This is a genomic window from Rhodobacter capsulatus (assembly GCF_005144475.1).
In the GTDB taxonomy this organism is placed as follows: Bacteria; Pseudomonadota; Alphaproteobacteria; order Rhodobacterales; family Rhodobacteraceae; genus Rhodobacter; species Rhodobacter capsulatus_C.
This window is the reverse complement of the sequence record NZ_SWJZ01000002.1, coordinates 1-54,785: the sequence shown is the minus strand read 5'-3', so window position 1 is coordinate 54,785 and position 54,785 is coordinate 1. Positions and strand designations below refer to the sequence as shown.

The following is a 54,785-nucleotide window of genomic DNA, read 5'->3' as shown; positions in this document are numbered from 1 at the left end:
GAAATCGGGCTTGGCATAGGTGCCCAGCACCTTGCGCAGGAAGGGCGGCGGGGTGCCGTTCAGCATCACCTGCACCTGTTCGATCACCGCATGGATCGGCTCGGGCTCCTTGCGCTTGATCGGATGCATCCCCGCGCGCACCATCCGCGCGGCCGAGGGCCCGCCGACGGCCAGCGCAAAGACCAGCGTGCAGCCCGAAAGCGCGTCAAGCTTCGGCCCGATGCGGTCTTCCAGCTCGTCATGGCGGCCCTTCTGGTCGGTCGAGTTGGAAAACTGATGCACCTCGACGAAACGGGCGCCGGTCTTCCAGACGTCATAGACGGCGATCTGCCGGGCCGAACCGAAATGGGCGTCAAGATTTTCCAGATCGTTCGAGGCGATGGCCACGCGCAGCGGCTTTTCGCCGGGGGCGGGGCCTGCCGGTTCAACAAGGCGCAGGGTGCGGGACATGATCAAACTCCTGTGGGATGGGGGTGGCGCCGAAGTCTTCGGGGCGGGGGCTGTGATGGATCGCCTGCATCGCATTGGCGATTTCGAAAAGGAACGCGCGGGTGCCGCGATAGCCGACGCGGCAGGCATCCTGCGCGCCGATGCGGTCGAAGATCGGAAAGCCCACCCGGACCAGCGGCAGATGCAGCGCTTCGGCGGCATGGCGGCCGTGGCTGTGGGTGATCAGGATCTGCGCGCCCCCCTGTTTCGCGCCGCGTTCGACATCGCCCAGATCGCCCAGGATGACTTCGGCGCAGGGCATCTTTTCGATCACCGCGGAGTGTTGCGTCGTCGTCACCGCGGTGACGATCTCGGCGCCCATCGCCACAAGCGCGGTGGAGAGCGCGAACATCAGATCGGGATCGGCGCCGATGGCGACGCGCAGACCGCCGGTGAAGAAATGCGCGTCAAGCGCCGCATCCATCATCCGCGCCCGGTCGCGCCGGATCGAGGGCGGCGGGTCCTGCATCCCCGAGAGTTCCATCAGCACGCGGACAAAGGCATCGACAGCCTTGAGGCCGGTCAGGCTTTGGAAGACGTGATAGGGAACCAGCGCCTTTTCCTCGATCATCTGCGCCGCTGCGCGCATCTGCTCGCCAATCGCCAGCGTGACAGCCGACCGCGGGATCTGCGCGAAGGCGGCGACCGGCGTGCCGCCGAGCGAATGGCCCGACCAGTCGTCCGACAGATGCCCGTCAAGCGAGGTCGAAAGGTCGGGCAGCACGATCGGCGCAAGGCCGAACGACCGGATCAGCCGCACCACCTCGTCGATCTCGGCCGGGGTGAAATAGCTTGGCACCAGCAGGTTGACCTGCCGCAGGTCGGGGTCGCGTTCGGCGGTGACGGGGACCAGCGCCGCCACCAGCGCCTCGACCGCCTTCGCCCAGCCGTCCTGCTGACCGCCGTCGAAATCCGGGGTGGCGGCATAGACGACCGCAGTGCCCGCCCAGTCCTTGCGCCGCGCCTGCATCGCGCGCAACTCGCCCGCGATATCCTCGCCGCGGGTTTCGGTCAGCGCGGTCGAAGCGATGCCGATGAACTTCGGGTTCGCCCGCTTGCGGATGTTGTCGATCGCTTCCTCGATCTGCTCGCCGCCGCCAAGGATCGTCGTCACCTCGTTCATCGCGGTGGTCTGCAGCGGCACGGCTTCCTTGAAATGGCGCACCAGATGGACCATGCCAAACGCCGTGCAGCCCTGCGCGCCATGAAACAGCGGCACCGCGCCCTCGATGCCCAGATAGGCCATCGCCGCACCAAGGGGGGCCGAGGTCTTCAGCGGATTGGTCGAGAGCGCGCGGCGGGGATGGGTCAGCACGGCCATGTCAGCAATCCTCGAAATCGGCGGCGGAATTGGTCATCGCGGCCAGATCCGGCGCGGCGATGACCTCGGGCGCGGCGACGGCGGCCTGTTGCGGCACCAGCACCGGGGCACGGCCCCTTGGCGCGGCAATCCCGGTCACCGGGCAGGCGCCCGACGGCGCGGGCAGAACCGATCCGGTCAGGGGCGCATCCCAGGGCGCGGGGGCGCGCAGATCCGCCCACATCGGGTTGTTCACCGAGCGGTCGATGGCGCGCACCAGATCGACCATCCCCATGTAACCCGCATAGGGTTCGTGCTTTTCCTGATTGACATCGACCCAGGGCACGAGCGCCTTCAGCGCGACGAACTGCGACCGGCCGCCGGACAAAAGCACATCCGCCCCGGCGTCCTTCAGCATCTGATACATCTCGCGCGGGGCCATGTTTTCATACATGTGCTTGTCATCGCCCATGATCTCGATGACCCGGTCGCGGTCATTGTCGGTGGCCTTGCGCATCGAGGTGCCGACCACCTCCATCCCCAGTTCCTGCAGCGCGGAAACGACCGACCAGGACTTGTGCCCGCCGGTGTAAAGCAGCACCCGACGCCCCGCGACCTTGGGGCGAAATGGTTTCAGCGCCGCCCAGGCCTTGGCCTCTTCCTTGGCGATCAACACTTCGCAGCGGTTCAGAAGATCTTTCGGCGCGCCTTGTTCGACCAGCATCCGGCACATGGTGCGCAAGGATTGCGAGGTGTCGGAGATGCCGTAGAACGAGCCCTCGAAATAGGGGATGCCGTAGCGCTCCTGCATCTTGCGGGCGACGTTGATCAGCGCCTGCGAACAGACCAGCATCGTCACCTTCGCCCGGTGCGCCATCGCCACCTGACGATAGCGCGCATCCCCGGCGATCGAGCCCAGAATGCGGATGCCCAGCTTGTCGAGCAGCGGTTTGACCTGCCACAGCTCGCCCGACAGGTTGTAATCGCCGATGATGTTGACGTCACAGGGCGTCACCGTCTCCGGCTCCAGCGTGCCGATGACGTGATCCAGAAGCGCCTCGCCGCCCAGCTTGTTGCCGAGGTTCTTCGACCCCGCGAACCCCGGCACATTGACCGGAATGCAGGGCGTGCCCCATTTCGCCGTGGCCGCCTTGCAGACGGCGTCCAGATCATCGCCGATCAGCGCCGTCACGCAGGTCGCATAGACGAAGACGGCGGCGGGGCTCTCCGCCTCGATCACTTCGCGGAGCGCGCGGTAAAGTTTCTTCTCGCCATGGCCCATGACGATGTCGATTTCCGACAGATCGGTGGTGAAGCCCTTGCGGAACAGCTCGGACCCCGAAGACGCCGAAGAGCGGTTGTCCCAGCCGTTCGACCAGCAGGCGGCGGGGGCGTGGACCAGATGGGCGACATCGACGATCGGCTGCAGCGCGATCATCGCGCCGTCAAAGGCGCAGCCGCCCGCCGCGGCGCCGGGGGTCAGCTGCTTGGTGCAGCCCTTCTTGCGCAGGACATCGGTCTTGGTCGCGTTGGTGGCGCAGCCCGGCTCGTTCAGGACGGCGGCGATTTTCGACTTCAAGGCTTCGGACATGGTGCATCCCCCTGTTATCAGGGATCAAGCAAGCAACGTGCCAGGTGAAACGGCCCGGTTTTTGCAGCATCGGCGCCGGGTTTGGAGCATATCCGACAAATTGTCGGACCCTGCCCCGCAACGCAAAAGCCCCGCCGGTGCGGCGGGGCTTTCGGAACCTCTGTCGGATCGCTCAGGCGGCTTTCGCGGTCTTCAGCCAGGCCAGAACGTTTTCCGGGCTGGAGACGCCATAGGGATCCTCGGGGCAGTTGTCCATCAGGCCGGGCTCTTCGAACCAGGCCTCGATCACGCCGTTGTCGATGATCGCCGCATAGCGCCACGAGCGCAGGCCGAAGCCCAGATTGTCCTTGCGCACCAGCATGCCCATGCGGCGGGTGAATTCGCCCGAGCCGTCCGGGATCACCTTGACGTTTTCCAGCCCCTGCGCCTTGGCCCATTGGTTCATCACGAAGCTGTCGTTGACCGACAGGCAGTAGATTTCGTCGATGCCCTGCGCGGCAAACTCGGGGAAGCCCTTTTCAAAGCCCGGCAGCTGGTAGGTCGAGCAGGTCGGCGTGAAGGCGCCGGGCAGCGAGAACAGGATCACCCGCTTGCCTGCGAAATACTCGGCGGTGGTGACGTCCTGCCAGCGGTAGGGGTTCGGGCCGCCGACGCTTTCATCGCGCACGCGGGTATGGAACGTGACGTCGGGCAATTTGCTGTTGGTTTTCATCTCTCACTCCTGTCTTCGGTCGGTCGGGGCCGTGCCCCAGCGGAAATCTCGGTCCGAGGGGGTAGCGTGATCATTGCTGCACTGCAATATGGAATCGTTCCAACTCCAGATCGTGACAGGATCGGCGCTGCAAGCGCGGTGCCAAATCCGACTTCAGCCCTCGGGGCAGGACGGAATGGTCACATCCTTGGGCAGATCGACAACGGTGATCGGCACGGGAAAACCGCCGTCCACGGGATCAAGCCGTTTCATCATCTCGGGCGTCGCCAGCATCCGGCCGTCATCGGTGATCATCAACACCGCCGTCAGACCAAGCTGCGCCGCCACCCGCGGCCAGTCCTTTTCGCCCGCGACGCAAAGCGCCGTCGCCGCCCCGTCCGAGGGCACGCCGTTCCCCCCCAGCACCGAGGCCGAGACGATGCCGCGCATCGGCCTGCCGGTGCGCGGATCGATGATATGGGAAAACCGCACGCCGCCGTTGTCGAAATAGCGCTCGTAATTGCCCGAGGTGTGCAGGGCTTCGCCCGGGCGCAGCGAAATCGCGCCCACCACCCCCCATTCGAACGGATCGCGGATCGCCACCCGCCACGGACGCGCGCCGTGATCGCCGATCACCTGCACGCCCCCGCCGGCATTCAGAACCGCATTCTCGACGCCTTCGGCTTTCAGATCCTCCTTGACGATGTCGAGCGCCGCCCCCTTGGCATAGGCGCCCAGATCCAGCTGCACCGCCGGATTGACCGAGGTCACGGTGGTTCCGCTGATCCGCAGATCCGTCATTTTCGGATGCCCGGCCAAGAGCGTGTCGATCACCGCATCGGGGGGCGGGGCAGAGCCGTCGGGCGGCACGTCAGCATGAAAGCCCCAGGCCTCGACCATGCCGCCGATGGCGGGATCGAACAGCCCGTCCGCGCGACAGGACAGATCGCGGCCCTTGCGCAGCAGGTTTGCCAGGGTCGGATCGACGGTGAAGGGCTTGCCCGCGGCAATCGCGGCGTTGAGAGATTCAAGTTCGCCGGGGTTCCAGGCATGCCAGTCGCGGTGCATCTGGCGCAGATGCGCGCCGACACGGGCCATCGCCGCGCGCGCCTGCGGTTCGGGCACGCCATGGGTCTCGACCTCGAGCAGCGTGCCGAAGACGTAAAAGGTTTCGGTGATGTCGGGCGCCGGGCGCAGCGCGCGCACCCCGCCCGCAAGGGCCAGCCCTGCGGCCAGAACCAGCGCCACCCGCGCCAGGGCGCCGCGGCCGGTCATCTGCCCCGGCCCGGGATCACGTCCAGCACCTGCAGCGCCCGCGACAGCCTCGCGCGGCGGTCAAGGAAAACCACCGGCAGGAAGGACAGCGGCAGCACGATCAGCGCCACCACCGCCGAAGCGCCATCCGACAGCCCCGCCCCGGTCGCCACCGACAGGGCGATGACAAAGGCCACGGCGGGCAGCAGATAGGCAAGCCCCACCCCGGCCAGCAGGCTGTTGCCGGACATCGCCACATCGACCTCGTCGCCCGCGGCGACCGCAAGGCCCGCCGGGCGGTCGAGCGTCATCAGATCGGGGCGGCGCAATGAGACCAGAACCCGGGTGCCGCAGCCCTTCGCCTCGGCACAGGCGGCGCAGGCCGAGGCGCGGTCCGCCGCGACGACGAGGCTTTCGCCCTTGACCGCGACCACGCGCAGCCTTTCGCGCAGATCGCGCGTCCCGGTCGCCAGACCGTCGTCGCAGCAGCCCGTCATCTTACGCCGCCGGGTTGATGCAATTGTCGGTCATGCAGGCGTTGACGCATTGCGGCAGGTCATGCTCGCCTTCGCATTCGGTGCAGGTGTCGGCGTTGATCACATAGACGCCTTTCTTCGGCGCGATCGCGCTGGTCGGGCAGACCGGTTCGCAGTCGCCACACGAGGTGCAGAGTTCGGGATCGATCTTCATGGCCATGGCTGGTGTCCTTTCCTGGCAGATGGCTTGGCTTCGTTTCGTCTTCTCAGGCGGGGCGGACCTTGACGGCACCGCCCAGCACCCGGCACTGGCAGGCCAGACGGTCGTCCTTGCCGCCCAGATTTTCCTCGAGCACCCGCATTTCCAGCGCGGTGGGTTCCGACAGGTTTTCCGACCCCTCGATGACATGCGTCATGCAGGTGCCGCATTCGCCCTCGCGGCAGCCGTAGGTGATGCCCGAGCCCACCTTTTCCGACATCTCGATGATCCGGGTTCCGGTGGGCACGTTGACCGTGATCGAGACATCGGTGAACGTCAGTGTGGCCTTGTCCATGGTCCGTCCTTCTTTCAGCGCGCCGCGATTTCGGCAAAGTCGACCTCGCGGGGCGCGGCCCGGCCGGTCAGGTGATCGGCAAGGCGGCGCCCGAAGGCCCGCCCCTCTTCCAGTTCCGCCGCCGAGGGGTGCAGCTTCACCCGCAGCCCCGGTTCGGGCAGACGCATCTTCAGCCCCTGCAGGCGGGTTTCGACCAGCCGCACCGCCTCGCCCGACCAGCCATAGGAGCCGAAGGCCGCCCCCAGCTTGCCGCGGGTTTCGATGTCAACGAGCGCCGCCAGCATCTCCCAGATCGTCCGCACCGCATCGCCGTTGATCGTCGGCGTGCCCAGCGCGATGCCATCGGCCTCCTCGATCAGGTCAAGGAAGGGGGCGATCTCTCCGCCCTCCAGATCGAACAGCGACACCCGCACATCGGGGCTTGCGGCGGCGCCGTCATGGATCGCCTGCGCCAGCTGTGCGGTGGCGCCGTAGGCCGAGACGTAAAAGATCAGCAGGGTCTTTTCGGTGCCGGTTTCCGACGCGAGGCGCGAGGAAATCAGCCGCCGCGTATGGGTCAGATAATCGCGCGGATGGCTGCGCAGGATCGGGCCATGCGCGGGGGCGATGATGCCGAAGTCGAGCGGCTCGATCAGGTCGAGCGCCTGCGCGACGAAGCTGCGGAAGGGGCGCATGATCCGGTCGAAGTAATACTCAAAAGAAAACCGGAAATCGCCGACAAGGTCGTTGAACAGCCGCCCGTCGCAATAATGGCTGCCGAACAGGTCACAGGTAAAGAGCACCCGTTCCGCCGCCAGCCAGGTGCATTGCGTGTCGGGCCAATGCACGAAGGGCGTGGTGAAGAACTGCAGGCTGCGGTCGCCCAGGCTGACCGATTGCCCGGTGGTGACGCCCTTGATGTCATACCGCTCGAAGTCGTCTTTCAGCAGCGCGCGCAGCATCGGCAGGCCGCGGGGCGACAGCCGCACCTGCGCCTGCGGCGCGCGGCGCAGCAGCTCGGGCACGGCGCCGGTGTGGTCGGGTTCCAGATGGTTCAGCACGATCAGCCGGATTTCGTCATAGCGGGCAACGGCTTCGAGCCGCGCAAAGAAGTCGGCGGCGAACTCGGCCTTCACCGTGTCGATCACCGCGACGCCCTCGGATCCGCGCACGGCATAGGCATTGTAGGTGGTGCCATTCGCGGTTTTCAGGATCACGTCGAAGCTGCGCAGCCCCGGATCGAGCGCCCCCACCCAATGCACGCCGGGCGCGACCGCGACAGGACCCGAGGGACCGTCGATGCGCGGCGCGGCGGGGCGGATGGTGAAGGGCGGAACGGACAAGGGAACACTCCTGTGGCTGCGGGCGGGCCGCATGGGAAATTCAGCAAGCCGCGTGCCAAGTACGAAACCCCAAGGAAACAGGGCCGCAGGGCCGCAAGGCGACAGAAGTCGCGGCGCGGCCCCGACAAATTGTCGGAAACCCGACATTGCGGCGAAACACGCGAAAACACGGGGAAAACCGGCTCGCAAAGCCGTGATCGCCGCGATTTTCACCCGAAATCGACGGACTTCGCAGCTGCGGCAAGGGCGGGCACATCTTTATCGCGGGCGCGGGGGCGGATGCGCGCGCGGCCACATGCGCGGGCGGGCACGCGGGGGCGCGACCGCCCCCGGCCCGGCCGCCTGGCACGGACCTTGCTTGATCTCCGTTGAAGCCTGTCGCCCGAGCCTCGGCGCGACGGCGCAACAAGACCGGGGAGACCGATGCAAGAATTCCTTCTCGTCCTGCTGAGCACGGCGCTTGTGAACAACGTCGTGCTGGTGAAATTCCTCGGGCTGTGCCCGTTCATGGGCGTCTCGCGCAAGACCGATGCCGCGATCGGCATGGGGCTGGCCACCACCTTCGTCATCACCGTCGCTTCGGCCGCCTGCTGGCTGGTCGAGGCGCTGATCCTGGAACCGCTCGACCTGAAATTCCTGCGCATCCTGAGCATGATCCTGGTCATCGCCGCGATCGTGCAGTTCATCGAGACGGTGATGCGCAAGGTGACCCCCGACCTGCACAGATCCCTGGGCATCTATCTGCCGCTGATCACCACGAACTGCGCCGTCCTTGGCCTGCCGCTGATGTATATCCAGGGCCATCTGAGCCTTGCGATGAGCACGCTGAGCGGCTTTGGCGCCTCGGTCGGCTTCACCCTCGTTCTGGTGATCTTTGCGGGCATGCGTGAGCGGCTGGCGCAGCTTTCGGTCCCCGCCGCCTTTTCGGGCACCCCCATCGCCTTCGTCTCCGCAGGGCTTCTGGGCCTGGCCTTCATGGGCTTTGCGGGCCTCGTGCACATCTGATCGTCGAAAGGAGACCTGCCATGATCGCAGCCGCCGCTTCCATGTCGGCCCTCGGGCTCGGGCTGGGCTACCTGCTCGGCGCCGCCGCCCGCAAGTTCCACGTCGAGACCCCGCCGATCGTCGAGGAAATCAGCAAGATCCTGCCCGGCACCAATTGCGGCGCCTGCGGCTTTCCCGGTTGCAACGGTCTGGCCGAGGCGATGGCCGAGGGCAACGCGCCGGTGACCGCCTGCACCCCGGGCGGGCGCGATGTCGCGCTGGCTCTGGCCGAGATCGTCACCGTCGAGGACGGCGCTCAGGCGGGCCCGATCGCCGAGATCGAGCCGATGGTCGCCTTCGTCTTCGAGGATCATTGCACCGGCTGCCAGAAATGTTTCAAGCGCTGCCCGACCGATGCGATCGTCGGCGGCGCCAAGCAGATCCACACCGTGGTGATGGATGCCTGCATCGGCTGCGACGCCTGCATCGAGGTCTGCCCGACCGAGGCGATCGTGGCGCGGGTGAAACCGAAGACGCTGAACAACTGGTTCTGGGACAAGCCCGACGTCGCCTTCGGCACCGCCGCCAAGGCGCAAACCGCGGAGCAAGCAGCATGAGCTTCCTGTCGTTTTCCAATTTTCTGAAACCCTCGCAATGGGGCACGGTGCGCGGCGGCGTGCATCCGGAATACCGCAAGGCGCTGACCTCGGAAGCCGAGACCCTGCGCATGCCGATCCCGCCATTGCTGCGCGTGCCGCTGCAGCAGCATTCGGGGGCGATGGCCGAGCCGCTGGTCGGGCGGGATGATTACGTGCTGAAAGGCCAGCTGATCGGCAAGGCGCGGGGCACGATGTCGGCCAATATCCATGCGCCGACCTCGGGGCGGGTGATTGCGCTGGGCGCCTTTACCGCGCCGCATCCCTCGGGGCTGCCGGTGGCCACGATCACCCTCCGCCCCGATGGCGCGGACAAATGGGGGCCCCACCTGCCGCGTCTGCGCCCCGAGATGGCCGACCCGGACGAGATCGCCGCGCATATCGAGCTGGCGGGGATCGTGGGCTTGGGCGGGGCGGCCTTCCCGGCGGCGGTGAAGCTCAATCAGCGCAAGCGCCATGCGGTCGATACGCTGCTGCTCAATGGCGCGGAATGCGAGCCCTATCTGACCTGCGATGACCGGCTGATGCGCGAAAACGCCGAAGAGATCGTCGATGGCGCCGGGATCATGGGCCGCGCCATCGGGGTGAAACAGATCGTCGTCGGCATCGAATCGAACAAGCCCGATGCGATCACCGCGCTGCGCCGGTTCAAATTCGCCCTGGGCATCCCGTTCTCGGTCAAGGTCGTGCCCGCGCAATATCCGATGGGCTCGGCCAAGCATCTGGTGCTGGCGGTGACCGGCAAGGAAGTCCCCGCCCGCGCCCGCACCGCGGAAATGGGGGTGCTGGTCTACAACGTCGGCACCGCCCATGCCGTGCACCTGGCCGTGCGCTACGGCGAGCCGCTGATTTCCCGCATCATCACCGTGTCGGGCCGCGGCGTCGCCCGGCCTGCCAACCTCAAGGTGCTGATCGGCACGCCGATTTCCGACATCCTCGACTTCTGCGGCGGCTTCGTCGGCGAGGTGGACCGCGTCATTCTGGGCGGGCCGATGATGGGCCATCCGGTCGCCAGCCTGCGCGTGCCGGTGGTCAAGGGCACCTGCGGCGTGCTGGCCATGACGTCCTCGGAAACCCGCAAAAGCGAGCAGATGCCCTGCATCCGCTGCGGTTCCTGTGTCGGCGCCTGCGCGAACGGGCTGACGCCCTTCGATCTGAACGCGAAGATCCAGGCGGGCGATCTGGAGGGCGCGGCCAAGGTCGGGCTGATGGATTGCATGTCCTGCGGGTCCTGCGCCTATGCCTGCCCCTCGGGCATCCCGCTGTTGCAGGCCTTCGATTACGCCCGCGGCAAGCTGGCCGAGCGGCAGGGCCGCAAGCACCAGCAGGAAGAAACCAGGCGCCTCGCCGCCGCCCGCAAGGCGCGCGAGGAGGCGATCCTTGAAGCCAAGAAACAGATGATGCTGAAGCGCAAGGCCGAGATGGCCGCGAAGAAGAAAGCGGAAGAAGAGGCCGCCGCCGCGGTCGCCCTGCCGCCGCCTGCGACAGGGTCCGTCCAAGGGGAGGCCACGCCGTGACCATGCACATGCCCGTTGCGGGCCCGCATACCCATACGCTGTTCACCGTTTCCCGCACGATGCTGACGGTGGTGGCGGCGCTGACGCCCGCCACCCTGTTCGGGCTGTGGGAATTCGGCTGGCCCGCGATCTTCCTGTTCCTGACCACGGTCGTCTCGGCCTGGGTCTTCGAGGTCGCCTGCCTCTGGATCGCGCAAAAGCCGATCCGGCCCTTTGCCACCGACGGCTCGGCGATCCTGTCGGGCTGGCTGGTGGCGATGACGCTGCCGCCCTATGCGCCCTGGTGGGTCGGCACGATCGGCGCCTTCATCGCCATCGTCATCGCAAAGCAACTCTTCGGCGGGCTCGGTCAGAACCTGTTCAACCCGGCGATGGTCGCCCGCGCCATGCTGGTCGTCGCGCTGCCGGTGCAGATGACCACCTGGATCGCGCCGGTCGGGCTGCTCGATGGCCCCTCGTTCCTGCACGGGCTTTCGATCACCTTCCTCGGCTCGCAGGACTTCGACGCCGTGTCCTCGGCCTCGACGCTGAGCCACATCAAGAGCCAGATCGGCGCCGGCGCGACGATGGGCGAGATCGTCCCGCAACTGGCCGATCTGGAAAGCCGCCTGCTCGGCTTCGTGCCGGGCAGCCTGGGCGAGACCTCGACGCTGCTTCTGGCGCTGGGCGGGCTTTTGCTGCTGGTCACAAGGATCATCACGCCCACCATTCCGCTGGCCGTGCTGGGCACGCTGGCCACGCTGTCGGCGGTCTGTTCCTTCTTCGCACCGGACCGCTTCGCCCCGCCGATCCTGCATCTGACCTCGGGCTCGACGATGCTGTGCGCCTTCTTCATCGCCACCGATTACGTCACCTCGCCGGTCACCACCGCAGGCAAATGGGTCTACGGCATCGGCATCGGCACGCTGGTCTTCGTGATCCGCACCTTCGGCGCCTTCCCCGAGGGCGTGGCCTTCGCGGTGCTTTTGATGAACTCGGTGACGCCGCTGATCGAAACCTACATCCGGCCGCGGATCTTCGGGCGCTCGCGCACCGGCAAGCCGCTTGGCGCGGCCAAACCCGCGAAGGGAGCGACGAAATGACCGACACCCCGCCCCCCGAAAAGCCGAAACTGCCCTGGTTCAAGGCCTCGCCGCTGGCGCACGGGATCATGCTGGCGCTTTTTGCGCTGGTCACCGCCGTCCTGCTGGCCGCGGCGAATGACAGCACCTCGGCGCCGATCGCCGCCCGCGGGGCCGAGGATCTGGCCGCCTCGCTGGAACAGGTGATCCCGCAGGATCTGCACGACAATGATCTGGCGGCCGCGATGCGCCCGGTCAGCGACGCCGAGGAAGGCACGATCAAGGTCTATGTCGCGGCCAGGGCGGGCGCGGTGACGGGCCTGGCCTATGAACTTTCCGGCCCCGGCTACAGCGGTCAGATCCGGGTGCTGCTGGGCATCGCCCCCGATGGCACGCTGCTGGGCGTGCGGGTGCTGTCGCATACCGAGACCCCGGGTCTGGGCGACAAGATCGAAGTGGCGAAGGACGACTGGATCCTGGGCTTCACCGGCAAGTCGCTGGTCGATCCCGAGCCTGGCAACTGGAAGGTGAAACGCGATGGCGGTGTGTTCGACCAGTTCTCGGGCGCCACGATTACCCCCCGCGCCGTGGTCAAGACGATCTATCGCGGGCTGAATTTCTTTGACCGCAACAAGGCGGCGCTGACCGCCCCCCTGCCCCCGAAATCCTGAGGAGCGCGCCCATGTCGGAGAATTACGCCAAGATCGCCCGCGACGGATTGTGGGACAAGAACATCGTGACGGGCCAGATGCTGGCGCTGTGCCCGACGCTCGCCATCACCGGCACCGCCACGAACGGCCTTGGCATGGGGCTGGCGACGACGGTGGTGCTGATCCTGTCGAACGTGGTGATTTCCGCCCTGCGCAAGACCATCGCCCCGGAGATCCGCATCCCGGCCTTCATCCTGATCATCGCCGCCATCGTGACCGTGGTCGATCTGGCGCTGAACGCCTTTCTGCACGACCTGCACAAGGTGCTGGGCCTGTTCATCGCGCTGATCGTGACGAACTGCGCCATCCTCGGCCGAGCCGAGGCCTTTGCCTCGCGCTTTGGCGTGCTGGCCTCGGCGCTTGATGGGCTGATGATGGGGATCGGCTTCACGCTCGCGCTGGTCGTGGTGGGGGCGATCCGGGAAATCCTCGGCTCGGGCACGCTTTTCGCCCAGGCATCGCTGCTTCTGGGGCCGCATTTCGCCTTCATGGAGCTGAAGGTCTTTCCCGATTACCCGGGCTTTCTGATCATGATCCTGCCGCCGGGCGGCTTTCTGGTGGTGGGCGGGCTTTTCGCGCTCAAGCGCATCATCGACGCCCGCAAGCCGACGATCGAACAGGAAATCAAGCAGTTGCGCACCGAACGCGTGTTCACCGCGGCGGGCGTGCTGAAACCGAAACTGGAAACCGGAGAAGAGGCATGATCGTCGGTGTCGCCTATGCCAAGCCGACCGTGCAGGTCTGGAAACATGTCGATGTGCCGGACACCGCCACGGCGCGGGACGCGATCGAGAAATCCGGTCTGCTCGACCAGTTCCCCGAGATCGACCTGAGCACGCAAAAGATCGGCATCTTCGGCCAGATCTGCCCGCTGGAAAAGCCGCTGAAGGAAGGCGACCGGGTCGAGATCTACCGCCCGATCCATCCCGAAGCCGAGTTGCTGGAAAAGAAAAGCTGACCGCCCCCGCGGCCCCTCCCCCCTTTCGTCAGGAGATCCCCGATGACCCGTCTGACCCGTCGCCACCTCGCCCTCGGTCTTTTCGCCACCTCCGCCGTCGCGGCGGCGGGCGGGATCGGCCTTGCCCTTGCCCCTTCGGACCGCGCCGTGATCATCGGCGCCGGTCCCGCCGGGGCGCAGGCGGCGCTGGCGCTGCGTGCCGCCCATCCGGGGCTGCGGGTGGCGCTTCTCGAACGCGACCCGGCCCGTCTGGCGCGCGAGGCGCAGGATGCCGCCGCCGCCTTTGGCCCGCCGCAGACCGAGGCGACGCTGGCGCAGCTGAAGGCGCAGGGCATCGAGGTGATGCTCGACGATGTCACCGATGTCGATTGGACGGCGGGGCGGCTGTCGCTGTTTTCCGGCCGCGACACCGCCTTTGACCGGCTCTATCTTGCCCCCGGCACGACGGCCCGGGCCGAGGCGATCGCGGGGCTCGATGCCGCGGCCCGCTATGCGATGCCCGCCGCCTGGGGCAATGCGCGCGAGGCGCGGCGGCTGGCGGCGCAGCTCGCCGCGCTGCGGGACGCCGGTCATGTCGTGCTGCGCCTGCCCGCGGATCTGAGCCATCCGCAGGTGGCGCTGCACCGCGCCCTGATGCTGAGCCGGTATCTGGCCGCCACCCGCCCGGCGGCGCGGCTGACGGTGCTTGATGCCAGCGCGACCCCGGCTTTGGCGCAAGCCTTCGCGATGGCGAAGCCGTTGCAGGGGATTGCGGCGCAGGTCAGCTGGATCACCGCGGCCGAGGGCGCCACCGTGCGCGCCGTCGACGCGCGGACGGGCCGGATCGAGACCGACGCCGGGCGTCTGAGCGCCGATGTGATCAACTTCGTGCCGCCGCATGTGGCGGGGGCGATTGCCCGCACCGCGGGTCTGGTCGATGCCTCGGGCTGGTGCCCCTGCGACGCACAGGGCCGCTCGATGCTGCGCAGCGAAGCCGTCGTGCTGGGCGACGCGCGCAAGGGCGCGGCCCGCACGCTCGACGGGGCCCGGCGCTCGGTCGCGGCGGCAACGGCGGCGCAAGCCTGATCCGGGAAAATTCTTGGCGAAAGGGGCGGCGACGCCTAATGTCGCACAGTCAGGCTCAGAGGGAGGAGAGCATTGGGACTTGTCGACCTTTTCATCACCCAGATCGGGGATCCGCTGCGCATCATCCTGCTGGCCGTCGTGATCGCCGCGCAACCGCGGCTGGAAGACCGGCTGGGCAAGATCCCGACCCTTGCGGCGGGGCTTGTTCTGGTCGCGCTGCTGATCCCGCTCGTGTTCCCGAACGGCAACGTCTGGTTCCTTGTCGCGGCGGGCATCGGGCTGATCACGAATGCGATCCAGATGGGCGTGTTGCTGGGAATCTGGACGCTGGTGCGCCGCTTCAAGCACTGAAGGGCTGCCCCTTGCGGGCAGCCCCCCCCTTGTTCACTCGCTTTCACGCGCCTTCATTCGCCGCGCGGATAACGCTGGTTTTCCTCCAGCACGTTCAGATCCATGTGGTTGCGCATGTAGCGTTCCGACGCCTTTTGCAGCGGCTGGTAATCCCAGGGGAAATAGGCGCCGTTGCGCAGCGCGTCATAAACCGCCCAGCGCCGCGCCTGACTTTCGCGCACCGCCGCATCGAAGGCGCCCAGATCCCAGCGCGCCATCGCCTGATCGGTCAGCCGGGCAAGGGTGTCGGCATGGTCGGGCGATGCGGCCAAGTTCACCAACTCCTGCGGATCGGCTTCAAGGTCATACAGCATCGGCGGATCAACGGCGCACAGCATCAGCTTGTACCGCCCCTCGCGCAGGCAGACCATCGGCGTGATCGTCGATTCCGCGGCATATTCCATCGGCACCGCGGCGCGGGCACCGCCTTGGGCCACCGGGGCCAGATCGGTGCCATCGGTCCAGCGCGCCAGCGTGGAAATGTCGATCCCCGCCAGTGCCGCCAGCGTCGGCGTGATGTCGAGCGTCGACACCGGCGTATCGATCCGGCCGGGTTTCCAACCGGGCGCGGCAATCATCATCGGCACCCGCGCCGAGCCCTCGAAGAAGTTCATCTTGAACCACAAGCCGCGCTCGCCCAGCATGTCGCCATGATCCGAGACGAAGACGATGATCGTATTCTCCGCCATCCGCCCGCGCTCCAGAACATCGATGATTTCCCCTATCTTTTCATCGATGTAACTGATCGAGGCAAAATACCCCTGGCGGGCGCGGCGGATCATTTCCGGGGTTATTTCGAAATTTCTGAAATCACAGGATTCCAAGATGCGCCGCGATTGCGGGTCCTGATCCTCGAAAGCCAAAGCCGGAACCACGGGGTCCAGCGCCGGGCTTTCCTCATACAGATCCCAGAACCGCTTGCGCGCCACATAGGGATCATGCGGATGGGTGAAAGAGACCGTCAGACACCACGGCCGGTCATCCTGCCGCCGCGACAGGTCATAGAGCTTGCGCATCGCGTGATAGGCAACCTCGTCGTCATATTCCATCTGGTTGGTGATCTCGGCCACGCCCGCGCCAGTGACCGAACCCAGATTGTGATACCACCAGTCGATGCGCTCGCCCGGTTTCGTGTAGTCGGGCGTCCAGCCGAAATCGGCGGGGTAAATGTCGGTCGTCAGCCGTTCCTCGAACCCATGCAGCTGATCGGGGCCGACGAAATGCATCTTGCCCGAAAGCGTCGTGGCATAGCCCGCCCGACGCAGATGATGCGCGAAGGTCGGAATGTCCGAGGCGAATTCGGCCGCATTGTCGTAGACCCGCGTGCGGGACGGCAACTGCCCCGACATGAAGGACGCCCGCGCGGGGGCACAAAGCGGGCTGGCCGTGTAGGTGTTGGCAAAACGGGTGGACCGCTTCGCCAGGCGCTTCAGGTGCGGCGTGTGCAGGAACGGCGCCGGACCATCGGGGAACAGCGTCCCGTTGGCCTGATCCACCATGATGACAAGGATATTCGGGCGGGGGTCCATGGTCCGGCCTTGTCCTTACAGTCCCAGCGCGGCCTTGACCGCCGCCTCGCCCGGCTGGCCGTCCAGCGTCGTCACCCCGTCGAGCCAGGGGCCCAGAACCTCGGGATGCGCCTTGATCCAGTCGCTGGCCGCCACCTTGGCATCAGAGCCGCCGAGGATCGATCCCATCAGCTCGTTCTCCATGCCCAGTTCGAAGACCAGGTTCGAGAACAGCTTGCCCGCATTCGGACAGGCCCCCGCCCAGCCCTTGCGCGCCAGCGTGTGCACCGTCGCGCCGCCGAAATCCGGCCCGAAATAGGCGTCGCCCCCCGAAAGATAGGTCAGATCGAATGTCGCGTTCATCGGATGCGGCGCCCAGGCGAGGAAGACGATCCCCTTGCCCTCCGTCACCGCGCGATCGACCTGCGCCAGCATCGCCTGCTCGCCCGAGTCGACCAGTTGCCAGTCTTTCAGCCCGAAATCATTGCTGTCGATCATCTTCTGGATATTGGCGTTCGCCGGGGCCCCCGGCTCGATGCCGTAGATCTTGTGGTCGAACGCGGCGCCATGCGCGGCCAGATCGGCGAAATCCGTGACCCCCTTGGCCGCCGCGGCCGTCGGCACGGCCAGGGTGAACTTCGCCCCGGTCAGGTTCTGCGCGAGATGATCGACCGCCTCGGCCGCGGTCAGATCGTCGATGAATTTCTGCTGCGCCGGCATCCAGTTGCCCAGAAACACGTCGATCTCGCCGGTCTTCATCGCCGCGTAGCCGATCGGCACCGACAGCGTCTTCACCTCGGGCGCATAGCCCAGCCCCGTCAGCACCACCGAGGCGACGGCATTCGTCGCGGTGATATCGGTCCAGCCCGGGTCCGAGAGCCGGATCGTGGCGCAGCTGGCGTCATCGGCCAGGGCCACCGCGGCGCCGGACAAAAGGAAGGCCACGGAAAGCCCCGTGCGGCAGGCGATGGAGAAGGTCATTCCGGTTCCCTGTCAGCTATTTCATTCGCTTATGAAAGGTGAGACAGTTTGCCCTGTACAGGGGCAATTTCTGAATGCTTGCGATAAAGAAAGGTTATGTCTGATGCGGCGGGTCGATCTGGGCTGGATGCGGGTCTTTGCCGAGGTCGGGCGGGCGGGCAGCCTGTCCGAAGCGGCCCATCGTCTGAACATCACCCAGCCCGCGGTCAGCTATCAGATCCGCCGCGCCGAGGGGGAATTCGGCGTGGCCCTGCTACTGCGCAAGGCCCGCGGGGTGGTGCTGACGCCCGAGGGGCGGGCGCTGCATGACATCCTGACCCGGGCGGTCACGCAAGTCGATGCCCTGGCCGAGGAGCTGCGCCCGACACCTCGGCGCAAGGCCTTGCGGCTGTTCACCGATTACGCCTTTTCAAGCCTGTGGCTGATGCCGCGGCTGCATCTGTTCCGCGCCGCCCATCCCGAACTGGAACTGCAGATCGTCGCGCTGCAACATGCCGGGACACGGGCCGAGGGCGAGATGGCGGTGGTTTTCGCCTCCCGCGCCGAGCTGGGCCCCGAGGCGGTGCAGATCATGCCCGAGGCGGTGGTGCCGGTCTGCGCCCCGGCCTTGCGGGCGGGCCTGCCTGCGGGCGTGCTGCCCGATGCGCCGCTGATCCACCTTGATGCCGAACCGGGGGCGGTCTGGTTCGACTGGCCGACCTACCAGCGCGCCCTGACGCCTGCCCGCGATCCGCGCAGCGCGCGCGGGGATCTGCGCTTCAACACCTATGCGCTGGTGATCGAGGCGGCGCTGGCCGGACAGGGCGTGGCGCTGGGCTGGCGCGGGCTGGTGGATCGGCTGCTCGCCCGCGATCAGCTGGTCGAGGCCGGGCCGGAACTGGCCGACCCGGAGCGGGGGTATTTTCTGCTGGCCAAGGCGCCGCGCGACGCCGGGGCCGAGGCGCTTTGGCAGTGGCTGCGGGCCGAGGCGGGTCTGCCCTCAGGCTGAGGGGGCGCCAGTGCTTGCGGAGACAGAGGGGAGCGACGAAATGCCCAGCACCTTGCGGCTGGCGGCCCAGGCGCTGGCGGCGGCCTGCGATCCTGTCGCGGCCTCGGGAACCTCTGTCCGGTTCGCCAGCAATTCCTTGATCCGGTCGAAACTCTCCTCGATCTCCTTCGCCGCCTTGCGCGCGGCCTTCTTGCGATCGGCGTCGCTCGTTTCCTGTTTCTCCGAGGCGGCATCGCCCGCGGCGCGCGTGCCTGCCGGGGCAATGTGATCGGACCCGGCACTTGCTGCCCCCGCAGGCGCCGCCTCGGCGCCGGCCTCGGACACGGCCGTCTCCTCCTCCGCGGCGGGGGCCGGAGCTTCGGTCTGGTTCGCTGCGGCGGCGCGCGCCTGAAGAAGGGCTTCCTGCATCCGGCTCGCTTGCCCTGAACCGGCCCAATCCTGAGACGGTTCCGGCGCGGTCTCCGCCTCCGAAAGGGTGAAGGCCGGGTTGCTGGCCGTCGCGGCCCGGGCGGTTTGCGCCTGCGCGACGGGCGGCGCGTTGGAAACGGCGGTGATCATCACAAGTGTCCTTCTGGATCTGTCCCGGAACAGGATGGCAAAAGGAGATGAAGAAAATCCTGCCACCGCTGCGGAAAATCCGCCGCATTCGAACGGGTCAGGCGTCCGCCATGATCGCCGCCGCGGGGCGGCCCGCGGCAATCAGAGCGCCCATCCGGCGCAGCTTCGGCGCGGCATGGGTCAGGAACATCCGGTAGCCGTCGCAGAAATGGTTGATCCGGCCCGGCCCGCCCGGCTCGGGCGCGGTGCGGTGCTTCGGGCAGCCGCCCTGACAGGCAAAGCGCCAGTCGCAGCCGCGGCAGGTGGCGCAGAGCCCGGCCTGCTTGTCCTTGCCGAACAGCCGCGCCTTCGGCAGCGCGGCCAGTTCCCCCACCGGACGGGCCTTGATGTTGCCCAGCCGGAACGCGGGGTAGACATAGTGATCGCAGGTGAACAGCCCGCCGTCCTGTTCCAGCGCCAGCGCCGTGCCGCAGGTCTCGGCAAAGACGCACAGCCCCGCCGGGGCGCCCATCAGCAAGCCCAGCATCTCGTCGAAATGCTGCACGAAGATGCGGCCGACGTCGCGGGCGATCCAGTCGTCGAAGATCGCGCAGAGGAAGCGGCCATAGTCGAGGCCGGTGATGCAGAAGGGGGCCAGCACCGCGCCGCTGTCGCCGCGCCCGGGCGCCCCGGCGCGGCGGCCATCGGGCAGGATACGCTCCTGCGCCGGGATGAATTGCAGGAACTCGGGACCAAGCCCCGAGAGATAGCGATAGACCGCGACCGGATCGGCGACATTCGCCCGGGATACCACCGTCAGCAGATTGACCCGAACCCCGGCCCGCTGCAGCCGCTCGAGCCCGCGCAGCACCGCCGCAGACGAGGGCCGCCCGCGCCGATCCGGCCGCGCCGCGTCCTGCATGGCGGGCGGGCCATCAAGGCTGAGCCCGACCAGAAAATCCTGCTCGGCGAAGAACCCGGCCCAGGCGTCGGAAATCAGCGTGCCATTGGTCTGGATCAGGTTCGAGACCCGATGCCCGGGCGGGCAAAGCCGACTCTGCAACGCGACAAGACGGCGAAACCAGTCGAGCCCCATCAGCATCGGCTCGCCGCCCTGCCAGGCAAAGGCAATCTCGCGCAGCCCGGCGGCGGATTGGCTGGCGATGTAATCGGCGACAAACCGGGTCAACACCGCATCATCGATGCGAAAGCGATGGCCGGGCGGAAACATCGCTTCTTTTTCAAGGTAATAGCAGTAGTCACAGGCGAGATTGCAGCGCGGCCCGATGGGCTTTGCCATGACATGGAACGGATGGGCGGGCGGGGGGCGGCGTGGGCTGGACATCGCCGGACTATGCGGCCCCGCCCCGCCCGCGGCAAGGGCGGCCCAACGATGGCCTAGGCGCGACGCACTTCCTGCGTGCAGATCTGCGCGAAATCCTCGGCCGAAAGCGGCGTCGAGAACAGAAAGCCCTGCAGCACGTCACAGCCCAGATCCCGCAGGATCTCGGCCTGCGCCCAGGTCTCGACCCCTTCGGCGACGGTGGCGATGCCCAGCGTTTCGGCAATCTCGACGATCGCCCGCACCAGATTTTTCGACCGCGGATCGCGCGCCACCGGGGCCACGATGCGCTGGTCGATCTTCAGCGCCGAGGGGGCAATCTGCATCAGCCCGATGATCGAGGCGTGACCGGAGCCGAAATCGTCGATCTCGATCTCGATCCCCGCATCGCGCAGCGCATCGAGATGGAAGCGGAACACCTCGCTCTCCTCCTCGACCAGGATCGATTCCAGCAATTCGAACGTCACCTTGGTCTCGCCCTCGGCGATGGCCCGCGCCGCCCGCACCACATCGGGATCATGCATCCGCCCCGAAGAGACGTTGAAGCTGATCTTCGGCACATTCAGCCCGCGCGCCCGCCAGGAGGTCAAGGCGGCGGCCGATTTCTCCATCATCACCCGGTCGATTTCCGACACCAGTCGCAATTGCACCGCCACATGCATGAAGGCATCGGGGGCCAGCAGGCCGCGTTCGGGGTGGCGCCAGCGCAGCAGCGTTTCGACCCCGGTCAGCCGTCCGCTCCGGGCGCAGACCTGCGACTGGAAGAACGGCACGAATTCTTCGCGTTCGAGCCCCTCCTGGATCTCGCCCGCCAGCTTGCGGTCGAACAGGATGTTCTGGTGCAGCTCGGGGGTAAAGAACTCCATCCGGTTCCGCCCCCCCTCCTTCGCGCGATAAAGCGCGGCATCGGCGAAAAGCTGGATCTCGGTGCCCATGGCCGCGAGATCTTCGGTCTCGGCAACGCCGAACGAGGCGCCGAACCGGCATTGCCGCCCGTCGAACCACAAGGGTTCCGCCAGCCGTGCCTGCATCCGCTCGACCACCTCGCGGGCATGGCCGCCCGATTGACCGGGCGCGAGGATGATCGAAAACTCGTCGCCGCCGATCCGCGCCGCGAAATCGCCGCCCCGCAATTCGGCGCGCAACACATCGGCGACGCGCTGCAGCACCATGTCCCCGGCCTCGTGGCCCAGCGTGTCGTTGACATGTTTGAAGTGATCCAGATCGACCCGGATCAGCACGCCGTCGCGCGGACCGCCCGCCGCCGCGTCGCCGATGCGCCGGGCGAGGACATTGTCGTAGCTGCGCCGGTTCGGCAGCCCGGTCAGCCCGTCATGCAGCGCCTGGCGTTCGTTTTCGGCGCGCATGGTTTCGGCCAGCAGATGGGCGCGGCGCAATTCCGCCTCGCGCGCGACATCGGCGGTGACATCGTGCAGCGCCCCGGTCCAGACCACCGACCCGTCCGGCTGCGCCTTGGGCGTGGCGGAATTGGCCAGCCAGATCTCGCCGCGGGTCGGGTGCTGCACCCGGAAACGCTGGTTCCACAGTTCCAGATTGGTCGCCTTGTCGCCCCGCGCGGTCATGAAATCGGGCCGATCGTCGGGGTGCACATTGGCAAAAAGATAATCGGTCGAGGCGACGCGCGAAAAAACCCCGTAGCCCACGCCCAGCATATCCTCGAGATAGGGGCTGGCGTAGGGGAAAGAGGTGCCGCCATCGGCATCGCGGCGGAATTCGTAAAGCCCGACCGGCGCGATCGAGGCGATCGAGGCCAGGCGTTCATGCGCCTGATGCATCGCCTCGGCCGCCTGTTCCTCGCGGCTTTTGGCCTCGATCTGCTCGGTCACGTCCATCGCATTGCCATACCAGACGATGGTGCCGTTATCCTGCGGGAACGGGCTGGCGGAAACATGCAGCCAGCGCAGGCCGCGCTGCGGATGCTGGATGCGGTGCAGGATCTCGAACCGGGTCAGGGTCTCGACCGAGTGCATCACCGCCGCCTGCACCGACGGAATGTCCTCGGGCAGGATCCGGGTGAAGACCGCCGCCCCGTCCGCCTCGAGCGCCTCGCCGCTCAGGCCCAGCAGATCGGGCAGGACGGCGCTGAAGAACGCGAAGCTGAAATGGCCGTCGGGCTCGCGCAGCCATTCGAAGATCGCCCCGGGCGCGTTTTCGGCCATGGTGACCATGCGGTCATGGGCACGGCGGACCGCCGCGGCCGAGCGTTCGGCCTCCCGCGTCATGTTCATCTGTTCGGTGATGTCGAAGACGTTGCCGAACCAGAGCGTCGCCCCGTCCGGCTGGTTGCAGGGCAGCGCCGAAACGGTCAGCCAGATCCGGCCCCGCTCGGGGTGATCGACCGGCAGCCGGTGCTCGAACGGGGTGCCGTTCAGGCGCGAGTCCTCGATCCAGCCGAAGATCTCCGGCATCATGTCCTGCGGCATGTGGGTGAAGACATTCACGCCATTCGCCACGATCACCTCGGGGGCGACGCCCACCATCATCGGCAGCTTGGCGCTGAAATAGGGCATGTCGATCGACCCGTCGCCATTGCGACGATATTCGAACAGCGCCCCCGGGGCATTGTCGGCCAGCGTGTCCAGCCGGTCCCGGGCGTGTTGCGCGCGCTCTGCCGCCTCGGCCAGACGGCGTTCGTTTTCCCGGCTCTGGTCGATGCAGATGATCACCCCGGCCAGCAGATAGGGCAGCCCCTTGTCCGAGCGGTCGACGCGACGGGCGATGGCGCGATACCAGTGATAGCTGCCATCGGCATGACGGCAGCGGTGTTCGTGCACGTAAAGATCGCTGGCCCCGGATTTCAGCTTTTCCATCTCGCGCACGGCCGAGGCCAGATCGTCGGGGTGGATCTGGCTGCGCCAGCCCGCATCGGTCGAGGCGAAAGCCCCCGGGGCATGGCCGAACAGGCGATAGGTCTCGTCGGGGGTCCAGCCCAGAGCCAGATCGGGGCAGACGCTGAACGACCCGATCCCGGCGCAAAGCGCCGAGGTGCGCAAAAGCTCGCCGCGTTCCTCGGCCTTGGCGCGACTTTTCTGCGCATCGGCGAGCGCGTCGGACAAGCGCCGCTCGATCGCCTTCGCCTCGTCGATACGGGTGAAGCCGCCGCTGACGATGAAGGGCAGGCCCCGGTCGGAGCGGTCGATCTTGCGCGCGACGGTGCGATACCAGTGATAGCTGCCGTCCTGGTGCCGCAGCCGGTGGTCGGCGGTGAAGACCGGGGCCCGGTCGCAGACCAGATCCTGCATCCGGGCGAGCGCCGCATCGAGGTCGTCGGGGTGGAACAGGCTGCGCCAGCCGATTTCGTCGGGGATGAAATCCCCGGGCGCGTAGCCCAGCTGACGATAGCATTCGTCGGGCATCCAGGCCTCGCCCAGCTCGGCGCAGATCGACCAGACCCCGGTTTCGCCGCAGATCAGCGCCGTCGTCAGCGCATCGGCGGTGGCCTGCGCGGCGATGCGGGCGGCCTGCGCCTCGGCCAGCGCCTCGGCCAGCCGGGTTTCCTGCGCCCGGCGGTCGCTGCTCTCGGGCGGGGCCACCGGCTCCTGGATCTGCACCAGCCAGACCCTGTCGCCGCCATCCGGACAGACCGGCCAGATCGTCACCTCGGCCAGCCGCCCTGGCCCCACACCGCCGCCCGCCGCGTCAAGATCGATGGCGAAGCGCTGCGAAAGCCCCGTCCCGTCCGCGGGCGTGACGATCTCGGCGATGCGTTCTCCCAAAGCCCCGGGACACACCGTCTCGACCCGGGCGCCAAGGCGTTCCGCGGTGCCAAGGCGGCTTTCCGCCCGGGCATTGGCCCAAAGCAGCCGGGCCGCGTCGGACACGGCAAGCGCCGCGCCGGGAAACCCGTCGAGCAGGCTGCGCAGTTGCGCCAGATCCGCAGACATGGATGCCTCGTTGAAACCGGTCCAGATCCCAGATGTCAGCGCAAATCCTTAAAGATACACTTCGAAGATATCGAAAAACCGCGTCCCGCCCGCTTTTGAGCGCAAAAACCCGGATCAGGGCGCCAGCGCGCGGGCCATCTTGCGATGTGGGATGCCCGCATCGTCATAAACCGGGCCGAAAGCGGCAAAGCCGAGCCCTTCGTAAAAGCGCAGCGCCTGCAGCTGCGCGCCCAGCTCGACCCGGGCGCAGCCCAGCGCCAGCAGCCGCGCACAGCCCGCCGCGATCAGCGCCGTGCCAAGCCCGCGGCCCCGCGCGGCACGGGCGACGCAGACCCGGCCGATCTTGCCCGTCCCGCCCGCCACGAACAGCCGCGCCGTGCCCAGCGCGGCCGCGCCCTCCAGCGCCAGCAGATGCACCGCCTGCCCGTCCAGATCGTCCCATTCCTCGGCCTCGGGCACGCCCTGTTCCTCGATGAAGACGGCGCGGCGCAGCGCATGGACCGCAGTCAGATCGGTGGTCTCGACGATCCTCATGCGAAGAAGTCGCGCAGGCAGCGGGCATAGATCGCCTTCAGCCGGGTGATCTGCGCCACCTCGATGCGTTCATCGACCTGATGCATGGTCTTGCCGACCAGACCGAATTCCAGCACCGGGCAGTGATCCTTGACGAAGCGCGCATCCGAGGTGCCGCCCGAGGTGGAGAGCACCGGCACCACCCCGGTTTCCGACACGACAGCCCGGCTGACCAGCTCGACGAAATCGCCGGGGGGCGTCAGGAAGCTTTCCCCCGAAACCTCGGTGCACAAGGTGACGCGCGTCCCGGTTTCCGCCTCGATCTCGGCGATCAGCCCGCGCGCCCAGTCCTCGATCTTCGCCGAAGTATGGGCATCGTTGAAGCGGATGTTCACCGTCGCCCGCGCCTTCGCCGGGATCACGTTGTTCGCCGGGTTGCCGCAGTCGATCGTGGTGATCTGCAGCGTCGAAGCCTCGAAATGTTCGGTGCCGCGGTCGAGCGGTTCCGCCGTCATCCGGCCCAGCAGATCGACCAGAGCATGCAGCGGGTTCTTTGCCCGGTGCGGATAGGCGGAATGGCCCTGCACCCCCTCGACCTCGAGATAAAACGTCATCGAGCCGCGGCGGCCGATCTTCATCATCTCGCCAAGGGTTTCCGGGCAGGTCGGCTCGCCCACCAGACAGACCGACATCGCCTCGCCCTCGGCTTTCATCCAGTCCAGCAGCGCCACGGTGCCATCCTTGCCCGGGCCTTCCTCGTCACCGGTGATCGTCAGGATGATCGCGCCCTCGGGCGGGGTCGTGGTGACGAAATCGACGGCGGCGGCGACAAAGGCCGCCACGCCCGATTTCATGTCGGTGGCGCCGCGGCCCCACAGCACGCCCTCGATCACCGCGCCGGAAAACGGCTCCTGCGTCCAGGCCGCCGCATCGCCCACCGGCACGACATCCGTGTGACCGTTGAAGCCGAAGGTCTTCACCCCCTTCGCCCCCCAGCGTGCGAAGAGATTGGGCGTGCCGTTGCGGTCGACCCGCGTGCAGGCGAACCCGGCCGCCGAAAGCACCCGTTCCAGCAGCACCAGCGCCCCCCCCTCGACGGGCGTGACCGAGGGGCAGCGGATCAGATCGGCAGTCAGTTGAACGGGGTCGAGGGTCATCGGTTGCTCCTGTGCGATGCCTTGGCTTAGCCCCGCTTTCCCCCCCGCGCAACAACCGGTGTTGCCCCCGGGTCACCGCGGCCCCGATCCCCCCGCATCACGGAAATTTTCGTTTCCAAGGGGGCTAAAGCTGACTTACGGTTGAACAAAATCAAGACGACCCGAGGCAGGGCACACGAGCAGGGCAGAATCGCCCACCCCCAGGACGGCCGGATGGCCGGGACGGACGGGATTTTCCCGGCTCGATGATGTTTTGCCCGCAGGCATATGGGGCAAGAGATGGCATTTGGCAGAGTTCTGGGACTGGATCCCTCGGCAGCGGCGGCGCAGATCGCGAAATCGATCTTTGGCGCGCGGGAAGTGGCGGTCGCGGCCCCGAACCTGCTGGAAGGCTTCGCGGCCGGAACCCGGGTCCGAACCCCGACCGGGCTGCGCCGGGTCGAGACGCTGAAACCCGGCGACATGGTCGAGACGCAGGACGCCGGGGCGCAGCCCGTGGTCAGCGTCGAACGGATGCGCCTGCCCGCCCTGCGCACGCAGGCGCCGATCCGCTTTGCCGCGGGCGCGCATGGCGCCGACCGCGCGGTTCTGGTGGCACCGCAACAGCGCGTGCTGGTGCGCGATCCGGTGCTGGAGATGCTCTTCGGCGAGGCCGAGGTTCTGGTCGCCGCCCGCACGCTGGTCGATGGCGAGATGGTCTCGCGCCATCCGGGCGGGATGGTCGATTATGTCCGGCTCGTTTTCGACTGCGCCCACATGGTCTTTGCCGAGGGTCTGGCGGTGGAATGTTTCCGCCCCGGTCCGCGCCCGATCCCGGGCGAGGCGCAACCCGAAGCCGGGGCCCCGCGGATGCTGCGTCTGCAGGAATCGCAGATGATGCGCAAGCTGGTGATCTGAGGGGGCGATGATGCTGGAACACGGCTGGTTTGCGGCGCATCTGACCGGACGCGGGCCGGTGCGGCTGTCCGATCGCGCTTTGCCCGCGGCGCTGGGCCGGGGCAGTCTGATGCTGGACTTCGCGCTGATGCCGGGCGAGACCGGGCCTTTGCCGCTGCTGCATCTGGGCGACCAGAATGGCTGGACCTGGTTCCTGTCGATCTCGCTTGATGCGCAGGGCGTGCTGACGCTGGTGCAGCGGCAGGGCGCGGCGGTGCAGGCGCTGACGCTGGACATCGCGCAGGATTGCGCCGCGGGCGGGCGGATGCGGCTGGTCTTCAGCTGGGATTGCAAGACCGACGAGACCCGGCTGACGCTGGAAACGATCGACGGCGGGCAGATCCGCCAGCGCGTCGGCACGGGGGCGATGCCGCTGTCGCGCGCCGAACTGGCCGCGCTGGCCGAGGGCCGCAGCCCGGCGCAGATCGGCCCGCGCGTCGAATGGCTGGCCTTCGGCAGCCAGATGCAGCCGGTCGGGCCGGGCGGCTGTTTCGCGCCGTCAACGCCGATCGCCACGCCCGAGGGCGAATGCCCTGCCGCCAGTCTGAAGGCGGGCGATCTGGTGCTGACCGCCGATGCCGGGGCGCAACCGCTGCTGTGGTCGGGGCGGATCGCCCTGCCCGCGCTCGGCAGCCTGCGGCCGGTGCGGCTCTGCGCCCCCGCCTTTGGCGCCACCCGCGATCTGTGGGTCTTGCCGCAACACCGCATCGCGCTGCGCGGTGCCGCCGTCGAGGCGCTGTTCGGCGACACCGAGGTTCTGGTTCCGGCGCATCATCTTGTCGACGGGATCAGCGCGCAGCAGCCCGACCGGCCCTGCGTGCTGAGCTGGCACGGGCTGCTGTTGCAGGGGCACCATCTGCTGATCGCCGACGGCTGCCGCGTGGAAAGCCTGAACATCGGCCGTCTGGCCCGCACCCCCGCGCTGGCGAAGACAACCGCCCTTTCGGGGCTGGTGGCGCGGATGGATCTGCCGCTGCATGCCGTCCCGGCTTGCCGCAGGCTGTCGTCCGAGGAGGCGCAGGCGCTGGCGGCCGAACGGCGGCGGCGGCGCGGCGCAGTGGCGGCCTGAACGGGACGGCCTGAAGAAAGAATTTTCATCACGACACATTCGGTCTTGCCGCGCATCAATCGCGAATTATTATTGCGCTGCGGTTGCAAAATGCCTAAGCAGGCTGCGACTGCAGAAAACCGCCGAATCCCGGCGTCGATGGGGCTGACATGACTGATACGATCCTTCTTGCCGACCTGCTTGCGCTCACCGAAGCCACCCTTCCCGAGATTGCGCAGCTGACGGCGCAAGCGACCGAGGCGCTGAAAATCAAGGTCAGCCGCGGCGGCAAGGTGTCGAATGCCGCGCTGGAAGAGGACCAGTTCACCGCCCATGCGCTGGCCTGGCTGGCGACCTACAACCAGTCGCTGATCCAGCTGCGCGGCTGGGCCGGTCGGGTGGCCGAGGCGGGGGCTTTCGGGCAGATGGAAAGCCTGATCCTGCAGATCGGCTTTGGCGAATATCTCAACCAGATCGCCGGCGGCATCCCGATGAGCCAGGTCGAAGTGGCGCGTCTGACCGATCTTGGCGTCAGCTGGACGCCGTCCGAGGCCGCCCGCAGCCTGATGGCGCGGGGCAACACCGATGCGGCGCGGATGGCGCTGGTGGCGCTGATGCAGGACAATCAGGGCCGGGCGCTGTTCGGCGTTTCGGGTCTCGATGAAGAGCTGGAAATGATCCGCGATCAGTTCCATCGCTATGCCGAGGACCGGGTCATTCCGAACGCGCATGAATGGCACCTGAAGGACGAACTGATCCCGATGGAGATCATCGAGGAGCTGGCGGAACTGGGCGTCTTCGGCCTGACCATCCCCGAGGCCTACGGCGGGCTCGGCCTGTCCAAGGCCTCGATGGTCGTCGTGACCGAGGAACTGTCGCGCGGCTATATCGGCGTCGGCAGCCTTGGAACGCGCTCCGAGATCGCCGCGGAACTGATCCTCTGCGGCGGCACCGAGGAGCAGAAACAGAAATGGCTGCCGGGCCTTGCCTCGGGGCAGATCCTGTCCACCGCGGTCTTCACCGAACCGAACACCGGCTCCGACCTGGGCAGCTTGCGCACCCGCGCGGTGAGGGACGGCGACGACTGGGTGGTGACCGGCAACAAGACCTGGATCACCCATGCAAGCCGCACCCATGTGATGACGCTGCTGGCGCGGACCGAGCCCGACACCACCGACTGGCGCGGCCTGTCGATGTTCCTCGCCGAAAAGACCCCGGGCACCGAAGAAACCCCCTTCCCCACCCCCGGCATGACCGGCGGCGAGATCGAGGTGCTGGGCTATCGCGGCATGAAGGAATACGAGCTTGGCTTTGACGGCTTCCGGGTGAAGGGCGAAAACCTTCTGGGTGGCGAGACCGGCAAGGGCTTCAAGCAGCTGATGGAAACCTTTGAATCGGCGCGGATTCAGACCGCCGCCCGCGCCGTCGGCGTGGCCCAGGCCGCCTGCGAGATCGGCATGCGCTATGCGATCGACCGCAAGCAATTCGGCAAGTCGCTGATCGCGTTCCCGCGTGTCGGCGGCAAGCTTGCGATGATGGCGGTCGAAATCATGATCGCGCGGCAGCTGACCTATTTCTCGGCCTGGGAAAAGGATCACGGCCATCGCTGCGACGTCGAGGCCGGGATGGCGAAACTGCTCGGCGCCCGCGTCGCCTGGGCCGCGGCCGACAATGCGCTGCAGATCCACGGCGGCAACGGCTTCGCGCTGGAATATGCGATCTCGCGCATCCTGTGCGACGCCCGCATCCTGAACATCTTCGAGGGCGCGGCGGAAATTCAGGCGCAGGTGATTGCCCGTCGTCTGCTGGGTTGATGCAGACCGGGGCCTTCGGGCCCCGTTTTCGCAAGGAGGATCCGATGATCCGCGATGCCACCCCCGAGGATGCGCAGGCGATTGCCACGATCTACAACGACGCCGTGCGAACGACGACAGCGATCTGGAACGAGGTCGAGGTGAACGCGCTCAACCGCGTCGACTGGATCGAGGCGCGGCAGCGGGCAGGCTTTCCGGTGCTGGTGCTGGAGGAGGGGGCGAAGGTCGTCGGCTATGCCAGCTACGGGCCCTTTCGCGCCTTTGACGGCTATCGCGGCACGGTCGAGCATTCGGTCTATGTCCGCGCCGATCTGCGCAGCGGCGGGCGCGGCACGGCGCTGCTCAAGGCGCTGATCTATCGCGCCCGGGCGCAGGGGCTGCATGTGATGGTGGCGGCGATCGAGGCCGAAAACAACGCCTCGATCGTGCTGCACCAGCGGCTCGGCTTTGCTGCGGTGGGGCTGATGCCGCAGGTGGGGCAGAAATTCGGCCGCTGGCTTGATCTGCTGTTGCTGCAGCTGCGGCTGGACGACCGGCCGCAGCCCTGACGCGCTCAGCCCTGACGGGCGATCGCCGCGATCAGCCGGTTGCGCGCCTCGGGCAGGGCGCGGCGGCTGTGTTCCTCGGCGAAACGGGTCAGGAAATGGCCGGTCAGCGCCAAGCCCTGCGCGATTTCCCCCCAGGTTGCAGGCCCCTGCCCCAAAAGGCACAAAGGCAGCGGCAACAGTTTCGGCGCCCAGTCGCCCGCGCCCTTGCGGCTGACGGCGCGGCCGGTGCGCGGCGAGACGAAGGCCAGATCGTCGCGGGTGCCGGTGACGGCGCAGCGGCTCAGATCGAGCCCGAAGCCCAGGTCTTCCAGCAGCGCCATTTCCCAGATCAGGTAATCGACCACCCAGCCCTCGGCCGCCTGTCCGATCACGGTGAACAGGGGCTCGGTGGCGGCGTAAAGGCGCGGATGCGGCTCGCGTTCGGCCAGAACGAAAGACAGCAGCGCGCAGACGGAATTCAGCCCCATCAGCGCAAGCCGGTCACTCAGCGCCCCGGCGCGCGAGGCCAGCGGTTCGACGGTGAAGCTGCCAAGCTGGTCTTCCAGCCGCGCCCGCCAGGCCACGGCGACATGGCTGCCGGGCATCAGCACCGCCGCCATCTTGCGCGAGGCCCCGCCGCGCACGACACCCAGATGGCGGCCATGCGTGGCCGTGAACACCTCGACAATCGCCGAGCTTTCGCCATGCGGGCGGGTCGAAAGGATGGTGCCGCTGTCTTGCCAGTCCATGGTGCCCGTGACGCAAGCCGGGGGGCTGTGTGCCCCCCGGACCCCCCGAGGATATTTGAGGCAAGATAAAAGGGAAAGCCGGGGTCAGTCTTTCAGGCCGTCTTCGTCCAGAAGCGTGCGGCCGTGGCGGGCTTCGAGTTCGATCACCCAAAGGTCCGGATCGAAGCTGCGCTGCCTGCGGATGCTTTGATCGACCTCGGCCTCGGGGCCTTCGGTGAGCACCGTCCAGATGTCGCAATCGGCCTCATAATCAAAGGTGCGGGTGTAGAGCTTCGCCAGCCCGTCCAGCGTCGCGCATTTGATCATCACGGCGCCGGAGTCAGGCTGACCCCGCGCCGCGACATAGGCGGGAATGTTGTTCAACTCCAGCCGCTTGAGATAGGCACGCACCCAAAGTTCGGCACGCAGGCGGGGTTGCATCCTCAGTCGCCGTCCTTGAAGTCGAGACCCATTTCCGTGTAGCGCTCGGCCTCTTCCTGCCAGTTCTCGCGCAGTTTGACCTGCAGGAACAGATGGATCGGGCGGCCCATGAACTCGGCCATTTCGGCGCGGGCGGCGGTGGAGATCGCCTTGATCGTCTCGCCGCCCTTGCCAAGCACGATGCCCTTGTGACCGTCGCGGCTGACATAGATGATCTGGTCGATGCGGGCCGAGCCGTCGGGCTTTTCCTCCCAGCGCTCGGTTTCCACCGTCAGCTGATAGGGCAGTTCCTCGTGCAGGCGCAGGGTCAGTTTCTCTCGGGTGATTTCCGCCGCGATCATCCGCATCGGCAGATCGGCGATCTGATCCTCGGGATAGAACCAGGGGCCCGCGGGCACCTGCGACGCCAGCCAGCCGCGCAGGTCATCGACGCCATAGCCCTTTTCGGCCGAGATCATGAAGGTCTTGGCGAAGGGAAAGGCGGCGTTCATTTCCTCGGCCAAGGCCAGCAGGCGTTCGGCCTTGACCCGGTCGATCTTGTTGATCGCCAGCGCGACGGGCTGCGTGCCCTCGCGCGCCTTCAGCGCCTCGATGATCGCCTTTGCGCCTTCGGTCAGGCCGCGATGCGCCTCGATCAGGAGAACGACGATATCGGCATCGGCGGCCCCGCCCCAGGCGGCCGAGACCATGGCGCGGTCCAGCCGGCGGCGCGGGCGGAAGATGCCGGGGGTGTCGACGAAGACAAGCTGCGCCTGCCCCGCCATGCAGACGCCGCGGATGCGGGCGCGGGTGGTTTGCACCTTGTGGGTGACGATCGACACCTTGGCGCCCACCATGCGGTTGAGCAGCGTCGATTTCCCGGCATTCGGCTCGCCGATCAGGGCGACGAATCCGGCGTGGGTTTCTTCGGTCATGCGCCTCTCTCCAACCGTTCCAGAAGGGCCTTTGCGGCGGCCTGTTCCGCATTGCGTTTCGATCCGGCCTGCGCGGCCTCGGTCTCGCCCGAGGCCAGCACCACCGCGATGCGGAATTGCGGCGCGTGATCGGGGCCGTCGCGGCCCAATGTTTCATAGCGCGGCGGCGGCAGGCCGCGGGCCTGCGCCCATTCCTGCAACGCGGTCTTCGGATCGCGGGCGTCGCTGTCGACGGACTGGATCCGCCCGGCCCAAAGCCGCAGCACCAGCGCGCGGGCCGCCTCGAACCCGGCATCCAGATAGACGGCGGCAATCACCGCCTCCATCGCGTCGCCCAAAAGCGCATCCTTGCGCCGCCCGCCCGACATCATTTCCGACCGGCCGAGTTTCAGCACCGCCCCAAGGTCGATGTCGCGCGCGACGGCGGCACAGGTTTCCTTGCGCACCAAGGCGTTGAACCGCGGCGCCAGCTGCCCTTCCGAGGCGGAGCCATCGGCGTCAAACAGCGCCTCGGCCATCGACAGGCCCAGCACGCGGTCGCCCAGAAATTCCAGCCGCTGGTTGTCGGGCCGCGTGGCCGAGCCCAGCGAGGAATGCGTCAGCGCCCGAACAAGATGCTCGGGCGTCGCGAAACGATGCCCGAGCCGGTCCATGAAGGCAGAGAGGTCTGCCGCAACTTTCATTCGATCGCCTTGAAGAAGCGGTCCGCCCGCCAGGTCCAGAAGAAGAACAGCGACTTGCCCGCCGAGGAGAACATCACCCGGTCGGCGCGGCCGACCAGATTTTCCACCGGCACGAAACCGACGCCGCCGATGCTTTGCGCAAAGCGGCTGTCCTCGGAATTGTCGCGGTTGTCGCCCATGAAAAAATACTGCCCCTCGGGCACGACGAAGACCGGCGTGTTGTCGGCGCGGGTGCCGTCGAAGGTGTTCAGGATCGAATGGCTGACACCGTTCGGCAGCGTTTCGATGAAGCGCTGCGACTGGCAATCGCCGCCCTCGCCCACCGGTTCGTTGCGGCACAAAGGATAGCGTTTTTCCGGGCCCTGCGGTTCGAACACTTCCGAGAAGGTGCCGCCGTCTTCCAGCTTGACCGGGGCGCCGTTGATCTGCAGCGCGCCGTTGACCATCTGGATGCGGTCGCCGGGCAGGCCGATCAGCCGCTTGATGAAATCGACGTTGCGGATCGGATGGCGGAACACCACCACGTCGCCGCGCTCGGGCTCGCCGCCCAGGATGCGCCCCTCGATCGGGCAGGGCGAGAAATCGGCGCTGGAGAACGGGCAGGAATAGCGCGAATAGCCATAGGCCATCTTGTTGACGAACAGGAAGTCGCCGATCAGGAGCGTGTCCTTCATCGAGCCCGAGGGGATCCAGAACGGCTGGAAGAACAACGTGCGGAAGACGCCCGCGATGATGAGCGCCCAGAACAGCGTCCGCGCCATTTCGCCGATGCCGCCTTCGGATTTGCTGGCCATGCTCTGCCTCTTGTGAAAACCTTGTCTTCCTTGGCCCGATGCGGGGGGCAAGTCAAGCAAGCGGACGCGCTTCGATGACGACGAAGGCCTGCGCCCAGGGGTGATCGTCGGTCAGGGTGACATGCACGACGGCTTCGTGACCGGGCGGCGTCATCGCCGCCAGCCGATCGGCCGCCCAGCCGGTCAGATGCATCACCGGCTGGCCGGTGGGCAGGTTCGCCACCGACATGTCCTTCCAGGAAATCCCCATCGCCAGGCCGGTGCCCAGCGCTTTCGAACAGGCCTCCTTCGCGGCCCAGCGCTTGGCATAGGTGCCCGCCACATCGGCGCGCTGTTCGGCCTTGGCGATTTCGATTGCGGTGAAGACGCGGGTGCGGAAGCGGTCGCCAAAGCGGGCCAGCGTCGCCGCGATGCGCTCGATATTGGCCAGATCCGAGCCGATGCCGAGGATCATTGCGCCCCGCCTTGCCGGGCCTTTTGCCGCGCAAGGGCGCGCAGCTGGCTGCGGGCGCCCTGCCCGTAAAAGAGATACGAGGCCGGGAAGGTGATCAGCACGACGACCCCGAGGATCACCAGCCACAGCACCGCATCGAAGCCGCGCAAGAGCGCCAGCAGCGCCGGATCGCCGAGCGAGATCAGCACCAGCGCCGGGCCAAGCAGCATCAGGTTGACCGCCGTCGCCAACGCGGCAAAGCGCAGCGCCTCGGCCCGCGCGGGCAGGCGGCCGCTGCGCTTGGCAAAGAACTGCCCCTCGATCATCGCGGTCAGGAAGACCGGCACGGCGGCGATGCCGACCGAGGCCAGATCGACCCCGGCGAGGCGCTCCAGCGCCAGCACGAGGCCCGAGACGACCAGCCCGGTCAGGATCAGAATCAGCCCATAGCGCAGGATCGGCATCCGGCCCCCCTTTCCGCTCAACGCCGCGCGTCGTCCATCAGACGGCGCATCTCGGCGATCGCGGCCTCCAGCCCGATGAAAAGCGCCTCGGCCATCAGAAAATGACCGATGTTCAACTCTTTCACCTCGGGGATGGCGGCGACGGGGGCGACGGTCTCATAGGTCAGCCCGTGCCCGGCATGGACCTCGAGGCCCAGACTGGCGGCCAGCGCCGCGGCCTTTTCCAGCGCCTTCAGTTCGGCATCGCGTTCGGCGAAACGGCCCTCGTAATGCAGGTCGCAATAATGGCCGGTGTGCAGTTCGACCACCGCCGCGCCGATCGCCGCCGAGGCTTCGATCTGCCGCAGATCGGGGCCGACGAACATCGACACCCGCGCCCCCGCCTGCCGCAAGGGCGCGATATAGGCGGTCAGCCGGGCCTGATCGCCCGCGACATCCAGCCCGCCCTCGGTCGTGCGTTCCTGCCGCTTTTCCGGCACAAGGCAGACCGCATGCGGCCGGGTGGCCAGCGCGATGCGCTGCATCTCCATCGTCGTCGCCATCTCGAAATTCAGCGGGATCTTCAGGTTCGCCCGAAGCTCGGCCATGTCGCTGTCGCGGATGTGGCGGCGATCCTCGCGCAGGTGCGCGGTGATGCCGTCGGCCCCGGCGGCCTCGGCCATCAAGGCCGCGCGCAGCGGGCTCGGATAGGCCGATCCGCGGGCGTTGCGGACGGTGGCGACGTGGTCGATGTTCACGCCAAGGCGCAGGGAACGGGTCATGGAAACCTCCGGTCAGATGCCGCCACTATGGCGAAGCGCGGCGGCCGAGGGAAGATGCCGCTCAGCCCTTGTCGTCGTCGTGATCGGAGGCGCCGACCACGGGCGGATGCGGCAGCTTCGCGGCGAGTTTCGCCAGCCGCTCCTTGAGCCGCAGCCGACGGCGGTTCTGATAGGCGGTGACCAGCGGCAAGGCGATGAAATAGCCCGCCAGACCGCCCAGAACCCCCGGCACCATCCCGCCCAGCGTATAGGGCAGGAAGACACCGTAGAAGAAATCCGCCATGCCGACCCAATGCGTCTCCTCGGCGGTGAAGATCGCCAGAAGATTGTGGCGCAGATCGGCGAAAGCATCGGCGAAGACATCCAGCAGACCGGCGGCATGGGCGGGATCGTAGCTTTGCCCCAGCATCGCATGGCCGAGCTTGATCGAGACCAGCGCGATCAGCGGAAAGGTCAGCGGATTGCCGACCAGCGTGGCGAAAAGCGAGGCCAGCACATTGCCGCGCATCAGCTTGGCCAGCAGCGCGGCCGCCAGAAGATGCACGCCGAACAAGGGCGTGAAAGACACGAAGATGCCGACGAAAACGCCCCGGGCGATGCGGTGCGGCTTGTCGGGCAGCCGGGTCAGACGGTGGCGGATGTAGCTCAGCGCCCGCAGCCAGCCCGTGCGCGGCCAGACCAGATCGCGTGTCGACTGCCCCCAGCTCCGCTTCTCCCGCCGTTTGAAAACCACGTTCTGCCTTCCGTTCCCTCAGGGTTTGCGCGACAGATCGCGCCAGCGCTGCACCTGCGCCACATCCGTCTCGGCTTCAAGCGCCGTCAGAAGCCGGTGCAGATGTTCCGCATCACGCAAGTCGACTTCTACGACAAGCGAGTAAAAGTCAGGTTTCTGATCGATGAATTTGAGGTCGGAGATATTGGCTTTCTGGGCGCCGATCAACGAGCAGATATGCCCCAGCACCCCGGCGTCATTCGCGATGGTGATCTTCAGCGCCACTGAATAGACGGGCGGGTGGCTGCCTTCGTGCCAGTGCAGATCGACCCAGCGGCCGGGCTGCTCCTCGAATTCCTCGAGCGCGGGGCAGTCGATCGCATGGATCACCACGCCCTGACCGCGATAGGTGATGCCGACGATGCGCTCGCCCGGCAGCGGCTGGCAGCATTTCGCCCGGTGGAAGGTCTGATCCGCCCCCAGCCCGATCACCGCGCGGCCGGGATCGACGGTTTCCGGGCCACGCGCGGCCAGTTCGGGATAAAGCGCCTCGACCACCTCGCGCGCCGTCAGTTCGGCCGAGCCGAGCCGGGCCAGAACCTCGGTTTCATCCGGCAGGCCAAGCGTCTTCGCCGCGGTGCGCAGGGCCTTGTCCGAGACCTTGCGGCCGACATGTTCGAACGCCACCCGGGCGAGTTCGGAGCCAAGCTTGACGAACCGGGTCCGGTCTTCCTCGCGCAAGCTTTTGCGGATCGAGGCCTTGGCGCGGCCGGTGGCGACGATATCAAGCCAGGTCGCCTGCGGGCGCTGCCCGGCCGCCGTGATCACCTCGACCGACTGGCCGTTCTTCAGCCGCGTCCAGAGCGGCACGCGGATGCCGTCGACCTTGGCGCCGACGCAGGAATTGCCGATCCGCGTGTGGATCGCATAGGCGAAATCGATCGGCGTCGCGCCTTTCGGCAGCTTGATCACATCGCCCTTGGGCGAGAAGCAGAACACCTGATCGGAATACATCTCGAGCTTGACGTTCTCGAGGAATTCGTCGTGATCGCCCTCGGCGAAGCGTTCGGTGAGCGAGGCGAGCCATTTCGCCGGATCGACGGCAAAGGGGTTCAGCGCCCGTTCGCCATCGCGATAGGACCAATGCGCCGCCACCCCGGCTTCGGCCACTTCGTGCATTTGCCGGGTGCGGATCTGCACCTCGACCCGCTTGCCGTCGCGGCCGGAAACGGTGGTGTGGATCGAGCGGTAGCCGTTCGATTTCGGCTGGCTGATGTAATCCTTGAACCGGCCGGGCACCGAGCGCCAGCGCTGGTGGATCAGCCCCAGCACGGCATAGCAATCGGGCACGGAGCGGGTGATGACACGAAAGCCGTAGATATCGGAAAGCCTTGAAAACGTAAGGCTTTTTTCCTCCATCTTGCGCCAGATCGAATACGGGCGCTTGGCACGGCCGAAAACATCGGCCTCGATCCCGGACTTTTCCAGCTCGTTGCGGATGTCGGCGGTGATCTGCGAGATCACGTCGCCCGATTCCTTTTGCAAGGACACGAAGCGGCGGATGATCGAGGTCCGCGCCTCGGGGTTGAGCACCTTGAAGGCGAGGTCTTCCAGCTCCTCGCGCATCCACTGCATGCCCATCCGGCCCGCCAGCGGCGCAAAGATCTCCATCGTCTCGCGGGCCTTCTGCGCCTGCTTCTCGGGCCGCATGCTCTTGATCGTGCGCATGTTGTGCAGCCGGTCGGCCAGCTTCACCAGGATCACCCGCAGATCCTTGGACATCGCCATGAAAAGCTTGCGGAAATTCTCGGCCTGCTTGCTTGCCGAAGAGCCCAGTTGCAGATTGGTCAGCTTGGTGACGCCATCGACCAGTTCCGCGACCTCTGTGCCGAACAGCCCCTCTACCTCGGTGAAGGTCGAGCGGGTATCCTCGATCGTGTCATGCAACAGCGCGGTGACGATGGTGGCATCGTCCAGCCGCTGCTCGGTCAGGATCGCGGCAACGGCGACGGGATGGGTGAAATAGGGCTCGCCCGAATGCCGGAACTGCCCGTCGTGCATTTTCAGCCCATAGGCATAGGCACGGCGGATCAGATCGGCGTTGCAGCGGGGATTGTAGTTGCGAACGAGCGCGATCAGGTCTTCGACATCGATCATCCGCGCTCGAACCCCTTGTCAGTCGCGACCCTGCGCATCCATCAGCGCGCGCAGCATCCGTTCCTCGTCCATGTCATCGACCCGCGGCCGGTCGATCTCGCCCGACATCAGAAGCGCCATCGCGTCTTCTTCGGGCTCGTCGACCTCGATCTGGGTCTGGTTGCTTTCGATCAGACGCTCGCGCAGATCGTCGGCCAGCTGGGTTTCCTCGGCGATCTCGCGCAGCGCGACCACCGGGTTCTTGTCATTGTCACGCTCGACGGTGATCGGCGCCCCGGCCGCAACCTCACGGGCGCGGTGGGCGGCAAGCATCACCAGCTCGAAGCGGTTCGGAACCTTGTCAACGCAATCTTCAACCGTCACGCGGGCCATCGGCAACTCCAGACCAAAGGGGGAGGTGTGAACCTCTCCCTTAGCCCCTTCCCGGGACCTTTACAAGCGGCCCTGCCCGTCGAAAGGAACGGAAAACGGGACCAACGCCGCTTTTTCGGCCGCATCAAGGTCCGCAAGCATGTCGCCGACCGTCTTTCCGATCATCGGATGACGCCACAAGGGCGCGATCTCGGCAAGGGGAATCAGCACGAAGGCCCGGTCGGCCAGACGCGGATGCGGCAGGATCAACGTCTCGGGCGCGCGCTGCATCTGCGCCTCCAGCGGCAAGCCGCGCCAAAGCGCTTCGGTCGCCGCATCGGGCCGGATCGCCCCGCCGCAGGCCAGAAGATCAAGGTCGATCCCGCGCGCCCCCCAGCGCCTTTCCCGACGCCGCCCCAGCCGCGCCTCGATTCGGTGCAGCGCCTCCAACACTGTTTCGGGCGCCATCGCGGCGGAAATCACGGCACAGGCATTGACGTAATCGGGCCCCGCCCCGGCCGGAAAGGCCGGAGACCGCCAGAATCGGCTGAGCGCCCGCAGCCGAATCCCCTCCTCGGGGAGCATTTTCAGTGCAGCAACCAAAGATTGAGCGGGATTACCCGTCTGAGTTGCAATATTCGCCCCTAGCGCAATAAAAAATGTGCTATTATCTATAAAGACAGATATCTCGGCCTCCCCGCGCTTGGTAGAAAGCGCTGCTGAACTGGTTCTCGCGGCGTATTGGGTAGAACAATTTTTCCCCGTCAACCACTCCGGACGCCACACCGCGGGGCCACGACGAAAGGACTTAATAATGTTTTACAAAGACGAACGGCTGGCCCTTTTCATCGACGGGTCCAACCTCTATGCGGCTGCAAAGGCGCTTGGCTTCGATATCGACTACAAGCTGCTCCGTCAGGAATTCGAACGTCGCGGCAAGCTGGTGCGGGCCTTCTACTATACGGCGCTGCTGGAGAACGAGGAATACTCGCCGATCCGTCCGCTCGTCGACTGGCTGCACTACAATGGTTACGCGATGGTGACAAAGCCCGCCAAGGAATACACCGACTCGATGGGGCGGCGTAAGGTCAAGGGCAACATGGACATCGAACTGGCGGTGAACGCGATGGAACTCGCGCCGCGGCTCGACCATGCGGTGCTGTTCTCGGGCGACGGCGATTTCCGCCCGCTGGTCGAGGCGCTGCAACGGATGGGCGTGCGGGTGTCGGTCGTCTCGACGATCCGCAGCCAGCCGCCGATGATCGCCGACGAGCTGCGCCGTCAGGCCGACAATTTCATCGAACTCGACGCGCTGCGCGAAGTGATCGGCCGCCCGCCGCGCGAACCGCGCGAGATCGCGCCGCCCGCCCCCTCGGCGGACAGCTCGGACACCTGACCGCTCACGGCAGGAACGGAGAAGACGGCGGTCCACTCCCGCCGTCTTTTTCGTTTCGGCGGACGGAGCGGGGCTCTGCCCCGCACCCCGGGATATTTGCGCCAAGGTGAAAGCAGGGCCGGGGTCCATTTCATCTTGCCATAAATACCTCGCAGGGGTCCGGGGGCGCGAAGCCCCCGGCCTGCATCGTTCAGAACGGGCAGGGTTCAGAACGGACAGGGCGCGGTGAAGGTCATGAACTGGCCGCCGTCGGGATGGCGCAGGCGCAGGCTTTCGGCATGCAGCATCAGCCGCGGAAAATCGCGCGCGGGGCCCGTGGCATAGAACGGATCGCCGAGGATCGGATGGCCCAGTTCCAGCATGTGCACCCGCAGCTGATGGCTGCGCCCGGTCAGCGGGGTCAGCCGCACCCGGGTCGTGCCGTCGGGATCGTGGCGCAGCACCTTCCAGTCGGTCTGCGCGGGCTTGCCGTTCTCGGGATCCACATGCTGCTTCGGCCGGTTCGGCCAATCGACGCAAAGCGGCAGATCGACCCGGCCCGCCTTCGGCTCCAGATGCCCCCAGAGCCGCGCCAGATAGTGCTTCTTCGTCTGCCGGTGCTCGAATTGCAGCCCCAGATGGCGTTGCGCATGCGCCGTCAGCGCGAAGACCATCACCCCCGAGGTGTCGCCATCCAGCCGATGCACCAGAAGCACCTGCGGAAAGGCGCCCTTCAGCCGCTCGATCAGGCAATCGGCCTTGTGATCGCCCTTGCCCGGCACCGAGAGCAGCCCCGATTGCTTGTCGACCACGAGGATTTCATGGTCGGCATGCAGGATGCGCGGCGGCTCGGGCGGGGGCGTGTAGACATGCTCGGTCATCGGCCCGGCATGGCGCGGGGGCGTCGTCGCGTCAAGCCTCAGAGCGTGCCGAAGACATCGGCGAGGATCGCTTCCAGCGCCGCCGCATCGGCCTCGGTGAAGGCGTCGGGCTGATCGCTGTCGATATCGAGCACGCCGATCAGCCGCCCGCCCGCGCCGAAGACCGGGATCACCAGTTCGGACCGGGTCGAGGAGGAGCAGGCGATATGGCCCGGAAAGGCCTCGACATCGGGGACAAGCTGGGTGCGGCCCTCGCGTGCCGCCGCGCCGCAGACGCCGCGCGTGAACGGGATCACCAGGCATCCGTGTCCCCCCTGATACGGCCCGATCTTCAGCACGCCGGGTTCGGTGACGCGGTAAAAGCCGGTCCAGTCGAAGCGGTCGTCGGCATGGTGGATCTCGCAGGCGAGCGTGGCCATCAGCGCCACCTCGTCGGTCTCGCCTTCCGTCAGGGCGGCGAGGGTGCGGGCCAGCACCGCGGGGTCAAAGGTCATCGGTCTTCCTTCATCATTCTTTCCGTCAGATACGGATTGGTAAGCTTTCGCCCTTAGTCTGAACCAAATCTTTCGGGGCCGGAGAGGCAAGATGAATCTTTATGCGGAATCACGCGGGGGCGCGCTGGTCGTTTCGGTGAACGAGGAACGTCTCGATGCCGCCATCGCCATCCGGTTCAAGGAGCGGATGCGGGAAGTGACCAGCCAGCCCGGCGGGCGGGTGGTGCTGGACATGTCGCAGGTGGAATTTCTGGACAGCTCCGGGCTGGGCGCGGTGGTGGCGGTGATGAAATCGCTGACCCCGGACCGGCGGCTGGAGCTGGCGGGGCTGACGGCGAATGTCGAACGGGTGTTCCGGCTGACGCGGATGGATTCCGTCTTCGTCATGCACGAGAATGTCGAGGCGGCACTGCGGGCGGGGCTGCGCCATGTTGGCTGATCGTCCGCAACCAGGCCGCGGCCCGACCGAGACCCCAAGGCCGGAGCCGAAGATCTTCCACCATTCCTTCGCGGCCGATCCGCTGTCGGTCCGTTTCGCCCTGCGCACGGCGCTGGCCCGGTTCCTGCGGCAATTGTCGCAAGACGAGGCGGGCACGCTGGAACTGGTTCTGGCCGAAGTTCTGAACAACATCGTCGAACATGGCTATGGCGACACCGGGCATGGCACGATCACGCTCTCGCTGGTGCGCGATCACCGCGGGCTGAGCTGCTCGATCAGCGATGACGGGGTGGAGCTGCCGCGTTCCTGCCTCGACCTCGGCATCGACGATTCGCAGCGCCCTGCCCCCGATACCCTGCCCGAAGGTGGTTTCGGCTGGTTCCTGATCCGCGATCTGGTCGAGGAGCTGGGCTATCACCGCGAAAACGGCCGCAACCTGCTGGCGTTCCGGCTGCCGTTGAAACCGGGTTCGATCAGTTGAGCTGGAACTGCAACGGGTAACGCCCGTCCTCGAAATCCCCGAACAGATCGCTCAGATCGGGGTGATCGATCGGCTCGCCGGAATTGTCGGGCAGAAGGTTCTGCTCCGAGACATAGGCGACGTAATAGGTCTGATCGTTTTCGGCCAGCAGATGATAGAAGGGCTGATCCTTGGCGGGGCGGCTCTCTTCCGGGATCGCCTCGTACCAGGCGTCGGTGTTGGAAAACATCGCATCCACATCGAAGACCACCCCGCGGAACGGGTGCTTGCGATGTCGGACGATCTGACCGATGTGATATTTGGCAAGCGTCGTCTGCATGGTAACCCCCGATCATCATTTTTAAACCTTCCGGCGTTTCCTGTCCATCGCCGCCCCGCCCGGGGCCCGGAAACAATCTGTGGACTCGCGCCCAACAGTGCTCACGGTTTCGCGACACGGTTTCGCTTTCGTTGCGGGGCGAAATTCCCTAAACTGTCGCAAAACTAAGCCGAGCGGGCAGAGCAGACATGAAAAAATTCCTGATGTTGGCCGTTCTCGTGGCCGTCGCCTCCTGTGGCGGCGGTGGAAAAGCGCCGCGCAATCTTGACAACGCCTGCCTGCTGGCACGCGAAAAGCCCGCCTATTTCAAGGCGATGCGTCGTGCGGAAAAACGCTGGGGCGTGCCCGTGCATGTGCAGATGGCGACGATCCATCAGGAATCCAAGTTCATCCCCAATGCCAAGACCCCGCATCGCTACGCGCTGGGGGTGATCCCGATCGGGCGGCAAAGCTCGGCCTATGGCTTCAGCCAGGCGCTTGATTCGACCTGGGAAGATTACAAGCGCGACACAAGTTCCTGGGGCGCGAAACGGACCCGGATCAGCGACGCCACCGATTTCATGGGCTGGTACATGGACGGCTCGGCCGACCGGCTCGGGATTTCGAAATGGAACGCCCGGGACCAATATCTCGCCTATCACGAGGGCCGCTCGGGCTATGCCAAGGGCAGCTACAACGACAAGGGCTGGCTGCTGGCCGTCGCCGACAAGGTCGCCGCCCGCGCCGAGATGTATCGCAGTCAGCTGAAATCCTGCGGCGGCTGAACCCGCCCCATTTCTGGCGCGTCTCAGTTCTTGCGGGCCTCAGTTCTTGCGGGCTGCGGTCTCGGCCACGATCGAGAACATCAGCGAGCCCGGATCGACGCCGGGCTTCAGCTGATCGAGGATCACCACCGTCTTCGCCCCGGTATCGTCGGTGATCACCCAGCGCCGCAGCGTGATCGGATTGGCCGAAAACACCAGCCGGATCGTGCCGTATTCCGGGTTTTGCGGATCTTGCGCCACCACGGCGGTATTCGCCCCCTCCGCCTCGTGGCCGACCACCATCCGCGCCTGGGCCAGGTCGATCCTCTCCGCAAGGATCAGGTTCAGGGGCGTGCGCTTGAGCGGATATTGCTCGGCGATCTGGTTCGACTTCGGATCGAAGATCGCCACCTGCCCGCCCGAGGCCAGCACCAGCGTCTTGTCATCCGTGTATTCGAAGCGCATCCGCCCGGGCCGCTTGAGATACAGCTTGCCGGTCGATTTCGAACCATCCGCATTGACCTGGGTGAAAGCCGCCTCGGCCGTCGTCAGCCCGTTCAGATAGGCCGAAAGCTGGGCCAGAGGGATCTTCTCCGCCCAGGCCGGGGCGGCAAGGGCGAGCATGAGGACGGGCAGAAGGGCGGCCACGGGGGCGAAACGCATCAGGGTCATGGGACCAACTTAATCCAGATCGGGCAAAGAAAAAGCCCCGCGCGGGTCACATCGCGCGGGGCCGGGATCACTTTCCTGCGCCCTTACTGTTCGGGCACCAGAATTTCGCGCTTGCCCACATGGTTGGCGGGCGTCACCACGCCCTGCTCTTCCATCTGTTCCACAAGCCGCGCGGCCTTGTTGTAGCCGATGCCCAGCTTGCGCTGGATATACGACGTCGAGCATTTGCGATCCTTGATCACGATCGCCACCGCGGTATCGTAAAGTGCATCCTCGGCATCGTTGCCGCTGTTGCCAAGGCCCAGCACCGCGTCGATGTCCGAGGCCGCTTCCTCGTCCGGCCCCTCGACCACGCCCGACATGTATTCGGGCGGCCCGAAGCTTTTCAGATGGCTGACGATTTCCTCGACTTCCTCGTCGCTGACAAAGGGCCCGTGGATCCGGGTGATGCGCGCGCCATTGCCCATGTAAAGCATGTCGCCCATGCCCAGAAGCTGCTCGGCCCCCTGCTCGCCCAGGATGGTGCGGCTGTCGATCTTCGAGGTGACCTGGAAGGAAATCCGGGTCGGGAAGTTCGCTTTGATCGTGCCGGTGATGACATCGACCGAAGGCCGTTGCGTCGCCATGATCAGGTGGATGCCCGAGGCCCGCGCCATCTGCGCAAGCCGTTGAATACAGGCCTCGATCTCCTTGCCCGCCACCATCATCAGGTCGGCCATCTCGTCGACGATGACGACGATATAGGGGAAGGGCCGGGGCTGGAATTCCTCGGTCTCGAAGACGGGCTCGCCGGTGTCCTCGTCAAAGCCGGTCTGCACGGTGCGCTTGAACATCTCGCCGCGGTCCATCGCCTCGCGGACACGGCCGTTGTAACCCTCGATGTTGCGCACGCCCATCTTCGACATGCGGCGATAGCGCTCTTCCATCTCGCCGACGACCCATTTCAGCGCCACGACGGCCTTTTTCGGATCGGTGACGACCGGGGAAAGCAGATGCGGAATGCCGTCATAGACCGAGAGTTCCAGCATCTTCGGGTCGATCATGATCAACCGGCATTCCTCGGGCGACAGCTTGTAGAGCAGCGACAGGATCATCGTGTTGATCGCCACCGATTTCCCCGAGCCCGTCGTCCCCGCAATCAGCAGGTGGGGCATCTTCGCCAGGTTCGCCACCACGGCCTCGCCGGCGATGTCCTTGCCCAAGGCCAGCGGCAGCCGCATGTTGCTGTCGCCGAAATCGCGCGCCGACAGGATCTCGCGCAGCACCACCTTTTCGCGATGCGCGTTGGGCAGTTCGATCCCGATCACCGAGCGGCCGGGCACGGTCGAGACCCGCGCCGAGAGCGCCGACATCGACCGCGCGATGTCATCGGCCAGACCGATCACCCGGCTGGCCTTGAGCCCCGGCGCCGGTTCCAGCTCGTACATCGTGACGACCGGACCCGGCCGGACCGAGACGATCTCGCCCTTCACACCGTAATCGTCGAGCACGCTTTCCAGCATGCGGGCGTTTTCCTCCAGCGCCTCGTCGGACAGCTGATGGCGCTGGATCGTGCCCGGATTGGTCAAAAGATTCAGCGGCGGCACTTCATAGGCGGGCTTCTCCGGCGTCTCGAAGCGCAGGGCGGGCTGTTCCTCGGCGATCGCCTGTTTCGAGGGCGCCACCGGCTTGCGGACAGGCGCCACCACGCGGCGCTCGGGCGCGGGCGGGGCCACGGTCGCACGCAGCGCCGAGATCTTCGGCATCGGCGCGGGCTGCGGCAGATCCTCGCCCAGATCGGAAAAGACATTGCGCTCGAAGGCTTCTTCTTCCCAGCTGTCCTCGGCCGGAACCGCCTCGACCGGACGCGCGGCGCTCATCGGCTGCGACCAGTCCGGCTCTTGCGGCGCGGGCATCGGCGGCGCCGTCACCGCGGGCGCGGCCAGCACCGGGGCAGCGATGGGCGGCGTGGCGGCCGCGCTGCCCGGCATGTAACGCGGACGCGCCTGCAGCGGCGGCTCGACACGTTTGAGCGGCGCGGCCGGGGCCTTGGGGCTGCGGGCCAGCCGGGCCGAAACCGCCGCCAGCACCGAGGCCGGGGCTTCGGGCTGCGGCGCGGGTTGGACCTGGACACGCGGGGCATAAAGCTCGGGTTCGACGCGCATCTGCGGCGCGGCAACCGGCGCGGCAGGCGCGGGCATCGGCGCGGGCGCCGGAACCGGGGCCCGGGTCTTCACCGCATGCTGAATGCGCGCCTTGATCCGGTCTTCGCTGGGGGCCTCGGACTCGGGCATCGGCCAGGCCTGCACCGGCTCGACCAGCTCGGCCTCGGGCGCGTCATACATTTCATAGGGGGCATAGGCCGGTTCCGGCTCGACCGGACGGCGCACCCGCGAGGCGACGGCCGCCCGCACGATATCGGCGCGTTGCGGCTGCGGAGAATGCGCGCCCGCCTGCCAGTCCTGCTGCGCCTGCCAGGCCGCCTGCTGCTGCGCCAGCGCCGCCGCCTGCGCCCGACGTTCGCGTGCCAGCTCGGCCGCCTCGCGCGCCATCCGCACCGAGGCGGAGGCGCCCTTGCCCAGCGCCGTCATCGCCGCGGCATAGCTCGCCACCGTGCCCAGCATCAGAAACCGGGTCAGCGCGCCCAGTTCCAGACGGTCGAAGCCGGTGACGAACAGCGTGATCAAAAGCGTCAGCGCCGCCATCACCACGGTCATCAGCTTCAGCCCGATCGAGCCCTCGACCGGCGACAGCCCCAAAAGCGATCCGGCGATCATGTCGCCGAAATTGCCGCCCAGACCATAGGCGCGGCCCCATTCGGCGCCGGGCACCAGCAGCGCGGCATAGACCGCCGCCACCGCAATCGCGATCGGCAGGAAGACCATCCGGCCCGTCACCCGCTCTTCGCCGCGGTGCAGGATGTGCCGCCCGCCCCAGATCGCCAGCGAGATCGGCAAAAGCCACGCCCCGCGGCCGACGATCACGATCAAGGGCGAGGCGATGCCCGCGCCGATCCGGCCCAGCCAGTTCTGCACCGGGGCATCCGACACGGCCATCCAGCTTGGGTCCTCGGGCGAATAAGAGGCCAGCATCAGCGTCGTCATGACCGCCAGCGCCAGAAAGACCACCCCCAGCAGTTCCCGCCCGCGGCGTTCCAGAACGGCCTGCGTGTCCTGGTCGAGCAGCGGTTCGCGTTGCCGCGCCTGAAAGGATGCCATGCTGAACCCTCCTTACGTGAACAGGCAGTCGCGCAGCCTGATCAGCCCGCGCCGCGTTTCGTTTCTTGGGGCGACCAGAGCCACCCGGATATAGCCCTTGCCGGGGTTTTCGCCCTCCACGTCGCGGGCCAGATAGGCCCCCGGCAGGACACGCACCCCGGTTTCGGTCCAAAGCTTCACCGCCGCTTCCACGCCGTTCTCGACCGGCAGCCACAGAAAGAAGCCGCCCTCGGGCAGACGGAAGCTGTTGACACCGCTGAAGATTTCCGCGGCATCGGCGTATTTTTCCGCATAAAGCGCGCGGTTTTCGATCACATGCGTCTCGTCGGCCCAGGCACGTTCAGAGACGCGCTGAATGGGTTGCGGCAAGGGCGCCCCGGCATAGGCGCGCAACTGCCGGATACGCTGCATCGCCTGCGGACCGGCAGCACAAAAGCCCGAGCGCAGCCCCGGCAGGTTCGAGCGTTTCGAGAGCGAATGGAAGATCACCACCCGTTCGGGATCGGTGCCGGTCTCGGCGGCCACTTCGATCGCCCCGGGCGGCGGGGCGTCGCGCCAAAGCTCGGAATAGCATTCGTCGGAAAACAGCCGGAAATCGTGTTTCTCGGCCAGCGCCAGCAGCCGGGCCAGATAATCGCGACCGGCGACCGAGCCCTGCGGATTGGCGGGCGAGCACAGGTAAGCGATCGTCGTGCGATCGAGGATCTCGGCGGGCAGGCTTTCGTAATCGGGCAGGAAGCCGGTCTCTTCGCTGGCCGGAACGAAGACCACCTCGGCGCCCACGGTTGCGGCGGCGACGGCATAGACCTGATAGAACGGGTTCGGCACCAGAATGACCGGGCGCTTGCCGCGCTTGCTTTCGGGGCAGAGCGCAATGGCGGCGTTGAACAGCCCCTCGCGCGTGCCGTTCAGCACCATCAGCCGGTTTTCCGCCACGTCAACGCCGTAACGCCGCCCCAGCCAGCCGGAAATCGCCGCCAAAAGCGCGGGCGTGCCGTCATTGGCCGGATACTGACCGAATTCGTTCAGGCTGGCCGCCAGCACCGGCCCGACGAAATCGGGCATCGGGTGGCGTGGCTCGCCGATGGTCATGGCAACAGGCTCGCCCCCCGGTTTCAGGTGGTCGAGCAGCGTCCGCAACCGCGGAAACGCATATTCGGGCAGGTTCGCAAACCGCTCGGGAAACTCCATCTATGCCTCATCTCCGGGGTCGTTTCGCCCCGTTTGCAGCAAAACTACCCAAGCTTGTGGGTCACGTCCAGAAAAAGCGCATCTGCTGCGCCATTGGGCGAGCGGGATTGTGACTTTTCAGCCAAGCGCCGCCTCGGCCGCAAGGGCCAGACGGCACAGGGCGGCTTCCTGCATCGGCTTGCCCATCAGGGAAATCCCGCACATCGGCTCGCCCGTGGGCAGGGTCAGGGCGCACAGGCCGAAGATGTTGGCGATGCGGGTGTTGCGCAAGGCCAGCAGGTTTTCGGCGGCGAAATAGGCCGGATCGGTCAGCAGACGCGCCGCATCGGGCGGCAGGATCGGCGCGGTCGGCACAAGCACGGCATCGTATCCCGCCACCGCCGCCTGCCACTCGGCCCGGTAGCGGTCGAGATCGTCCCAGGCCTTGACGTAATCGGCCGCGCGGATCTCGGCCCCGCCGCGAAAGCGCTGCAGGATCACCGGATACATCTTCTCGGGCGCGGCTTCGATCACTTCGGCCCAAAGCCCGTAAGCCTCGGGGGCGAAAACAACGCCCGACAGGTCCATCGCGGGCGCGAGCATCGGCAGCCCCCGGCGTTCGATCCGGGCACCAGCCCGTTCCAGCCGCGTCACGGCGGCCTCGAAGCCGCGCACCGGCGCTTCGCGCGCCGAGGCGAAGGGCAGCCCGTCGAGCACCAGAAGCCGCGTGCCCGACAGCGTCGCCCCGCGCAGATCGGGGGCGGTGCGGCCCTCGATCGCCGCCAGAACCAGCGCGCAATCCTCGACCGTGCGGGCGAGCGGTCCGACCGTGTCGAAGCGCTTGCACAAAGGCACGACGCCCGCGGTCGAAACGCGCCCCGCAGTCGTCTTCAGACCCACCAGATCATTCCACGCCGCCGGGATCCGCACCGATCCCCCGGTATCCGACCCCACCGCCGCCGCCGCCAGACCCAGTTTCACCGACACCGCCGCCCCGGAACTCGACCCCCCCGGCGCCAGACCCGCGGTCACCGCATTCGGCGGCGTCGCGGTCATCGGGTTGATCCCGAGGCCGGAAAAGGCCAGTTCCGTCATGTGGGTCTTGCCCAGACAGACGCTGCCCATCAGCGTCGCCGCCTGCAGCACCGCGGCATCCGTCGCGGGCACCCGCCCCACCAGCAGCCGCGAGCCCGCCTCGGTCGCGATGCCCGCCGTGTCGAACAGATCCTTCCAGCTCAGCGCGACGCCGTCCAAAGGCCCGCGCGCCAGACCGTCCCGCAGCCGGGTCCGCGCCGCCATCGCCTCGGCGCGGGCGCGTTCGGGGGTCAGCCGGGCATAGACATCGCTGCGCCCCGCCGCCGCGTCCAGATAGGCCTCGACCATCTCGACAGGATCAAGCCTGCCCGCCGCCATCGCCTGCCCCTGCGTGGTGGCCGACCAGAACCGTTCCAGCATCGCAACCCCCTTCGTTTTGCACAGGCTAACGGGCGCGCAGGCAATGGACAATCCCGCAGCCCGCGCCATATTGGGCGCATGACACAGGTTCACGACGTTCTCATCGCCGGCGGTGGTCTGAATGGCCCCGCGCTTGCCCTTGCCCTCGCGGGCGCGGGCCTTTCCGTCACCGTGATCGACGCCGCCCCCGCGACGCGCCGCGCCGAGGACGCCTTTGACGGCCGCGCCTATGCGCTGGCGCTGGCGTCGCAGAAATTGCTGGCCGCGCTCGGGCTTTGGCCCGCCGTCGCGGCCGATGCGCAGCCGATCAACGACGTCAAGGCCTTCGACGGCCGCCCCGGCGAAGGCGCCGCGCCGTTCTTTCTGCATTTCGACAGCCGCGAGCTGGATCAAAAGCCGGTCGGCTACATGCTGGAAGACCGCTTCCTCTATCGCGCCTTTCTGGCGGCGATGCAGGCGAACCCCTTGATCACGCTGATTTCCGAAACCTCGGTCGTGGCGCAGGAGGTTCTGCCCGGCGCGATCCGGGTGACGCTTTCGAATGGCGAGAGCCTCTCGGGCCGGGTGCTGATCGGGGCGGACGGGCGCCGCTCGGGCGTGGCCGAACGCGCCGGGATCGGGCGCGAGGGCTGGGGTTACGGCCAGACCGCCCTTGTCGCCGCGCTGGCGCATGAAAAACCGCACGACGGCATCGCCTATCAGCTGTTCATGCCGAACGGGCCGCTGGCGATCCTGCCCTTGACCGGCAACCGCTCGTCGATCGTCTGGAGCGAGACCGAAGCCAACGCCGCCGTGATCGCGAAACTCTCCGACGATGATTTCATGGAACTGGTGCGGCCGCGCTTTGGCGATTTTCTGGGCAAGATCAGCCTTGTCGGGCCGCGCTTCAGCTATCCTTTGAACCTGACGCTGGCCAAGGCCTATGCCGCGCCGCGCGTGGCGCTGGTGGGCGATGCGGCGCATGGGGTGCATCCGATTGCCGGTCAGGGGCTGAACCTGGGCCTGCGCGATGTGGCGGCCCTGGCCGAAGTGCTGATCGGCGCGATGCGGCGCGGCGAGGATATCGGCTCGATCCACACGCTGGAACGCTATCAGCTGTGGCGGCGCTTCGATGCGACCACGCTGGCGCTGGGCATGGACACGGTCAACAAGCTCTTTTCGAACGACAATCCGCTGCTGCGCGCGGGGCGCGATCTGGGCATGGGGCTGGTTCAGGCGATCGGCCCGCTGCGGCGCGGCTTCATGCGGCAGGCCGCGGGGATCTCGGGTCCGCAGCCGAAACTGCTGCAGGGGCGGCAGATCTAGTCGAGCTGCCGCGCCTCGTCGACCAGCATGATCGGGATGCCGCGGCGGATCGGAAACGCCAGCGCCGCGGCCTTTGACACCAGCTCCTGCCGTTCCGCATCATAATGCAACGGCGCCTGCGTCAGCGGGCAGACCAGCGCCTCCAGCATGCGCCGGTCAAAGCCGCCGCGCTCGGCCTCGGGGGCAAGCTGCGGCAGGCTTTCGGTCATTGCGGCCGCTCCTCGATGCCGCCGTGCAGCGCGAATTCCATCAGCGTCACCAGGGTCTCGCGCCGGGTGGGCAGGCTGGGGGCTTCCAGAAGCGCCTGTTTGTCCTCGGGTTCGAAGGGCAAAAGCATCGAGAGCGCGTTGATCAGGAATTCGTCCTCGGCATCCTTGAGCGCCTCCCAATCGGTATCAAGCCCCTGCGTGTGCAGGTAGCGGCCCAGCAGGTCGAGCAGGCCGTCGCGGTTGAACCCGGGGTCATGCTCGGGGTTGCCGATGTCACGGGGAAAGTCGGTCCAGCCGATCTCGGCGCGGATATAGGGGCTGTCGCCGCCGATTTCGCGCTGCAGCCGGAAGCGGGACACGCCCGAAAGCGTGATCATGTAGCGGCCATCCTCGGTTTCGGAAAAGCCGGTCAGCCGCCCGGCACAGCCGATGGCGGAGAGCTTTTGCGCGCCGTCGCGGCCCTTGCAGGGCTGGATCATGCCGATCAGCCGTTGCGGGGTCGCCATGCAGTCTTCGATCATCTGCAAATAGCGCGGTTCGAAGATATGCAGCGGCAGCCGCCCCCGGGGCAGCAAAAGCGCCCCCGGAAGCGGGAAGAGCGGGATCTGGGCAGGCAGGTCACTGGGTTTGATCATCCGCATCAGATAGCCCGCCCCCGCGTTCAGGCAAATATCATCGACGACAAACGACGCCGCCCTTTGACCACGATCGGATCGGCGGGCTTGAGGCTGTCGAAGATGGTGAAAAGCTGGGTTTTCGCCGCGCCCTCGTTCCACTCGCGGTCGCGGCGGAAGAGTTCGAGAAGCTCTTCGACCGCCTCTTCGACCTGACCTGCCGCATGCAGCGCGGTGGCGTGATCGAAGCGGGCCTGATGGTCGTTCGGATCGGCGGCCAGCTTCGCTTTCAGCTCGTCCAGCGGCCCGGCCTTGGCGGCCTGCTTCGCCAGCGCAAGCTGCGCCCGCGCGGCCTCGACCGGGGCGGCACTGGCGATCTTGGCCGGCGCCCCCGCCAGGATCAGCTCGGCCTGATCCAGATTGCCCGCCGCCAGATGCGCCCGCACAAGACCGCCGTAAGCTTCGGCATTCTCGGGCTCTTCGCCGAGGATCGCGGCGAAGGTCTCGGCCGCATCGACGGCCGCGCCCTCGGCCAGCATTTCCTCGGCCGCGGCCAAAGCCTCGCCCAGGCCCCCGTCGCCCGCCAGACCGGCCAGCTTCTCGACGAAGGCCTTGACCTGCGAGGCGGGAATCGCGCCCTGGAACATGTCGACCGGGCGGCCCTGGTAAAAGGCGACGACGGTCGGGATCGATTGCAGCGGCAGGCCCTGCTGCGCCAGCACCTGCGCCAGACGCTGGTTCTCGTCGACGTTGATCTTGGCCATCACCACCCGGCCCTTGAGCGCGTTGACGGCGGCTTCCAGCTGCGGCCCGAGGGTCTTGCAGGGGCCGCACCAGGGCGCCCAGAAATCGACGATGACCGGCACGGCCATCGAGGCGTCGACCACCTCGGCCATGAAGGTCGCCTCAGAGACATCCTTGACGAACGTTTGCGCGGGTGTCGTGTCGGTTCCGAACATGGAGGTCCTCTTGTTGGATCTTTGCCCCTATATGCGCCGCCGCCCCGGCCGCGCCAAGGGGCGCCGTTCAAAGATCGAATGTCGCAAAGACCGGGGCATGGTCCGAGGGCTGCTCCCAGCCCCGCGCGGCGCGCAGGATCCGGCTGCCGTGGGCCGCGCCCGCGATATCGGGCGTCGCCCAGATGTGATCCAGCCTGCGGCCCTTGTCGGCCCCGTCCCAATCGGGCGAGCGATAGGACCACCAGGAATACAGCGGCCCCTCGGGGATATCGGCGCGGGTGACATCGACCCAGCCGCCCGCCTCCTGCGCCGCGGCCAGATGCGCGACCTCGATCGGCGTATGCGAGACGATCTTCAGCAGCGCCTTGTGGTTCCAGACGTCATCTTCGCGCGGCGCGATGTTCAGATCGCCGACCAGAATCGCCCGGTCCGGCCGCTGGGCGTGGAAATCGTCGCGCATATGGGTGAGGAAATCGAGCTTCTGGCCGAATTTCTCGTTTTCCGCCCGGTCCGGAATGTCGCCCCCCGCGGGGACGTAGAAATTGTGGATCGTGACGCCGTTTTCGAGCCGCCCGGCGATGTGGCGCGCATGGCCAAGGTTCGCGTAATCGCCAGCCCCCGCCTCGACCATCGGCCGTTTCGACAGGATCGCGACGCCGTTGTAACCCTTTTGTCCGCGCGCGACGTGATAGCGGTAGCCCAGTGCGGCAAAGGCGGCGAAGGGGATCTTGTCGACCGGGCTCTTGCATTCCTGCAGGCAGAGCACGTCGGGCGCCTCCTCGGTCATCAGCTTGCACACCAGCGCCTCGCGCAGGCGGACCGAGTTGATGTTCCAGGTGGCAAGGGTGAAGGTCATGGGCAGGCTCCTTTGGGCTGCGCGAGCATCGCCCGGCGCCGCGGAAAGGGCAAGCCTTCGGGCGAGGCTCCGGGTCGACCCCGGTGCAGGACGGACGGTTGCGACCTGCTGCGCGATTGCGGGCGATCTCCCGAAACCGACGATCGCGGTCGAGGAAGAGCGGCGTCATGCGCCCTCCCCCGCGTGCGGGAATCACCGCTTTTGAGGGGGACGCGCCGCCTGGACTGGCCCGGAAAATGTGAAGAGCTCCAGCTGAGGAAGCAGAAGGTGTTCCAAGGGAACCGGGAACAGACCGACGCCGGAGTTTCGGCGTCAAGCCGTGCGACGGGCCCCGACCCGTGGCAGGACGCGGCGGGAGAATTCGGTCCTGAAGCCGGAGCGCGACATCTTAAAAAAGCCGCGGCCTTCTGCGCGAAAGAGGCAGGCCGATGACCTTCGGCTTCCTCGAGGCAGAGCAGGCCAGCGTCCCGATCCGCCGGAGGTGCCGTGTTCCGGCTGTCCGCCAGAGCGGCGTCTTCGCCTGCCAGGAACGGCCTGCCTGTCGCCGCAGCCGCTTGATCGCATGACAGAAACGGCGCTTCAAACGGAAGACGGACAGCGAACATGCATGGCCAATTGCCCCGACCCTTGTGGCGCAGGACTGCACGGCGGATGGCCCGGACAGGAAGCGGGGGGCGGGCATCTCCTGGATCTGGACGGCAGAGGGCTGTCTTCCCCTCGCCATCGTGCCGGACCTCTGCGCGCGCCGCGTCGTCGGTTGGGCGACGCGTGATCGTCTGAAGCGCGATCTGGCAGTGGACGCCCTGCGCCGTGCTTTGGTGGCTCGCCCCCCGCGCCGGGGCGGGTCCATCATTCCGACCGCGGATCGCAATACGGCTCGGTCGACGATCACGCGTTGCTCCGC

At 66.9% G+C, this 54,785-nt stretch carries 58 protein-coding genes (1 of these 58 running past the window's edge); 19 read left to right on the top strand and 39 right to left on the bottom strand.

The window, feature by feature from the left end:
• The 9 genes from nifX to FBT96_RS00325 all read right to left on the bottom strand — a co-directional run.
• On the bottom strand, positions 1–450 hold the 5' portion of the coding sequence (nifX, locus tag FBT96_RS00365) for a nitrogen fixation protein NifX (RefSeq protein ID WP_136904424.1). The gene continues 33 nt to the left of window position 1, outside the view; only the first 450 of its 483 coding nucleotides appear in the window; the start codon lies at positions 448–450; its stop codon lies off the left edge, out of view.
• Positions 425–1,810, bottom strand: a complete 1,386-nt coding sequence (gene nifN, locus FBT96_RS00360) for a nitrogenase iron-molybdenum cofactor biosynthesis protein NifN (RefSeq protein WP_136904423.1) — start codon at positions 1,808–1,810, stop codon at positions 425–427. The genes nifX and nifN overlap by 26 nt, the downstream gene beginning before the upstream one ends.
• 1 nt (position 1,811) lies before the next feature.
• Entirely contained in the window at positions 1,812–3,380 is a 1,569-nt protein-coding gene (nifE, locus tag FBT96_RS00355; protein ID WP_136904422.1) for a nitrogenase iron-molybdenum cofactor biosynthesis protein NifE, read from the bottom strand.
• A gap of 172 nt (positions 3,381–3,552) precedes the next feature.
• On the bottom strand, positions 3,553–4,092 hold the full coding sequence (locus tag FBT96_RS00350; protein ID WP_136904421.1) for a peroxiredoxin: 540 nt from the start codon (positions 4,090–4,092) through the stop codon (positions 3,553–3,555).
• A 153-nt stretch (positions 4,093–4,245) separates the two neighbouring features.
• Positions 4,246–5,346: an FAD:protein FMN transferase gene (locus tag FBT96_RS00345; protein ID WP_136904420.1), complete on the bottom strand. Its 1,101-nt coding sequence runs from the start codon at positions 5,344–5,346 to the stop codon at positions 4,246–4,248.
• Complete coding sequence (locus tag FBT96_RS00340; protein WP_136904419.1) at positions 5,343–5,822, bottom strand: SoxR reducing system RseC family protein; 480 nt, start codon at positions 5,820–5,822, stop codon at positions 5,343–5,345. Before FBT96_RS00340 ends, FBT96_RS00345 begins: the two co-directional genes overlap by 4 nt.
• A gap of 1 nt (position 5,823) precedes the next feature.
• Positions 5,824–6,021, bottom strand: a complete 198-nt coding sequence (fdxN, locus tag FBT96_RS00335; RefSeq protein ID WP_136904418.1) for a ferredoxin FdxN — start codon at positions 6,019–6,021, stop codon at positions 5,824–5,826.
• Between the two features lie 46 nt (positions 6,022–6,067).
• Complete coding sequence (fdxC, locus tag FBT96_RS00330; protein ID WP_055209280.1) at positions 6,068–6,355, bottom strand: ferredoxin FdxC; 288 nt, start codon at positions 6,353–6,355, stop codon at positions 6,068–6,070.
• Between the two features lie 14 nt (positions 6,356–6,369).
• Positions 6,370–7,677, bottom strand: a complete 1,308-nt coding sequence (locus FBT96_RS00325; protein WP_136904417.1) for an FprA family A-type flavoprotein — start codon at positions 7,675–7,677, stop codon at positions 6,370–6,372.
• Positions 7,678–8,100: 423 nt separating this feature from the next.
• Between FBT96_RS00325 and rsxA the strand changes: the two genes are divergently transcribed.
• The 9 genes from rsxA (at position 8,101) to FBT96_RS00280 (ending at position 14,979) form a co-directional block, all read left to right on the top strand.
• Positions 8,101–8,682 (top strand): electron transport complex subunit RsxA, encoded by a 582-nt coding sequence (gene rsxA / locus FBT96_RS00320; RefSeq protein ID WP_136904416.1) that lies wholly within the window; start codon positions 8,101–8,103, stop codon positions 8,680–8,682.
• 20 nt (positions 8,683–8,702) lie between these two features.
• Positions 8,703–9,278: an RnfABCDGE type electron transport complex subunit B gene (locus tag FBT96_RS00315; protein WP_136904415.1), complete on the top strand. Its 576-nt coding sequence runs from the start codon at positions 8,703–8,705 to the stop codon at positions 9,276–9,278.
• Complete coding sequence (gene rsxC, locus FBT96_RS00310) at positions 9,275–10,834, top strand: electron transport complex subunit RsxC (protein ID WP_136904414.1); 1,560 nt, start codon at positions 9,275–9,277, stop codon at positions 10,832–10,834. The genes FBT96_RS00315 and rsxC overlap by 4 nt, the downstream gene beginning before the upstream one ends.
• 2 nt (positions 10,835–10,836) lie before the next feature.
• Positions 10,837–11,916 carry an RnfABCDGE type electron transport complex subunit D gene (locus FBT96_RS00305; RefSeq protein WP_249306181.1) on the top strand — a complete coding sequence of 360 codons (1,080 nt, stop codon included), beginning with the start codon at positions 10,837–10,839 and terminating at the stop codon, positions 11,914–11,916.
• Positions 11,913–12,566: an electron transport complex subunit RsxG gene (gene rsxG, locus FBT96_RS00300; protein ID WP_136904412.1), complete on the top strand. Its 654-nt coding sequence runs from the start codon at positions 11,913–11,915 to the stop codon at positions 12,564–12,566. Before FBT96_RS00305 ends, rsxG begins: the two co-directional genes overlap by 4 nt.
• Positions 12,567–12,577: 11 nt before the next feature.
• Positions 12,578–13,309: an electron transport complex subunit E gene (locus FBT96_RS00295; protein ID WP_136904411.1), complete on the top strand. Its 732-nt coding sequence runs from the start codon at positions 12,578–12,580 to the stop codon at positions 13,307–13,309.
• Entirely contained in the window at positions 13,306–13,563 is a 258-nt protein-coding gene (locus FBT96_RS00290; protein ID WP_136904410.1) for an RnfH family protein, read from the top strand. Before FBT96_RS00295 ends, FBT96_RS00290 begins: the two co-directional genes overlap by 4 nt.
• 42 nt (positions 13,564–13,605) lie before the next feature.
• Positions 13,606–14,628, top strand: a complete 1,023-nt coding sequence (locus FBT96_RS00285) for an FAD-dependent oxidoreductase (RefSeq protein WP_136904409.1) — start codon at positions 13,606–13,608, stop codon at positions 14,626–14,628.
• A 72-nt stretch (positions 14,629–14,700) separates the two neighbouring features.
• Complete coding sequence (locus FBT96_RS00280; RefSeq protein WP_136904408.1) at positions 14,701–14,979, top strand: hypothetical protein; 279 nt, start codon at positions 14,701–14,703, stop codon at positions 14,977–14,979.
• Positions 14,980–15,032: 53 nt separating this feature from the next.
• Here the strand turns inward: FBT96_RS00280 and betC are convergent, their stop codons facing one another.
• Both betC and FBT96_RS00270 read right to left on the bottom strand, forming a co-directional pair.
• Positions 15,033–16,547 (bottom strand): choline-sulfatase, encoded by a 1,515-nt coding sequence (gene betC, locus FBT96_RS00275; protein WP_136904407.1) that lies wholly within the window; start codon positions 16,545–16,547, stop codon positions 15,033–15,035.
• 15 nt (positions 16,548–16,562) lie between these two features.
• Positions 16,563–17,507, bottom strand: a complete 945-nt coding sequence (locus FBT96_RS00270) for a choline ABC transporter substrate-binding protein (protein WP_136904406.1) — start codon at positions 17,505–17,507, stop codon at positions 16,563–16,565.
• Positions 17,508–17,610: 103 nt separating this feature from the next.
• On the opposite strand from FBT96_RS00270, the gene FBT96_RS00265 reads away from it, so the two are divergent.
• The gene (locus FBT96_RS00265; protein WP_136904405.1) at positions 17,611–18,495 is read left to right on the top strand and encodes a choline sulfate utilization transcriptional regulator; all 885 of its coding nucleotides are present in this window, start codon (positions 17,611–17,613) and stop codon (positions 18,493–18,495) included.
• On the opposite strand, the gene FBT96_RS00260 is transcribed toward FBT96_RS00265, so the two are convergent.
• The 5 genes from FBT96_RS00260 to dapE all read right to left on the bottom strand — a co-directional run bounded on the left by FBT96_RS00260 (position 18,487) and on the right by dapE (position 25,949).
• Positions 18,487–19,053, bottom strand: coding sequence for a hypothetical protein (locus FBT96_RS00260; RefSeq protein ID WP_136904404.1), 567 nt, complete (start codon positions 19,051–19,053; stop codon positions 18,487–18,489). The two genes, FBT96_RS00265 and FBT96_RS00260, sit on opposite strands and share 9 nt — an antisense overlap.
• 97 nt (positions 19,054–19,150) lie before the next feature.
• On the bottom strand, positions 19,151–20,332 hold the full coding sequence (locus FBT96_RS00255; protein ID WP_249306179.1) for an anaerobic sulfatase maturase: 1,182 nt from the start codon (positions 20,330–20,332) through the stop codon (positions 19,151–19,153).
• Between the two features lie 98 nt (positions 20,333–20,430).
• A complete protein-coding gene (locus FBT96_RS00250) occupies positions 20,431–24,279 on the bottom strand; it encodes a GGDEF domain-containing phosphodiesterase (RefSeq protein ID WP_136904402.1) in 3,849 nt (1,282 codons plus the stop codon).
• Between the two features lie 114 nt (positions 24,280–24,393).
• Entirely contained in the window at positions 24,394–24,813 is a 420-nt protein-coding gene (locus tag FBT96_RS00245; protein ID WP_136904401.1) for a GNAT family N-acetyltransferase, read from the bottom strand.
• Positions 24,810–25,949 (bottom strand): succinyl-diaminopimelate desuccinylase, encoded by a 1,140-nt coding sequence (gene dapE, locus FBT96_RS00240; RefSeq protein ID WP_136904400.1) that lies wholly within the window; start codon positions 25,947–25,949, stop codon positions 24,810–24,812. Before dapE ends, FBT96_RS00245 begins: the two co-directional genes overlap by 4 nt.
• A 279-nt stretch (positions 25,950–26,228) precedes the next feature.
• Between dapE and FBT96_RS00235 the strand changes: the two genes are divergently transcribed.
• The 4 genes from FBT96_RS00235 (at position 26,229) to FBT96_RS00220 (ending at position 30,295) form a co-directional block, all read left to right on the top strand.
• The gene (locus FBT96_RS00235; protein ID WP_169583086.1) at positions 26,229–26,846 is read left to right on the top strand and encodes a Hint domain-containing protein; all 618 of its coding nucleotides are present in this window, start codon (positions 26,229–26,231) and stop codon (positions 26,844–26,846) included.
• A gap of 7 nt (positions 26,847–26,853) precedes the next feature.
• On the top strand, positions 26,854–27,954 hold the full coding sequence (locus FBT96_RS00230; RefSeq protein ID WP_136904398.1) for a Hint domain-containing protein: 1,101 nt from the start codon (positions 26,854–26,856) through the stop codon (positions 27,952–27,954).
• A 149-nt stretch (positions 27,955–28,103) separates the two neighbouring features.
• Positions 28,104–29,747: an acyl-CoA dehydrogenase family protein gene (locus FBT96_RS00225; RefSeq protein ID WP_136904397.1), complete on the top strand. Its 1,644-nt coding sequence runs from the start codon at positions 28,104–28,106 to the stop codon at positions 29,745–29,747.
• A 44-nt stretch (positions 29,748–29,791) separates the two neighbouring features.
• On the top strand, positions 29,792–30,295 hold the full coding sequence (locus FBT96_RS00220) for a GNAT family N-acetyltransferase (protein WP_136904396.1): 504 nt from the start codon (positions 29,792–29,794) through the stop codon (positions 30,293–30,295).
• Positions 30,296–30,300: 5 nt separating this feature from the next.
• Here the strand turns inward: FBT96_RS00220 and recO are convergent, their stop codons facing one another.
• The 12 genes from recO to folK form a co-directional block, all read right to left on the bottom strand.
• Positions 30,301–31,023: a DNA repair protein RecO gene (gene recO, locus FBT96_RS00215; protein WP_136904395.1), complete on the bottom strand. Its 723-nt coding sequence runs from the start codon at positions 31,021–31,023 to the stop codon at positions 30,301–30,303.
• An 84-nt stretch (positions 31,024–31,107) separates the two neighbouring features.
• Positions 31,108–31,443: a DUF1491 family protein gene (locus FBT96_RS00210; protein WP_136904394.1), complete on the bottom strand. Its 336-nt coding sequence runs from the start codon at positions 31,441–31,443 to the stop codon at positions 31,108–31,110.
• Positions 31,444–31,445: 2 nt separating this feature from the next.
• A complete protein-coding gene (gene era, locus FBT96_RS00205) occupies positions 31,446–32,357 on the bottom strand; it encodes a GTPase Era (RefSeq protein ID WP_136904393.1) in 912 nt (303 codons plus the stop codon).
• The gene (gene rnc / locus FBT96_RS00200; RefSeq protein ID WP_055209239.1) at positions 32,354–33,040 is read right to left on the bottom strand and encodes a ribonuclease III; all 687 of its coding nucleotides are present in this window, start codon (positions 33,038–33,040) and stop codon (positions 32,354–32,356) included. Before rnc ends, era begins: the two co-directional genes overlap by 4 nt.
• Positions 33,037–33,834: a signal peptidase I gene (lepB, locus tag FBT96_RS00195; RefSeq protein WP_136904392.1), complete on the bottom strand. Its 798-nt coding sequence runs from the start codon at positions 33,832–33,834 to the stop codon at positions 33,037–33,039. The genes rnc and lepB overlap by 4 nt, the downstream gene beginning before the upstream one ends.
• A gap of 52 nt (positions 33,835–33,886) precedes the next feature.
• Positions 33,887–34,288, bottom strand: a complete 402-nt coding sequence (gene acpS, locus FBT96_RS00190; RefSeq protein ID WP_136904391.1) for a holo-ACP synthase — start codon at positions 34,286–34,288, stop codon at positions 33,887–33,889.
• On the bottom strand, positions 34,285–34,731 hold the full coding sequence (locus FBT96_RS00185) for an ABZJ_00895 family protein (protein ID WP_136904390.1): 447 nt from the start codon (positions 34,729–34,731) through the stop codon (positions 34,285–34,287). Before FBT96_RS00185 ends, acpS begins: the two co-directional genes overlap by 4 nt.
• Positions 34,732–34,748: 17 nt before the next feature.
• The gene (locus FBT96_RS00180; RefSeq protein WP_136904389.1) at positions 34,749–35,492 is read right to left on the bottom strand and encodes a pyridoxine 5'-phosphate synthase; all 744 of its coding nucleotides are present in this window, start codon (positions 35,490–35,492) and stop codon (positions 34,749–34,751) included.
• 61 nt (positions 35,493–35,553) lie between these two features.
• Positions 35,554–36,225 carry a DUF2062 domain-containing protein gene (locus tag FBT96_RS00175; RefSeq protein ID WP_136904388.1) on the bottom strand — a complete coding sequence of 224 codons (672 nt, stop codon included), beginning with the start codon at positions 36,223–36,225 and terminating at the stop codon, positions 35,554–35,556.
• A gap of 18 nt (positions 36,226–36,243) precedes the next feature.
• Complete coding sequence (locus FBT96_RS00170; RefSeq protein ID WP_055209226.1) at positions 36,244–38,361, bottom strand: RelA/SpoT family protein; 2,118 nt, start codon at positions 38,359–38,361, stop codon at positions 36,244–36,246.
• Positions 38,362–38,379: 18 nt separating this feature from the next.
• The gene (rpoZ, locus tag FBT96_RS00165; protein ID WP_055209224.1) at positions 38,380–38,733 is read right to left on the bottom strand and encodes a DNA-directed RNA polymerase subunit omega; all 354 of its coding nucleotides are present in this window, start codon (positions 38,731–38,733) and stop codon (positions 38,380–38,382) included.
• A gap of 60 nt (positions 38,734–38,793) precedes the next feature.
• The gene (folK, locus tag FBT96_RS00160; protein ID WP_136904431.1) at positions 38,794–39,366 is read right to left on the bottom strand and encodes a 2-amino-4-hydroxy-6-hydroxymethyldihydropteridine diphosphokinase; all 573 of its coding nucleotides are present in this window, start codon (positions 39,364–39,366) and stop codon (positions 38,794–38,796) included.
• A gap of 160 nt (positions 39,367–39,526) precedes the next feature.
• Here folK and FBT96_RS00155 point away from each other — a divergent pair, with 160 nt between their 5' ends.
• The gene (locus FBT96_RS00155) at positions 39,527–40,108 is read left to right on the top strand and encodes a LabA-like NYN domain-containing protein (protein ID WP_055209222.1); all 582 of its coding nucleotides are present in this window, start codon (positions 39,527–39,529) and stop codon (positions 40,106–40,108) included.
• A gap of 206 nt (positions 40,109–40,314) precedes the next feature.
• Here the strand turns inward: FBT96_RS00155 and FBT96_RS00150 are convergent, their stop codons facing one another.
• Both FBT96_RS00150 and FBT96_RS00145 read right to left on the bottom strand, forming a co-directional pair.
• Positions 40,315–40,968, bottom strand: a complete 654-nt coding sequence (locus FBT96_RS00150) for a pseudouridine synthase (RefSeq protein ID WP_136904387.1) — start codon at positions 40,966–40,968, stop codon at positions 40,315–40,317.
• 38 nt (positions 40,969–41,006) lie between these two features.
• Complete coding sequence (locus FBT96_RS00145) at positions 41,007–41,462, bottom strand: GAF domain-containing protein (RefSeq protein ID WP_136904386.1); 456 nt, start codon at positions 41,460–41,462, stop codon at positions 41,007–41,009.
• Between the two features lie 91 nt (positions 41,463–41,553).
• Here FBT96_RS00145 and FBT96_RS00140 point away from each other — a divergent pair, with 91 nt between their 5' ends.
• Positions 41,554–41,901: an STAS domain-containing protein gene (locus FBT96_RS00140; protein WP_013069019.1), complete on the top strand. Its 348-nt coding sequence runs from the start codon at positions 41,554–41,556 to the stop codon at positions 41,899–41,901.
• A complete protein-coding gene (locus FBT96_RS00135; RefSeq protein WP_169583085.1) occupies positions 41,891–42,382 on the top strand; it encodes an ATP-binding protein in 492 nt (163 codons plus the stop codon). The genes FBT96_RS00140 and FBT96_RS00135 overlap by 11 nt, the downstream gene beginning before the upstream one ends.
• Here the strand turns inward: FBT96_RS00135 and hspQ are convergent.
• Entirely contained in the window at positions 42,375–42,701 is a 327-nt protein-coding gene (gene hspQ, locus FBT96_RS00130) for a heat shock protein HspQ (RefSeq protein ID WP_013069021.1), read from the bottom strand. The two genes, FBT96_RS00135 and hspQ, sit on opposite strands and share 8 nt — an antisense overlap.
• Before the next feature lie 188 nt (positions 42,702–42,889).
• Here hspQ and FBT96_RS00125 point away from each other — a divergent pair, with 188 nt between their 5' ends.
• A complete protein-coding gene (locus FBT96_RS00125) occupies positions 42,890–43,465 on the top strand; it encodes a transglycosylase SLT domain-containing protein (protein WP_136904384.1) in 576 nt (191 codons plus the stop codon).
• A 39-nt stretch (positions 43,466–43,504) separates the two neighbouring features.
• On the opposite strand, the gene FBT96_RS00120 is transcribed toward FBT96_RS00125, so the two are convergent.
• The 4 genes from FBT96_RS00120 to FBT96_RS00105 all read right to left on the bottom strand — a co-directional run bounded on the left by FBT96_RS00120 (position 43,505) and on the right by FBT96_RS00105 (position 49,938).
• Entirely contained in the window at positions 43,505–44,116 is a 612-nt protein-coding gene (locus FBT96_RS00120; RefSeq protein WP_136904383.1) for a LolA family protein, read from the bottom strand.
• Positions 44,117–44,199: 83 nt separating this feature from the next.
• Complete coding sequence (locus FBT96_RS00115) at positions 44,200–47,313, bottom strand: DNA translocase FtsK (protein ID WP_136904382.1); 3,114 nt, start codon at positions 47,311–47,313, stop codon at positions 44,200–44,202.
• A 12-nt stretch (positions 47,314–47,325) separates the two neighbouring features.
• A complete protein-coding gene (locus tag FBT96_RS00110) occupies positions 47,326–48,504 on the bottom strand; it encodes an aminotransferase class I/II-fold pyridoxal phosphate-dependent enzyme (protein ID WP_136904381.1) in 1,179 nt (392 codons plus the stop codon).
• Between the two features lie 117 nt (positions 48,505–48,621).
• Positions 48,622–49,938, bottom strand: a complete 1,317-nt coding sequence (locus FBT96_RS00105; protein WP_136904380.1) for an amidase — start codon at positions 49,936–49,938, stop codon at positions 48,622–48,624.
• A 78-nt stretch (positions 49,939–50,016) separates the two neighbouring features.
• On the opposite strand from FBT96_RS00105, the gene FBT96_RS00100 reads away from it, so the two are divergent.
• Complete coding sequence (locus FBT96_RS00100) at positions 50,017–51,243, top strand: UbiH/UbiF/VisC/COQ6 family ubiquinone biosynthesis hydroxylase (RefSeq protein ID WP_136904379.1); 1,227 nt, start codon at positions 50,017–50,019, stop codon at positions 51,241–51,243.
• On the opposite strand, the gene FBT96_RS00095 is transcribed toward FBT96_RS00100, so the two are convergent.
• From FBT96_RS00095 to FBT96_RS00080, 4 genes are all read right to left on the bottom strand, one after another.
• The gene (locus tag FBT96_RS00095; protein ID WP_136904378.1) at positions 51,240–51,452 is read right to left on the bottom strand and encodes a Trm112 family protein; all 213 of its coding nucleotides are present in this window, start codon (positions 51,450–51,452) and stop codon (positions 51,240–51,242) included. The genes FBT96_RS00100 and FBT96_RS00095 overlap by 4 nt on opposite strands.
• Positions 51,449–52,087 (bottom strand): LON peptidase substrate-binding domain-containing protein, encoded by a 639-nt coding sequence (locus FBT96_RS00090; RefSeq protein ID WP_136904430.1) that lies wholly within the window; start codon positions 52,085–52,087, stop codon positions 51,449–51,451. The genes FBT96_RS00095 and FBT96_RS00090 overlap by 4 nt, the downstream gene beginning before the upstream one ends.
• Before the next feature lie 26 nt (positions 52,088–52,113).
• On the bottom strand, positions 52,114–53,025 hold the full coding sequence (locus FBT96_RS00085) for a tetratricopeptide repeat protein (RefSeq protein WP_136904377.1): 912 nt from the start codon (positions 53,023–53,025) through the stop codon (positions 52,114–52,116).
• 67 nt (positions 53,026–53,092) lie between these two features.
• Complete coding sequence (locus FBT96_RS00080; RefSeq protein ID WP_136904376.1) at positions 53,093–53,881, bottom strand: exodeoxyribonuclease III; 789 nt, start codon at positions 53,879–53,881, stop codon at positions 53,093–53,095.
• Between the last annotated feature and the right edge of the window lie 904 nt (positions 53,882–54,785).

Coding starts and splice junctions, on each gene's coding strand:
- nifN (WP_136904423.1), bottom strand. CDS start 1,810: ATGGCCGTGCTGACCCATCCCCGCCGCGCGCTCTCGACCAATCCGCTG.
- nifE (WP_136904422.1), bottom strand. CDS start 3,380: ATGTCCGAAGCCTTGAAGTCGAAAATCGCCGCCGTCCTGAACGAGCCG.
- FBT96_RS00350 (WP_136904421.1), bottom strand. CDS start 4,092: ATGAAAACCAACAGCAAATTGCCCGACGTCACGTTCCATACCCGCGTG.
- FBT96_RS00345 (WP_136904420.1), bottom strand. CDS start 5,346: ATGACCGGCCGCGGCGCCCTGGCGCGGGTGGCGCTGGTTCTGGCCGCA.
- FBT96_RS00340 (WP_136904419.1), bottom strand. CDS start 5,822: ATGACGGGCTGCTGCGACGACGGTCTGGCGACCGGGACGCGCGATCTG.
- fdxN (WP_136904418.1), bottom strand. CDS start 6,021: ATGGCCATGAAGATCGATCCCGAACTCTGCACCTCGTGTGGCGACTGC.
- fdxC (WP_055209280.1), bottom strand. CDS start 6,355: ATGGACAAGGCCACACTGACGTTCACCGATGTCTCGATCACGGTCAAC.
- rsxA (WP_136904416.1), top strand. CDS start 8,101: ATGCAAGAATTCCTTCTCGTCCTGCTGAGCACGGCGCTTGTGAACAAC.
- FBT96_RS00315 (WP_136904415.1), top strand. CDS start 8,703: ATGATCGCAGCCGCCGCTTCCATGTCGGCCCTCGGGCTCGGGCTGGGC.
- rsxC (WP_136904414.1), top strand. CDS start 9,275: ATGAGCTTCCTGTCGTTTTCCAATTTTCTGAAACCCTCGCAATGGGGC.
- FBT96_RS00305 (WP_249306181.1), top strand. CDS start 10,837: ATGCACATGCCCGTTGCGGGCCCGCATACCCATACGCTGTTCACCGTT.
- rsxG (WP_136904412.1), top strand. CDS start 11,913: ATGACCGACACCCCGCCCCCCGAAAAGCCGAAACTGCCCTGGTTCAAG.
- FBT96_RS00295 (WP_136904411.1), top strand. CDS start 12,578: ATGTCGGAGAATTACGCCAAGATCGCCCGCGACGGATTGTGGGACAAG.
- FBT96_RS00290 (WP_136904410.1), top strand. CDS start 13,306: ATGATCGTCGGTGTCGCCTATGCCAAGCCGACCGTGCAGGTCTGGAAA.
- FBT96_RS00285 (WP_136904409.1), top strand. CDS start 13,606: ATGACCCGTCTGACCCGTCGCCACCTCGCCCTCGGTCTTTTCGCCACC.
- betC (WP_136904407.1), bottom strand. CDS start 16,547: ATGGACCCCCGCCCGAATATCCTTGTCATCATGGTGGATCAGGCCAAC.
- FBT96_RS00270 (WP_136904406.1), bottom strand. CDS start 17,507: ATGACCTTCTCCATCGCCTGCCGCACGGGGCTTTCCGTGGCCTTCCTT.
- FBT96_RS00265 (WP_136904405.1), top strand. CDS start 17,611: ATGCGGCGGGTCGATCTGGGCTGGATGCGGGTCTTTGCCGAGGTCGGG.
- FBT96_RS00260 (WP_136904404.1), bottom strand. CDS start 19,053: ATGATCACCGCCGTTTCCAACGCGCCGCCCGTCGCGCAGGCGCAAACC.
- FBT96_RS00255 (WP_249306179.1), bottom strand. CDS start 20,332: ATGGCAAAGCCCATCGGGCCGCGCTGCAATCTCGCCTGTGACTACTGC.
- FBT96_RS00250 (WP_136904402.1), bottom strand. CDS start 24,279: ATGTCTGCGGATCTGGCGCAACTGCGCAGCCTGCTCGACGGGTTTCCC.
- FBT96_RS00245 (WP_136904401.1), bottom strand. CDS start 24,813: ATGAGGATCGTCGAGACCACCGATCTGACTGCGGTCCATGCGCTGCGC.
- dapE (WP_136904400.1), bottom strand. CDS start 25,949: ATGACCCTCGACCCCGTTCAACTGACTGCCGATCTGATCCGCTGCCCC.
- FBT96_RS00235 (WP_169583086.1), top strand. CDS start 26,229: ATGGCATTTGGCAGAGTTCTGGGACTGGATCCCTCGGCAGCGGCGGCG.
- FBT96_RS00230 (WP_136904398.1), top strand. CDS start 26,854: ATGATGCTGGAACACGGCTGGTTTGCGGCGCATCTGACCGGACGCGGG.
- FBT96_RS00225 (WP_136904397.1), top strand. CDS start 28,104: ATGACTGATACGATCCTTCTTGCCGACCTGCTTGCGCTCACCGAAGCC.
- FBT96_RS00220 (WP_136904396.1), top strand. CDS start 29,792: ATGATCCGCGATGCCACCCCCGAGGATGCGCAGGCGATTGCCACGATC.
- recO (WP_136904395.1), bottom strand. CDS start 31,023: ATGGACTGGCAAGACAGCGGCACCATCCTTTCGACCCGCCCGCATGGC.
- FBT96_RS00210 (WP_136904394.1), bottom strand. CDS start 31,443: ATGCAACCCCGCCTGCGTGCCGAACTTTGGGTGCGTGCCTATCTCAAG.
- era (WP_136904393.1), bottom strand. CDS start 32,357: ATGACCGAAGAAACCCACGCCGGATTCGTCGCCCTGATCGGCGAGCCG.
- rnc (WP_055209239.1), bottom strand. CDS start 33,040: ATGAAAGTTGCGGCAGACCTCTCTGCCTTCATGGACCGGCTCGGGCAT.
- lepB (WP_136904392.1), bottom strand. CDS start 33,834: ATGGCCAGCAAATCCGAAGGCGGCATCGGCGAAATGGCGCGGACGCTG.
- acpS (WP_136904391.1), bottom strand. CDS start 34,288: ATGATCCTCGGCATCGGCTCGGATCTGGCCAATATCGAGCGCATCGCG.
- FBT96_RS00185 (WP_136904390.1), bottom strand. CDS start 34,731: ATGCCGATCCTGCGCTATGGGCTGATTCTGATCCTGACCGGGCTGGTC.
- FBT96_RS00180 (WP_136904389.1), bottom strand. CDS start 35,492: ATGACCCGTTCCCTGCGCCTTGGCGTGAACATCGACCACGTCGCCACC.
- FBT96_RS00170 (WP_055209226.1), bottom strand. CDS start 38,361: ATGATCGATGTCGAAGACCTGATCGCGCTCGTTCGCAACTACAATCCC.
- rpoZ (WP_055209224.1), bottom strand. CDS start 38,733: ATGGCCCGCGTGACGGTTGAAGATTGCGTTGACAAGGTTCCGAACCGC.
- FBT96_RS00155 (WP_055209222.1), top strand. CDS start 39,527: ATGTTTTACAAAGACGAACGGCTGGCCCTTTTCATCGACGGGTCCAAC.
- FBT96_RS00150 (WP_136904387.1), bottom strand. CDS start 40,968: ATGACCGAGCATGTCTACACGCCCCCGCCCGAGCCGCCGCGCATCCTG.
- FBT96_RS00145 (WP_136904386.1), bottom strand. CDS start 41,462: ATGACCTTTGACCCCGCGGTGCTGGCCCGCACCCTCGCCGCCCTGACG.
- FBT96_RS00140 (WP_013069019.1), top strand. CDS start 41,554: ATGAATCTTTATGCGGAATCACGCGGGGGCGCGCTGGTCGTTTCGGTG.
- FBT96_RS00135 (WP_169583085.1), top strand. CDS start 41,891: ATGTTGGCTGATCGTCCGCAACCAGGCCGCGGCCCGACCGAGACCCCA.
- hspQ (WP_013069021.1), bottom strand. CDS start 42,701: ATGCAGACGACGCTTGCCAAATATCACATCGGTCAGATCGTCCGACAT.
- FBT96_RS00125 (WP_136904384.1), top strand. CDS start 42,890: ATGAAAAAATTCCTGATGTTGGCCGTTCTCGTGGCCGTCGCCTCCTGT.
- FBT96_RS00120 (WP_136904383.1), bottom strand. CDS start 44,116: ATGACCCTGATGCGTTTCGCCCCCGTGGCCGCCCTTCTGCCCGTCCTC.
- FBT96_RS00115 (WP_136904382.1), bottom strand. CDS start 47,313: ATGGCATCCTTTCAGGCGCGGCAACGCGAACCGCTGCTCGACCAGGAC.
- FBT96_RS00110 (WP_136904381.1), bottom strand. CDS start 48,504: ATGGAGTTTCCCGAGCGGTTTGCGAACCTGCCCGAATATGCGTTTCCG.
- FBT96_RS00105 (WP_136904380.1), bottom strand. CDS start 49,938: ATGCTGGAACGGTTCTGGTCGGCCACCACGCAGGGGCAGGCGATGGCG.
- FBT96_RS00100 (WP_136904379.1), top strand. CDS start 50,017: ATGACACAGGTTCACGACGTTCTCATCGCCGGCGGTGGTCTGAATGGC.
- FBT96_RS00095 (WP_136904378.1), bottom strand. CDS start 51,452: ATGACCGAAAGCCTGCCGCAGCTTGCCCCCGAGGCCGAGCGCGGCGGC.
- FBT96_RS00090 (WP_136904430.1), bottom strand. CDS start 52,087: ATGATCAAACCCAGTGACCTGCCTGCCCAGATCCCGCTCTTCCCGCTT.
- FBT96_RS00085 (WP_136904377.1), bottom strand. CDS start 53,025: ATGTTCGGAACCGACACGACACCCGCGCAAACGTTCGTCAAGGATGTC.
- FBT96_RS00080 (WP_136904376.1), bottom strand. CDS start 53,881: ATGACCTTCACCCTTGCCACCTGGAACATCAACTCGGTCCGCCTGCGC.